Here is a 54,976-nt window from a genome sequence, read left to right on the forward strand (position 1 = left end):
ATGCCCAGCTGCGCCTGATTGCCCACCGAAGCCATGTAGGCCACCGGCAGCGAGCGATCGCTCATGGACAGGTTGTAGGCAAAGTTGCCGCTCTGGGTCAGCACCGCCACGCCCCGCTCCACCGGCTTGCCACCATGGGCCACCGGCCACAGCGCGGCGCTGTGCAGGTAGTCCAGCAGGCCGTAGCAGTTGGGGCCCAGCAGCGCCATGTCGCCGGCGGCCGCAAGCAGTTGCTGTTGCAGGGCCTGGCCCTGGGCGCCGGTTTCGGCAAAGCCCGAGGCGTAGCAGATCGCCCCGCCCGCGCCCTTGGCCGCCAGTTCCCCGACGCAAGTCAGGGTCAGCTCACGGTTGGTGGCGACGAACACCGCGTCCGGGCCGCAGGGCAGTTGGTCGATGCTGGCCACGCAGGGCACGCCATCGAGCTCGGCATGCTGCGGGTTGACCAGCCACATGGGCCCGGCAAACCCGCCTTCGGCGCAGCGCTTGAGGGCCCGGGCCATGCTGCGCCCGCCGACAAAGGCCAGATGCCGGGGCGCCAGCAGGCGCTTGAGGTTGTCACGAAGAGTCTGGGACATGACGGCAGTTCTCCAGGGCGCTCAGCGCATCAGCGGCCGCAGCAGTTCACGGGAAATGATGTGGCGCTGGATCTCCGACGTGCCTTCCCAGATGCGCTCGATCCGAGCGTTGCGCCAGATGCGTTCCACCGGGCCTTCGTCCATCAGTCCCATGCCGCCGTAGATCTGCACCGCCTCGTCGGCCACCCGGCCCAGCACTTCACTGGCGAACAGCTTGGCCATCCCGGCCTCGCCGTCGGTCATGCTGCCCTGGTCCATCTTCCACGCGGTGTGCAGGGTCAGCAGCTCAGCGGCGCGGATCTGCGTGGCCATGTCCGCCAGCTTGAACGACACCCCCTGGTAACTGCCGATGGCCTGGCCGAACTGCTTGCGATCCGCCGCCCATTGCAGGGAGGCATCCAGGGCGCGCTGGGCCTGCCCGACGCAGTTGGCCGCCACCATCACCCGCCCGGCGGTGAGCCAGGCGTTGGCCACGTCCCAGCCCTTGCCCACCTCCCCCAGCACCTTGTTGGCCGGCACCCGGCAGTCGTCGAAGAACATCTCGAAGGTGTGGTAGCCCCGGTTGCTCACGCACTTGGGGCCACGGCGGATGGTCAGGCCCGGGGTGTCGCGATCCACCAGGAACGCGGTCACCGCGTTGCGCTGGCGGCCGTTGTGCTCATAGGTGCCGGTGACCGCAAAGACAATGGCGAAATCCGCATGCCCGGCGTGGCTGATGAAGTGCTTGCTGCCGTTGAGCACGAAGTCGCCAGCGTCACGCACGGCGCGGGTCTTGATCGCATTGGCATCGGAACCGGCGCCGGGCTCGGTCAGCGCAAAGCAGTCAACCTTGCGCCCCTGTACGCAAGGCAGCAGGTAGTCGCCGATCTGCGAGCCGGTACAGGCCATGAGGATTTTCGACGGCCGGGCAACGAACACATGCAAGGCCCAGGAACACTTGGCCAGCTCGCGCTCTATCAGCGCCTGGGACAGGTAATCCAGGCCACCGCCGCCCACCTCCTCTGGCATGTTGAAGGCATAGAAACCGGCGGCGATGGCCTTGCTACGGATCTCCCCGGCGAGGTCGGCGCTGACCTCATCGGCGCGGTCCACCGCCTCTTCGTGGGGCAGCAACTCCTTGCTGACAAAACTGCGAACCGCGTCCACCAACATTTCTTGTTCTTGGCTGAGTTGGAAATTCATGGCGCTACCTGTGAGTGAGTGACGGTACAAAAAAACCAGTGATCGGGCAGGACGGCCTGCCGAAAAACTCCTTCCCGTAGGAGCCAGCTTGCTGGCGAACAGGCCCTTGAATAAGGCGCTGTTCTTGCGGCGCCTTCGCCGGCAAGCCGGCTCCTACAAAATGGGCGCATGGCCCAGGGGCCCTTTGGCCGGCAAACGGAGCGCCGCCCGGCCGCTCCTACATGCCCTGGAAACGTGGCGGGCGTTTTTCCGTGGCGGCGCGCAGGGCTTCGGCGCCATCGGCACTGCGCCCGCACAGCAGGCCGGCGGCCAGCTCGGCCGCCAACTGCTGCGGCAAACTGCGCTCGGCCCCCTGGCGGATCAGCTTCTTGGTCTGGGCAAAGGCAAAGGTCGGGCCCGCCGCCAAGCGCGCCGCCAACTCGCCGACGTTGCCGATCAGTTGCTCGTCGGCGCACACCTCACCGACCAACCCGGCGGCCAGGGCCCGTTCGGCGCTCCACAACTCATCGAGAAACAGCAGGCGCTTGGCCTGTTCACTGCCGATCAGGCGCGGCAAGTGCCAACTGGCCCCGGCATCCGGCGAGTAGGCCATGCTGGTGTAGCCGGCCTTGAACCGCGCCGACTGCGCCGCCACCCGCAGATCGCAGCACAGACTCAAGTCCATGCCCGCGCCCACCGCAGTGCCGTTGATGGCGGCGATGGTGGGTTTGTCCAGGCTGTGCAGGCGGGTCATCAAGGCGTGGGCGGTTTCGGTCCAGCCGTAGCTTTCCAGGGCGCCGCGGGCTTCGGCTTCGGCCCACTCCGCCAGATCGGCCCCGGCGCAGAAACTGCGGCCGCTGCCGGTGAGTACCACGGCTCGGACGCTGGGGTCGCTGTTGCAGGTGTCCAGCAGGCTGTGCAGCGCTTTGAGGGTCGGGATGTCCAGGGCGTTGCGTTGCGCCGGCCGGTTGAGGGTGATCCAGGCTACGCCGGCTTCGATCCGGCTGAGCAGCGACGATGAAAGGGTCATGGGCGTCCTCGAATTATTGTGGTTGGCGTGAGGGGGTGGCTTGAGGGTGATACTAAACGAGTGTTCAACAAGGCGGCAATTGGGGGGCTTGGGGGGAGTTTTGGTCGATTTTTTGAAGTATCCCTTTGTTTTTATTGGGTAAAAATCTGGGCATTGGGGGTTGTTGCGTGGGGGTTGTTACAACTTCGAACAAGCCTCGACAAAAGTGCGAGCGGGGAGGTTTTTGTGGTGAGGGAGCTTGCTCCCGCTCGGGCGCGTCGCGGCCGTAGAACCTGAGGGTGCGGTCTGGTTGGTGGGCATATCCGTTGCTGCGGGTGCGACGGCTTATGGTTTCGCTTTTACAGCGGGGGTTGGGTACATATCCGTTCCTGCGGGTGCGGCCACTTACGGTTCCGCTCTTACAGCGGCTCACTTTTGAAGAGCGCAAAAGTAAGCAAAACGCTCTGCCCCTCCACTCGGTGCCTCGCTTAGGCTCGGCATGCCCTCACTCCGGCATTGATCCGTGGGCCGCCGCCACCGGCCATCCATGGCCGGGTGGCGGCTAACCCGGCATCCCTGCCGGGTTACCCACGGATCAATGCCTGCGTTCGGCCATCGTGTCTAAGGGGGCAGGAAGATCAAAAACCAGATCAAAAACAAAAGCCAAAGCCAAAGCCAAAGCCAAAGCCAAAGCAAAATCTGACGGCGGCCTGCCGGCCGGCCTGTTTCATCGCCGTTCGCGTTACATGTAGCCGCTGCCGAAGGCTGCGACCGGCTCCGCAGGAGACGCTAAACCTGCATCCCCGATATTCCTGACCTATCGCGCCGCCTGGTTTTGCGAGCGCGAGCGCTCGTTCGCAGCCTTCGGTAGCGGCTACAAGGAGCCGGCCTGCGCACCTTGGCTTTGGCTTTTGATCTTGATCTTCAGGCCCCTTCCCAGCAGGCCGAGCGCAGGCGTTGCGTAGGGGGCAGCTCGGCAGGGATGCCGGGTTAGCCGCCACCCGGCCATGGATGGCTGGTTGGCGGCGGGCCCCCGGAGCAATGCCGGAGAGAGGGAACCCCGAGCCCCAGCGAGGGGCCGTATGGAGGGGCAAGCGTTTTTGCTTATTTTTTTGGCGTTTGAAAAAAGTAAGTCGCCGTAAGGGCGAAACCCTAAGTGGCCGCACCCGCAGCAACGGATATGTACACAGCCCACCGCTGTAAGAGCGAAACCCTAAGCAGCCATAACCGCAGCAACGGATATGCCCCCACTCCCCGCCATAAAAGCAAAACCACCAACGGCCACACCCGCAGGAATGGATATGTACCCCGCCTCTCTAGCCGCAAAGGCCAGCAAAGGCATCCGCCCAGGCGCCGCATGTCTCCCGCCCCCCTTCGCCGGCAAGCCGGCTCCTACACGGCGGCGGCAGGTTGCAGTTGGCGTTTACGCTGCATCAGGTAATAGGCGCCATAGCACAGAGCAATAAACCCCGACCCCCAATACAACGACGGCCGCTGGGTTTCATCCAGCGCCAAAAACACAAACAACGAGCTGCACAGCACGATGCACAACAACGGCACCAGCGGAAACCACGGCGCGCGGTACTTGAGCTGCTCCAGTTGCCCCCCGTCACGCAGGAACTGGCGACGAAAGCGGTACTGGGCCAGGGCAATCACGATCCAGGTCACAGTGCCAGCCATGCCACTCACAGCCATCAGCACCATGAACAGGGTGTCGGCAGCAATAAAGCTGGTCATCAGCGAGATCAGGGCAAAGCACAGGGTGATGAACAGGGCCCGCAGGGGCACGCCCTGTTTGCTCAGGGGCGACAGGGCCTTGGGCGCCATGCCGGATTTGGACATGGCCCAGAGGATGCGCGTGGAGGCATACAACCCGGAGTTGCCCACCGAAAGAATCGCCGTGAGGATCACGAAGTTCATCAGGTCGGCGGCATAGGGAATGCCCACCATGTCGAACACCTGGACGAAGGGGCTTTCCACCAGCCCGGCTTGCTGCCAGGGGATGATCGCCGCCAGCACCATCACCGCCAGGACGTAGAAGATCAGCACCCGGAACACCACGTTGCGCACGGCCCGCGGGATGCTTTTTTCCGGCTGGTCGGTTTCGCCAGCGGCCACGCCCATGATCTCGCAGCCCTGGAAGGCGTAGACCACGGTCATCATCACCGCGAACACCGCTGGCAAGCCGTTGGGGAACAGGGAGTCGCCCTTGAGGTTGTCGAACATCGGCGCCGGGGCGCCGCTGGGCAGGTCGATAACACCGAAGATCACCAGCGCGCCGACCACAATGAAGCTCAGGATCGCCAGCACCTTGACCCCGGCGAACCAGTATTCGGCCTCGCCAAAGGCGCGGGTGGCCAGGGCGTTGATGCCGAACAGCAAGGCCACGAACAGCGCCGACCAGTACCAGATCGGCACGTCGGGAAACCAGCGCTGCATCAGCATGCCGGCGGCGGTGAATTCCAGGCCCACGGTGGTGGCCCAGCTCATCCAGTAGACCCAGCCGATCATGAAGCCGGTGGCCGGGCCGATGTATTTGGTGGCGTGGGCCTGGAACGAACCGGACACCGGCATCTGCACCGACAACTCGCCGAGGCAGACCATCACCAGGTACATCAGGAACCCGGCCACCAGATACGAGAGGATCGCCCCCCAGGGGCCGCCCTGGTTGATGGTGACCCCGGAGCCCATGAACAGCCCGGTGCCGATCACCCCGCCCAGGGACAGCATGAAAATGTGCCGGCTCTTCAGCGAGCGCGTCAGGTGTATGCCTTTACGTTCAGTGGTGGTTGTCATGGCGCACCTCAGCAGTCAGTGAGGCGCAGGGCGCGGGTCGAGGGGGTGCAGCGGGAGGCGGAAGCAGCTTGCAGGCGTTTCATTATTATTATCTCCAATAAGCTTCGAAGACCGCGGCGGGCGCGGCTCAAGCGATTATTGGAAAGCCATGTAAGTTCGGATTGAACGCCAGGATCGAAGATGTAAAAAGTCGTAAGGATTTTGTACGTCAGGCCGCCAACAGCTGTTGCAGCAAGGTCCGGGACTGCTGCCAGGACGTTTGCAAATTCGCCCCCAGGGCCGCCAACGTCGGGCGATCGGCCTGCTCTGCCGCACTTTCCAACTCCCGCAGCACTCGGGCCAGGGCGCAGAAACCCAGGGAGTCGGCGCTGCCCGCCAGGCGATGGGCCAGGTGCAGGACTTCGGTGCAGTCTTCGGCGGCCAGGGCGTCGACCAGCCGTGGCCGTTGCTGATCCAGGGCATCGGCCAGGACCTGGAGCAGGCTGTGCAATTTCTGCTCGCCCAGCAGGCTGCGATGGGTGTCCAGCACGCTCTGATCGAGCAAGCCTTGCCGGGTGTCGGTCGGCGGCACCTGGACCTGCCCGGCCAGCACCTGCCGCAGGCTGGCCAGTTGCAACGGCTTGCCGAGAATGCCCTGCATGCCGGCCTGCAGATAACCGCGCACCAGCGACGGCTGCACGCTGGCAGTGAGGGCGAAGATTCGCGCCTGCCGATTGGGCCCGGGGCGGCGGCGGATTTCCCGGCACAGCTCGACCCCGCTGATGCCGGGCAGGTGCACATCCAGCAGCAACAGGTCGAAGGCCTGCTGCTGACACAGGGCCAGGGCGCTTTCACCGTCTTGCGCCAGCCACACCTGATGGCCGTCACGCTCAAGCAGGCCGCTGGCCACTTCGCGGTTCAGGGCCACGTCTTCCACCACCAGGATGTTCAAAGCCTGCATCGGCAACTCAAGCGCGGGCACCGACAAGGGTTCCTGGCCGATGCCCAACGCCAGCTCGAACCAGAAACAACTGCCCTGCCCCAGCTCGCTGTCCACACCGATGCGCCCGTCCAGTTGCTGCAGCAGGTGCTTGCAGATGGCCAGTCCCAGGCCGGTGCCGCCATAGCGCCGGGTCACCTCGTCACTGGCCTGGACGAAACGCTCGAAGATCTTCTCGCGCATCGACGCGGCAATGCCGATGCCGTTGTCGCGCACGCAGCAGCGCAGGCGCTGGCCCTCGGCGCTGCTGTGCAGCACTTGCACCTCGACCCGCACCCAGCCGTCTTCGGTAAAGCGAATGGCGTTGGCCAGCAGGTTGCTCAGCACCTGGCGCAAGTACTGCTCGGCGCCCTGCTGACGCGGCGCCAGTTGCTCATCGATATGCAGTTCCAGGCGGGTGCGGTTGGCCTCGGCCCGGGGCTGCAACAGGGTGGTGACTTCTTCCAGCAACTGACGCAGGGAGAAGTCCCGCACTTCCGGGCGGCTTTCGCCCTCTTCCAACCGGGCAAAGGACAGCACTTGGTTGAGGATGCTCAGCAGGCCCTCCCCGGCTTGATGCAAAGCCTGCAAGCGCTGGCGGTCCTGCTGATCCAAAGGCGCCTGGCGCAGCAGTTCGGCCATGCCGAGGATGCCGTTCAACGGGGTGCGCAGTTCATGGCTCATGGTCGCCAGAAAGCGCGACTTGGCCAGGTTCGCGGCTTCGGCCTCGTCCTTGGCGTGCATCAGGCTGGCGGTGCGGCGCTGGACCATTTTCTGCAATTCGTCGCGTTTGTCCTGCAAGGCCAATCGGTCGGCTTCGCGGCGCTGCACATCGTCGAGCACCGCCCGGCGCATGTCGTCCAGGGCCCGGGCCACGGTGTCGATCTCGTCGCCGCCGGGGCGCTGGCGCTTGTCCAGGTGCAGGGGCTCATGCAGCTCGCCGGCGGCCACGCGCCGGGCGAAGTCGGCCATCACTTGCAGGTGCCGGGTCACCAGCCGGTAGAACAAGCCGGACAAGGCCACCGCCAACCCGCAGAGAAACACGCTCATCCACAACAGACTGGCCAGCCCGGTGGCGTACAGACGCCGGTACACCGCCCCCAGATCGGTGCTGACCTGCAATTCGCCGAGCTGACGCAAGGGCCCGGACGGCGGTTGATAGCTCAAGGGAAAACGCTCCACCCGTAACGGCCCGATCAGCTCGGCGCTGCCTTGCTGCAAGTCGAAATCGTTGCTGATCAGGTGCACCCGGGCCACGTCGGAAAAGTCCACCAGCCCCTGCAACTGAACGGTCAGCTGTTCCTGGTTGAGGTCCCACAGGTTGCGTTCCAGGCTGCCCAGGTAACCGGCGCGGATCAGCTCCATGCGGCTGTCGATCTCGCGCATTTCCCGGCGGTATTCGAAGTACAGCTGCACGCTGCTGGCGAGCACGGTGAAGCACAGGCTGAACAGCAAAATAAACAGCAGCAGGCGGCGCAACAGGCCGGCGGAACGCAGGGGGATCATGGCGCCGTTCCCCGTTGCGCCTTGAGCATGGCGCGGTAGTCGTCCTGGCTTTGCGCCAGCCAGCGCTGCACCGCGCCGCTGTCCACCTGCTGCTGCAACCGCGCGTTGATCTCGGCCATGCGCGGCGCCAGGGGCGAGTGGCGCGACACCGCCAGGCGCAGGTAGTCGACGCTCACCGCCTGGGGCAAGGCGACTATGTCCTCGGCCCCCGGCAGTTGCTCGATGAACAGCTGCCCGGTGCGGCGTTCATGGGGGATGAAATCGATGCGCTGGCGGATCAGCTTGCCGAAGTTCTGCAGGCTGCTGGAGACCCATTCGATGTTGCCGTGCTGCACCACTTCGCGGTCGAAATCCTGGCCGTAGCTCTCGCCGAACAGCAGGCCGCCGCGGTAGGCGCGCAAGTCCTGCAAGTGGTTGAAACGCGGCAGCTGGCGGCGGTTGACGAACAGCGCGACTTCTTCGCGCAGCACCGGCACCCGGGAAAACAGCAGGTCCTGCTGGCGCTGGCTGGTGCTGTAGGCCAGCACCACATCCACCCGGCCGGCGGCGGCGTCCAGCAGGCAGCGCTTCCAGTTGCCCAGCACCACCACCTGCACCTGATACCCCAACTCCCCCAGCACCTGCCGCACCAGGGTCGGCGCCAGCCCGCGCACCTGCTGACCGTCGCTCCAGGAAATCGGCGGGTACACCGGGTAGTCGCAATAGCGCAGCGCGGGTTGGGGTTCAGCGAACGTCGGGCCGGCCAGCAGGATCAAGCACAGGCTCAGGCACAGGTTCAGTGCGCGACGCGGCAATTCAGGCGGCCACGCTGGCGGTGAACAGGTAACCGGCACCGTGGATGGTGATGATCAGCTCCGGCTCGGCCGGGTCGTCGTGCAGCTTGCGCCGCAGGCGGCCCACCAGCACGTCGATGGAACGGTCGCTGGGCACCCATTCGCGGTTGCGGATCTGATCCATCAACTGGTCGCGGCTCAGGGTGTGGCCGCTGTTGCGCAGGAACACGCTGAGCAACTGGTACTCACCGTGGGTCAGCAGGGTTTCGCCGCCGCGCGGGTCGATCAGCCGGCGGCGGTCGGTGTCCAGGGCCCAGTCGGCGAACTGCTTGACCGGGCTCGGGCAGCCGGCCTGGGGCTGGGACTGGCGCGCATGGCGCACCCTGCGCACCAGGTTCTTGGCCCGGGACACCAGCTCGCGCGGATTGAGGGGTTTGATCACGTAGTCATCGGCGCCGCATTCCAGGCCGACGATGCGGTCGATGTCGTCATTGCGCCCGGTGATCAGGATGATCCCCACTTCCGAGCGCACCCGCAGCTCACGGGTCAGGGTAAGGCCGTCCTTGCCCGGCAGGCGGATGTCCAGCATCAGCAGGTCCACCGTGTGCTGGCCGAGAAAGCTCTCCGCCTGCTCCGCGGTGGCGGCGCAATGCACGTCGTAGCCTTCCTGAGAGAGATAAGCCTGAAGCAGTTCGCGAATCAGCGGATCGTCGTCGACGATCAAAACCCGAGGAGTCATCGCCTGTTTCCTGATTATTTTTATTGGAAAAGGAACCCTGTGCGCAGCAGCCTAGCCATTACTGAACAACCGATCAACAGCCCTATGTCGGCCTGACGAAACCGCGCCCCCGGCTGGCCAGCAGCCCCTCGACCCAGGCTTCGCAGATCTGCACGCCCTGCTGCGGGCTGAAGGTCCCGGGGTTGAGCCCGGACTCCAGCCACAGGCCGTCGAGCAAGGCGCTGAGGCTGATGGCCGCCAGGTCGGCGTCGAAGCGTTCCCAGCCCTGCTCCCCGGCCAGCCGGGTCAGCAGGCTGGCCAGCTCGTTGCGGTATTCGCCGTAGGAATGTTCATGGGCCAGATTGATCGCCTCGGCGGTCTTCACCGCGCCCCAGAACGCCAGCCAGGCGTCCAGCAGCTTGGGGTCCAACAGTTCGGCGCAGAACGAGGCGCGAAAGAACGCCGACAGCCGCTCCCGGGGATCGGGGGCGGCCTGCTCCATGGCCTCGCGCAGCAGGTTCATGACCCGCCCGGTGACCGCCCGATAGGCCTGGGCCACCAACTCGTCCTTGCCGGCGTAGTGGTGACTGATCAGCCCCACCGAGACCCCGGCCTCGGCGGAAATCTTGCGGATCGACGCCCCCTGAAAACCGTGGCGCTTGAGGCACGTCAGGGTCGCCTCGATCAGCTCGGCCTTGCGCAGGTCGGGTTCCAGACGGGAAAAGCGCGCTTCCTGGCTCATGGGGCGGGTTCCTTGGACAGTGGCGGGAAATTGAAACTGAACGACTGTACAACAGGCCTTTCGTGGCGATCCAGCGTTTGTGTGACCGCCCAAGCCGCATCGCTTCCTGTGGCCGCTGCCGAAGGCTGCGCACGGCCCGTAGGGACGCAACGATCTTGAAGACGACACAGGTTCGGCTGGAGATCGCCAAGCAAGGCCCTGCGGGCCTTTTCGCAGCTTCGCCAGGGCTCAGCAGCGGCTACACATGACAAAGCCGGGAGCACCGTGACAAAAACAACAAACGGCGCGGTCCCTGTAGCCGCTGCCGCAGGCTGCGCACGGCCCGCAGGGACGCAACGATCGTGAAGACGACACAAGTTCGGCTGGAGATCGCCAAGCAAGGCCCTGCGGGCCTTTTCGCAGCTTCGCCATGGCTCAGCAGCGGCTACACATGACAAAGCCGGGAGCACCGTGACAAAAAAAGCAACAAACGGCGCGGTCCCTGTAGCCGCTGCCGCAGGCTGCGCACGGCCCGCAGGGACGCAACGATCGTGAAGACGACACAAGTTCGGCTGGAGATCGCCAAGCAAGGCCCTGCGGGCCTTTTCGCAGCTTCGCCAGGGCTCAGCAGCGGCTACACATGACAAAGCCGGGAGCACCGTGACAAAAACAACAAACGGCGCGGTCCCTGTAGCCGCTGCCGCAGGCTGCGCACGGCCCGCAGGGACGCAACGATCGTGAAGACGACACAAGTTCGGCTGGCGATCGTCAAGCAAGGCCCTGCGGGCCTTTTCGCAGCTTCGCCAGGGCTCAGCAGCGGCTACACATGACAAAGCCGGGAGCACCGTGACAAAAACAACAAACGGCACGGTCCCTGTAGCCGCTGCCGCAGGCTGCGCACGGCCCGCAGGGACGCAACGATCGTGAAGACGACACAAGTTCGGCTGGAGATCGTCAAGCAAGGCCCTGCGGGCCTTTTCGCAGCTTCGCCAGGGCTCAGCAGCGGCTACAGGCAGATACAAACCCAGGTGTGGTCAGGCGCGGTAGTCGGGGGCGATGCGCTCCAGCAGGCGCAGCAGCGCCGCCCAGGCCAGTTGCATGGCGTCCGGGTCGTTGAGTTCGCCTTCCTGCAGTGGCCGGCCCGGGTCGTTGAATTGGCGTTCGGTGTGGGCGCAGACCGCGTCCGGCGGCAGGACGATCTCCCCCGCCGCCTGGGCTGCCAGCTGGATCTCGCAGGCTTTCTCCAGGTAGTACATGCGCAAAAACGCCTGGCTCACGGTTTCGCCCACGGTGAGCAGGCCATGGTTGCGTAGCATCAGCACGCTCTTGTCCCCCAGGTCGGCCACCAGTCGTTGCTGTTCGCCCAGGTCCAGGGCCACACCTTCGTAATCGTGGTAGGCCACGCGGCCATAGAACTCCATGGAGATCTGATTCACCGGCAGCAAGCCGCATTTGAGCGCCGCCACCGCGCAACCAGCCTTGGTGTGGGTGTGCAGCACGCATTGGGCGTCTTCGCGGGCGCCATGAATCGCGCTGTGAATCACGAAACCCGCCGGGTTCACCGGGTACGGCGACGGCTCCACGGCCTCGCCGTTGAGGTCGATCTTCACCAGGTTGGAGGCGGTGATTTCCTCGAACATCAGGCCGTAGGGGTTGATCAGGAAGTGATGCTCGGGCCCGGGCAGGCGCACCGAGATGTGGGTGAAGATCAGGTCGGTCATGCGAAAGTGCGCGATCAGCCGGTAGCAGGCCGCCAACTCTTGCCGCAGGCGCTGTTCGGTGGCGCTGCGCTCGGCGTTGGCGTGGGGGCTGGGAGCGATATTGTTCATTGTTGGAGTCCTCCAGGCGGATGGGTGGGGCAATCTGGGCGGGCAAACAATAGGACCGGACGCCCGCAGGCGTCCAGCCCGGTGCGCTTACTTGCTGGCCCAGGCGTTGAAGCGTTCTTCCAGCTCTTCGCCATGATCGACCCAGAACTCCACGTTCATCGCCAGGGCGTCCTTGAGGTTCTGTTCCGAGGTCGGCACCCACTGCGCCAGGGCCGGGTCGAGCTTGGCCGCGGCCAGGGTGTTGGTCGGGCCATAGGGGATCTGCTTGACGTAGTCGACCTGGACCTCGGGGCGGTTGGCGAAGGCGATGAAACGCTTGGCCTGATCCACGTGTTTCGAGCCCTTGATGATCGCCCAGTAGTCCATGCCGTACAGGCTGCCGGGCCAGACCACCGCCAGCGGGGCACCGGCCTGGGCGGCCACGGCGATGCGGCCGCTGTAGGTGGAGGTCATCACCACATCACCGGCGGCCAGCCACTGCCCCGGCTGGGCCCCGGCTTCCCACCACTGGATGTAGGGCTTGAGTTCGGTCAGCTTGGCGAAGGCCCGTTCCACCCCTTGGGGCGTGGCCAGGACCTTGTACACGTCCTCGACCTTGACCCCATCGGCCATCAGCGCGAACTCCAGGTTGTACACCGCGCGCTTGCGCAGGCCGCGCTTGCCGGGGAACTGCTTGACGTCCCAGAAATCCGCCCAGGACGCCGGGGCCTTGGCCAGTTTGTTGCGGTCGTAGGCGATAGCCACGCTCCACACCAGCACCGCCGAACCGCAGGGCTGGGCGGCGTCGGCAATCAACTGCTCGGCACGGCCCAGGGCCTTCCAGTCCAGGGGCTCGTACATGCCCTCCTCGCAGCCGCGCATCAGGTCCGGGCCTTCGATCTGCACCAGGTCCCAGTCGACGTTGCCGGTGTCGACCATGACCTTGATCCGGGCCATTTCGCCGTTGTATTCGCTCTGGATCAGCTTGCTGCCATCGGCCTTGCTGAAGGGTTGGAACAACGCCACATCCTGGGCTTTTTGTCCGGCTCCGCCGTACGCCACGACCACCATGTCGGGGGCTGCCTGGGCAGTGCCCTGGCCCAGGGACAAACCCAGGGCCAGGCTCAGGGCCAGGAAAGAACAACCGTGCTTGCGGGTGAGCGCTTTCATCTGTGAATCCTCGTCGCGGTGCCACACCGGCAGGCGCCGGCACGGCCCTTTTTTATTGTTGTGAGGTTCGCGCCAAAAGCGGGCGCAGATCGAAACTACTGCAAGCATCAGTAAAAAAACAAGTTGATTTTTTACTGGCGGTAAATTTTGATAGGCCAACAATAACAACGCCAAGGCTGTGCTCCCCTGCCCTTGGCCCGCCTGGAGTCACCGCAATGACCAGCGCCTTCCCGCACCTGTTCGCACCCTTGCAGATCCGTGGCAAACGCCTGAAGAACCGCATCATGTCCAGCGGCCACGACACCTCGATGCCCACCGACAACCTGGTCAACGAACAGCTGATTGCCTACCACCGCGCCCGGGCCGAAGGCGGCGTCGGCCTGATCGTGCTGCAGGTGGCCGGGGTCCACGACAGTGCGCGCTACACCAGCCACGTGCTGATGGCCACCGACGACGCCTGCATCGACGGCTACCGGCGCCTGGCCGAAACCTGCCACGCCCACGACACCGTGGTGCTGTCGCAGATCTTCCACCCGGGGCGGGAAATCATGGAGTCCGCCGACGGCCTGCTGGCCGTGGCCTACGCCCCTTCGGCGGTGCCCAACGAACGCTTCCGGGTCATGCCCCGGGCCCTGGACCAGGACATGATCGACGAGATCATCCAGGGCTACGCCGACGCCGCCCGGCGCCTGCATCAGGCCGGGCTGGACGGCGTGGAACTGGTGGCCAGCCACGGCTACCTGCCGGCGCAGTTCATCAACCCGCGGGTCAACCGCCGCAGCGACGGCTACAACGGCGAACTGGAACAGCGCCTGCGCTTTATCCGGGAAATCCTTGACGCCATGCGCGCCAGCACCGATGCCGAGTTCATCATCGGCCTGCGCATTTCCGCCGATGAACGCGATCCCGAAGGCCTCACCGAAGACGAATCCCTGGCCGCCGTGCAATTGCTGCAAGGGCAACTGGACTACGTGCACATCGTCGCCGGCACCTCCGCCTCCCTCGGCGGCGCCGTGCACATAGTCCCCCCCATGGCGGTGGAAGCGGCCTATCTGGCCCGGGAAGCCGGCACCTTCAAGGCCAAACTGTCGATCCCGCTGTTCGTCACCGGGCGCATCAACCAGCCCCAGGAAGCCGAAGCGATCATCGCCAAGGGCCAGGCCGACGTGTGCGGCATGACCCGCGCGCTGATCTGCGACCCGCAGATGCCCAACAAGAGCGACAGCGGCCGAGCCGAAGACGTGCGCGCCTGCATCGCCTGCAATCAGGCGTGCATCGGCCACTTCCACAAGGGCCTGCCGATCTCCTGCATCCAGCACCCGGAAACCGGCCGCGAACTGCTCTACGGCCAGCCCAAGCCCAGCGCCCGCGGCAAACGCATCCTGGTGGTGGGCGGCGGCCCGGCCGGGATGAAAGCCGCCGCCGTCGCCGCGCAACGCGGCCACCAGGTCACCCTCTACGAAGCCAGCGCGCAACTGGGCGGCCAGATCCAACTGGCACAACTGCTGCCCCGGCGCAGCGAATTCGGCGGCGCCAGCACCAACCTGCAACGGGAAATGCAACTGGCCGGTGTGGAAGTGGTGCGCAACACCCGGGTCGACCGCACCCTGATCGAGCGCGAAAACCCCGACCACGTAATCATCGCCACCGGCGCCCAGCCCTACTGGCCGAACTTCGAACGCGGCGGCGACCTGCAAGTGGTGGACGCCTGGCAAGTACTGCGGGACGAAGTGCAACTGGGCCGCAGCGTAGTGGTGGCCGACTGGCGCTGCGACTGGATCGGCCCCGGCATCGCCGAGCGCCTGGTGCGCGCCGGGCACCAAGTGCAACTGGCGGTCAACGGCACCCACTGCGGCGAAAGCCTGCCACTGTACGTGCGCGACCAAATGGCCGGCGAACTGCACAAACTGGCGATCCCGATCATCCCCTACGCCCGCCTCTACGGCTGCGACGACAGCACCGTCTACCTGCAACACACCGCCAGCGGCGAACCCATGCTGCTGGAAAACGTCGACAGCCTCGTCCTGTGCCAAGGCCACCAATCCGTGGACGACCTCGGCCAACAACTCAAAGGCCTGGTGCCCTTCCAACGCATCGGCGACTGCCTGGCACCGCGCACCGTCGAAGAAGCCATCCATGAAGGCTTGAAAGTCGCCTGGGCGCTTTGAGGCTGCTTTATACTCCAGGGCTTTTGCAGGACGGGCGCCCGGATGCGCCCGTCTTCCAGGCCTGGAGCCCGCCATGAACCCAAGCAGCAAGACGCCGCCCGTGAGCACCCCGCCCGAGCCCGGCAGCGACAACCAAGCCCCTGGCGGCCCACAGTTTCTTGGCACCCGCATCCGTGGCCTGCGCAAACGCCGCGGCCTGACCCTGAGCGAACTGGCGCAACAGAGCGAACTCACCGCCGGCTACATCAGCCAACTGGAACGCAACCTCGCCTACCCCTCCATCCCCGCCCTGTTCAACATCGCCCGCAGCCTGGGCGTGACCATCCAATGGTTCTTCGCCAGCGAAACCCAGACCGCACCCGAGGATCAGGGCTATGTAGTACGCAAGAAACAGCGGCTGCAGGTGAATTATGAGAACGGGATTATCGATCAGCTGTTGACCCCGCAACCGACCCGGCAGCTGGAGTTTTTGCACTCACGGTTTCCGCCGGGGACGTACAGCAAGGAGAGTTATAGCCACGAGGGCGAGGAAGCCGGGTATGTGCTGTCGGGGAGCTTTGAGCTGTGGGTGGGGGAACGGTATTTTCAGTTGAGTGAGGGGGATAGCTTTAGCTTTTCCAGCCAGGAACCGCATAAGTATGGGAATCCTGGGGAGGAGGATGCGGTGGTGTTGTGGGTGATAACGCCGCCGACGTTTTGAGGGGGGGAAAGACGGGGAGAGATGGCCAGTTTGGCTGATGCAGAGGGAGACATAACTACTCAGCACTGTATGAAGGTCAAATAGTTCTCCGAACAGAAATCAGCCTGATCTGCCGCGAAGTGAATGGTCGAATTCCTATTTGGCAATAGGGAACTAGAAAGCACGGATAGCTTCTTGACTAGCGAAGATTGAGACCGGTAATTCAGATAACTTCACTCCAACGAGATCGGCACAAACCAAGAGGAACCACCACTCAAAGCTGTTAGAAGTCATGACTTACTCGTCATCGTGACCAGTGAAGTAGGACCTTGATCTGAAGACATCTCAACCAATCAGCATGCCAGCAGCTCTGAAAGTCTGACTATTTCAGAGGCGCTGGCTAGCAGCGCGAGGACATGCGGGTTGAGGTCAGTGAGGCCCCTGACAGCGAGACAAAAGCTAGTTTTTTCTTTTTTTGAGCTCCTAGCATCATCGCAATTTGCTGCTATACCGATGTAGCGCGATGGCAAAAAGCTATCGAGATACTTGGAGCAGGGAGTGATGGATAAAAGCTCTACGATCCTTAGATCAGACCGCTTGCGCCTGGTTAGCCTAGGACTGACAGTATCTTTAGCGGTGATAATTTCAGCTTGTTCAAATCGTCCCTTACACCTCACACCGCCTAATCGAGCAGATAGTATTGTCGATGTTTCAACTACAAAAATAGAGGACTCAGAAACAATCATCAGCAGAATAAAAGATGAAGCGACACGCAACAAAGAACAATTCAAGCTAATTTCAACCTCCGATATCTATTGTGGAGATTTCATCTCATCAATATATGGACGAAGGGCTGTTACAAACGTTTGGTATAGCGCCATTACCACTGCTACAGCTGCAGCTGCAGCTGTTGTAGGCGGTAGGGCTGCGCAGAATCTTGCTGGCACCTCCGCAGTGACTAACGAAGTGCGATCTTCAATAAACAACGAGATGTACGGAGGCGAATTAATCCCAACAGTCGCCAAGGAAATTGGCGGTTTGAGAAAGACTGAGCTCGTTCGAATAACGCCATTACAGGAGAAACCATTAAATATCTACAGTGGCGCAGCAGCTATCGCAGATGCAATTAAGTACCATGAGTTATGCTCAATCCCAATAGCGATATCGAGTATTTTAAACCGTGCCAATCAACGTTATGGTGTGAGTACACTTGATCTAGATGGATCTATACAACGACTAGATGCTGCAATTGCGAACAACCAAAAGCTCCTTGCCGACCAAGCCATCGCCAGTGACGCGATCAAAAAAAAGGAGTTAGCTGATGGGATCCTGGATTTAACCCAACGCCGGAATACGTTAATTAAAACCTTTTCTATTCCAGGATTTCAGACGATTGACTCACAGAAAGCTTCAGGGGGTGGAGCAGCTACACCATAGCCAGTTCAATTGCGGCTCATAGATTTGTACTTAGAAAATCAGAAACCGCGGCCCACAGTTCCTGAACATCCACATCCGCGGCCTGGGCATAACCATCCAATGGTTCTTCGCCATCGAAAGCCAGACCGCGCCCGAAGATCAGGGCTATGTCGTGCGCAAGAAACAGCGACCGCAGGTGAATTATGAGAACGGGATTATCGATCAACTGCTGGCCCCACAACCGACCCGGCAACTGGTGTTTCTGCACTCACGGTTTCCACCGGGGACGTACAGCAAGGAGAGTTATAGCCATGAGGGCGAGGAAGCCGGGTATGTGCTGTCGGGGAGCTTTGAGCTGTGGGTGGGGGAACGGTATTTCCAGTTGAGTGAAGGGGATAGTTTTAGCTTTTCCAGCCAGGAGCCACATAAGTATGGGAATCCTGGGGAGGAGGATGCGGTGGTGTTGTGGGTGATTACGCCGCCGACGTTTTGAGGGTTGGGTGAGGTTGAGCGGTAGCGCCCTGCACCGCTCTTTTGCTTGCTGATGATCAGCCATCACGGGTTGGGAAGTAGAACTGCTGCCGTAACCACTCTCTGAACTGGACCTCGGTCAGTAGAGCGGGTTGCTCGTCCATCTCATTCCAGGCGCGGTTAATCATGTGCTCCCAGTTACGGGTGAGCTCCATTAGTGGCGCTGCTGAGCTTTAGCCTTTCTATTGCCCTGGTGCATCCATGCTCGGCGGCTTTATTGAGAAACCGCACCTGCTCTTGCTTAAGGTTTTGCGTCAACATTTGAGTCGCCATACTCATATAAAGGTTGGCGCGAAAACTTTTTTCGTCGAGCAACACGATTGGATTGCTGTCAGAGCGGCTATTTCTATCGCAACTCGGCATCATCGTTGGCTGGGGGTAGTACCTGCTATACAGGGTTTGATCATTAGGCAACGCCTCGACAAGTGACCGATACCCAGGTGTTTTAACCTCATCGAAGCAATAGAAAAGCATCTGCAAACCCGCTGGAGTAAATCCGTTACTGAAACTGGATTTTAGGAGAATGCAGACCTTTTCGGCGACTTGATCGCGAGATTCAAAAGTCGACAACATCAACGCTAGACGGTACTGCGCTGCTGGGTTGCCTTCTTCAGCTGAACGCTTGAGCAAAGGCATTCCTTCTTTTACAAGCGGAAGCATTTCGTCTCTATATTGTTCATTTTTTTGGTCGGGCACCTTTTCGTTGACTGCTAACTGCTTTCGAAAAGTGAACATATCGTTTTGTACTTCATCGATTTTTTCCAGGTAAGGCAGCGCTTTGAAGTACAGCGCTTCACTTTCTGCGGATACTTTTAGATTGCGTTCATTCGCGCATGCGAATGTAGCTAAAAAAACAGAAACAATAGCCAAAAAACTCTTAAGAGAAGCTTTTTTCACTGGGAACGTCCTTTGTGTTTTAGCTGTGATTATGACCACAGCTGAATTGCTCATCCATTGGTAAAACAGAATAATCGTTTCCAACCGCCTCAGCTCTTCAGCCCTACTATGCTGAAAAACAATCTTCGTATTTTAATACTTCAAACGGAGGAACTCGCCCATTTAGCATAACCGGCACGTTTATTGAGCTCTGGTCGCCGCAATCGGGAGGGTAAACAATCCAGCCGATATCGTAGCACCCACAACCGCAGTCAGAATCGTTGACTTTTTGAATGCATAAGAATTAAATTTTTGCTCGGCATATGGGTAAGCCCTAAGCGTGCGGAGGAAAGCAAGCTTGGAAACCGCGATTGCTACTCAAGGTCACATATGTCTGTCAGTTGTTTTTCGGGATGCACACAGCTGCACATTCGTAAATGTCGACACAATAATGTCACTCCGATATCATTCTCGACTACCGTTTACAATGGATGTAATTACCAATGTTAAAGCCTCCATCGTCTGGCATTCGCTGGAAAGCGTTTAAAATAGACACTCCCACCTTCAAAATCACGTCAGTCGAAAAGCCAGACATGTCGCCATTTCTATTTCACATGACTGGGGGTGAAGCTCTTACTTCTATACTGACAGGCGCAGGAGTGACATTACCTGAAAACACAGGCTTTTTGAGATCATGTATTCCTGAATCATCAGGAACCTATAACGCACCGGTTGTGTGCTTTACTGAGTCCCCAACTTTTGCGCTAGACTTCTTCCGTTACAGAAGCTATATGCGCTGGAGTAACGACCAGCGCTTCGGCATCGGCTTCGATAAAAGTGAGTTGGTTAAATATAATGTGCGCCCCTGCGTGTATGCCGATAGCCAACTTACATCAGACATTAACAAAATCAAAAACCATTTCGACCGACTGCCGATAGCTGACCAACAAGTTTATTCGCTCTTTAAATCGCTTATCGACAAAATCTATCCTTTGACGACTCCTTTGCTCGAAGAAGAGCCTTTTCAAGGCTATATGTGGGAGAGAGAGTGGCGTTACACCGATCCTAATGGGCTCGCTTTCCCTTACCATACAATAAAAATAATCTGTTGCCCCGAAAGTGAAGAGAACGCCATCAGAAAAATTCTTGGTAGATACTCAGCCAGTATAAAGTTTGTGAGATCATGGAAAGAGTATAATGAAGTGACGTCTTTTTTAAAAAGCCGAAGCGAAAGCCTCCATATTCCTCCTGATGCTGGTTATCCAGACGAAAAAGAATTCCTCTCTGTGTTAAAGGATCAACTGGTCAACCACGTAGCCTTATTAAATAAAGTAAAAGCTTATGAAATGTTTATTGACTCTATAGCCGACAAGAAAGAGTCTGTCAGCGCTGGAATTACCGACTTAGAGAGTGGAATCGAAAATCTGGAAAGACAGATCGAAAGATTAAATAACAAACGAAGATAAAGTCATTTTTTCGCAACCATTCTATTCTGGCTGTTTTCTGCCCGTTACCACCGGCAAGCTTCTGGCTACATCTGCCTGTCACGACAGATAGAAAACGGTCAGGAGTATTCTTTTTTTGACCATTACGCTATGACTGATCAAAACCTCACCAACAGATCACGGCGTCTTACAAACATGAAATCACCAATCACACATGCAAGAATACATGGAAGGTTTGGAGATTTTCATTGAGTTACTGGAATTTTTCTCATCCTATGCTAAGAACATTAGACAGAAACTCTGTACATCTCCGAGAGCTAGCCCACTAATCACAGCTACTCAGATAAGACCCCTTATAAAAAATGCAACAAAAAATAAATACCACCAGATCCACACACCTTCCCTTACTACAACAGACTCACGGAAAAGAGCATGCCATTAATAAAGAAAGACACTTTTAGACTAGCAGTTAAAAACATCGCAAAATTTGGCGACACCGACATTTTTCCCTACCCAATAGAAAACCATATCTTTAATGACAAAGCAGATGACGTTATCACCGTTTTAGAAAAAATTGATAAAGACTTTGATGTCGCGGTAAAAGAAATCCCCATTCTGACAGCCAAAAACCTATCTGTGGTTGGATATAGCGGATTCAGATGGGGCACTCAAATAGATCCAATTTGGAACGTATATTTACTTTCCCTCGTTCTAACAATTGCAGAGCAGATCGAGAACAAAAGATTAGGCTCGGACATAGTTTTTTCTTATAGATTCAAGCCGGACAACACAACCGGATCATTATTTGACAAAGAAGTCGGCTGGCAAAACTTTCAACACGCATCGATTGAGCACGCACAAAACAACAGCTACGTACTTCGATGCGACATATCCGATTTTTATCCAAGAATATATCATCACCGTTTAGAGAACGCACTTAAGAAAGCCACTAGCAATGGAGATATAATCAACCGAATTATGACGATACTCCAATCAATCTCTGACAACGTTTCATATGGCTTACCTGTGGGTGGAGCTGCCGCAAGGATACTCAGCGAGATCCTTTTAAATAGAGTTGACCGTCTCTTAGTAAGTGAATCCATAACTTTCTGCCGTTTTGTTGATGACTTCGTTATTTTCGCAAAAAACAAGGAAGAAGCATATTCCGCACTAATATCAATCAACGACTTACTATTAACCAATGAAGGGCTATCATTACAAAAAACAAAAACAAGAATAATGACTTCAAACGAGTTTCTATCAACTTCCGAATTTTCAGCCCCGGAGGAACATGAAGCTGAGCGCGACACAGAAGAACGAGCATTCAGACGTCTTCGCGTCTACTTTGACCCTTACTCTCAAACTGCTGAAAGCGATTATGAAAAACTCAAGGCCGAGCTATCAAAATTCGATATTGTTGGCATGCTTGGTCGAGAACTATCTAAGAGCCGTATTGATGAGGGATTATCCAGGAGACTGATATCTGCATTAAAGCACTTGAAGCCAGCAGTACAGAATGACGCAATCAAGTCCCTTATAAATAGCCTAGATCTTTTATACCCCATATATCCAGCAGTCATGCTTTTATGCCGCGGATTACTTGACACTCTCGACCGCAACGTAAAAGAGGAACTTTTCTTAAAGCTAAGAGGACTTATTTCTTCCGGATCTTACATAACACAAGTACCAACAAACTTATCGTACACACTGAGAGTACTTTCCGCAGATTTATCCGAAGAATCAGAAAGACTATTATCACTACTTTACAAACAGCCTCTGAGCATGATGATAAAAAGGGATATCATACTAATGATGGCCCATCGAGGCGCAGATCACTGGATATCTAATTGCCGAAAAAGCTACTCTACGCTAACAGTTTGGGAGCGTAGAGCCATGTTAATTAGCTCTTATATTCTTGAAGACGAGGGAAAGCATTGGCGTGACTCGGTAAAGCATGAGCTAAATGATTTTGAGAAACTAATACTAACTTGGGCAGCAGACTCTAAACAAAAAAACCCTCAAGGCTGGAGAGTTCCAGTATGATATCGGAACAGCATTTCTCTTCCAGTTTTACATCGTTATGGCACGAAATCATTCCTCTCGCTGACACTTACTGGCGCAGGGAAAACTTAAAAATTGCTCGCCAAGTATCACCCATTGATAATGTAGCTCCTATAAACTTAAGAGGCTTTCTAAATGAGCTAGCATTTGAGACTTTCAGTCGCGCGCGAGCGGCCGGACTACAACCTAAAAGAGAGGTTATATTATCAATCACTCAAGAGTGCATAGAAAGCGTTAACAAATACATATTAAGAATAACAAGAGACAAAAATTCGGCCACACTAGAGCTTGACAATTTATGCAAGCAAGAAGTACTCGGAATGACGCGCAATTTAATGCTGTCATTTCCCGCCAAGAACAATATTCAGATCAGGCCAAAATTCTCTGGTTGCGGCGTGGTATCTGCATGTGAAGGGGATTTAATATATGAAGACTGCCTTTATGAAATCAAAGCTGGCGATAGAGGCTTCAGAGTCAGCGACATAAAGCAACTTTTAATCTATTCAAGCCTAGCGTTTTCAAAAGGAGAATTAAACTTTTCTAAAGTTGGCTTATTTAACCCTCGAAACGGATATTACTGGGAGCGAACTTTAGACAGACTATGCATAGAACTGAGCGGCATGCGTGAGAGCGATGTTTTATCGAATCTTGCAGGCAGCATGACTCAGCTTGCAATTTCTAGATAACTTATCGAAATAGTGAAAAACGACAAGCTTTTTTCGATCCCACAATAAAACTTAACTTAACAAACAAATTAACATTCAACCAGACTCACATCTCAAACTATACAGAGGCCGCTTATTTAGTACTAATAAGCGGCCTCTATATATTTATCCAAGCTCCCCTTAATTTAGATCCCTTTCCCCCAGCCCCAGCCCCACATCATCAATAACCGCCTTCCCCATCTCCGCCAAAAAATACGCAGCCCAAGCATACCGTTCCCCCTGCTCTTCCATAGCGGCATCAAGTGCAAGTTTCTTGGCGTAGTACAGCAATGTAGAGGCGTACTCCAACGCAAGCTCCAAAGGCACGTCAGCATTCACGCGAAACAGCTCTAGTTCAGGATCGGCACAACTGCCAAAGGTGACGAAACCCAGTGTCTTGACTGATGCTGAACTGCTCATCGGACACCTCCTACAACAGCCAGAAGACGGGTACTACGAAGGGAAAGTCCACACAGATTACGGGCGTACATGATTGAAACTCCCATATCAGTAATGAGAGCTGCCACCTTCGTTCTCAGGCGAGTGGGTGGCAGCTGTGCGCGGGCTGAGAAACCGGAGATACAGGAACCCGGCAGACCCGAAGGTCTCCCACGCACAGCCGCCATAACACGAACAGACGGGCACAAAAATGCGCCTGCATTCATGGGCGGGCGCTTGTGCGCCTGCATCTTACCGGGTTCTCAGGCCCGGTCGCTGATTTTGCAGCGACCGCAGCAGACTAGGCGGCTGTTCGCGTTGGTGCAATGGCTAAACCGTCGCCGGTTATGTCCAGGGCTTTTGCCCACAGGTATGCTCGGCACGTTATTGCAGATAAGGATATCCAGCTCCCCATGACCGCCCGTGAACAACTCCATCGCAATGGCTATACCCTGCTACGCCAAGCCATCCCGCTCGACTGGCTGGCGGACCTGCGCGCCACCTTCGATGCCGGGGTAAAGCCGTCGGATCAATGGCCCGTGCCCCGTGGCTGGGACTGGCGCCATTCGCAGTTGGATACGGATGCACAGGTGCAGGCCCTGTGCCGCTTGCCACAGGTGCTGGCGGTGGTGGGCGAGTTGATCGGCGAGCGTTTCTATCTGTCCCAGGTGGAGGGCCGTGAGCCCGTGGCCGGGGGCGGTCATCAGGTGTTGCACCGTGACTTGTCGGTGCAGCGGCCGGGGGATGTGGTCAATGCCATCGCCTATCTCGACGACTATGGGCCGCACAACGGGGCGACGCGTCTGGTTCCCGGCAGTCATCGCCCCGGTGCGCATGAGCCGCCGTTCGACTTCGCCGATGAATCCCGCGCGGTGCAGCTGTCCGGTGCTGCGGGGGACATTCTGCTGTTCGATGTCGATCTGGTGCACGGGGCCTGCCGCAATCCCAGTGGCGCGCGCCGGCGTTCGCTGCTGATCAGTTACTTTGCCGAGCCGCTGTACGCCAGCCAGCAGCAAACCGCGAGCCAGCGCAATGTTCAGATGGACACCCGCGAGCGCTTCGATCCCAAGAATTTGCCCTCGTGGGCTGAGGGCCCGCCCCCTGTCTTATGAACTCTGGATGATCAGGGCCCCGGCCATCAGGTCTTCGTCATCAATGCCTTGCTTCAATAGCAGATAGCCGGTTCCGCCGACCAAAATGCCCTTGTGCCCTGGAGCGGCCCTGTTCAGCCGGGAGTTGTTGATCTGCAGCACATAGTTCAAGCCTGGGCGTGTCTCTTGCCCCTGAATCCAGGCGGGTATTCCGGCGATCTTGGCCAGGCCGTTTTCGTCGCTGTCCTGCCCCGGATTTTCAACCACTGCGATTCGCCGCGCCGGGGTGATGGGCTGTCCGTAACCATCCACCTGTCGCGCCGCGGGCCTGTAGGCCAGCACCTTGCCGCCCTCTTGCATGGCTTGCTCGATGTAGGCATCGCTGACGATTGAGTAAGGCGTAAACAGCGAAACCACCAGCTCCTCATTCAATTGCATGCCGGCAAGGTATCGATTGATAACGCTGGCCGGCAGGCTGGCAAGATGCAGCAAGGGGACGCCCATCGAGTCGGTGGGCCACGGGATGGACTCAGGCAGGTAGGGGTTGCCGCCGAGGTAGGCGGAGCCCTGGTCGGGGCCTTCGGGCAAAAACACTAGTTCGTTAAACAGGGGCTGTTCCTCTCAGGTGTGCCGTTGCCCAGATGGTTGCGTGGGCGCACGGCGCCCTCGCTGCTCTCGACATAATCCGTTGTGCGCTCAGCCGGCAGGTTCATTCACCTTGTGCGTGGGCGGTGGCCAGTTCCAGCAGGCGGGTAAAATCAGCGATGGCGAAGTACAGGTCATCCCGGGTGTCGCCGTCCCAGTCTTCCACCGCTTCGCGGGCGGCCTTGAGTGAGGCGATGCGGGTTTTGATTTCGGCGATTTCCTCGGCGCCGCACTGGGTGGCGATGGCCTCCCAGCGTTCCTGGGGAATGTCTTGCTGGACCGATAGCCCGGCTTTGGCTTGGGCAATCAGTGCTGTCAATTGGCTCATGGGGGTTGTTCCTCAAGGGGCTGGGGTGCGCCTGCGCTAGCCTTCCGCGCCGGGCGGATGGCCAAAGTGGGCCTTGTAGGCGTGGTTGAAATTGGCCGGGTTGGCGTAGCCCAGGCGGTAGGCGATCTGCGCCACGTGCCATTTGCGCTGGCGCAACAGGGTGCGCGCCAGCTCCATGCGTTGGCGCCGCACATACTGCAGCATCGACTGGCCGAATACCTGGGCAAAGGCGCGGCGCAGGGTGGTCTCCCCTACCCCCAGTTGCTGGGCCAACGCCTGGCTGCCGGGCGGGTCCAGCAGGTGGGCGTCGAGCTGGCGGCGGGCTTCGTGGGCCAGGTCCAGTTGCCCGCGCACCGTGGGCGCCGCAGGGCGCTGGCCCTGGAGGTGCACCGCCAGTTCCACCAGCACCGCCAGGCTCAGGCTTTCCTGGTGCAGGCGTTGCAGGGCGCCCTGGTACGGCGCTTGGTAGAGCCGCTCCAGCAAGCTGCCCAGCGCCCGGCAGCGTTGAAACTGGCGAAAGCGGATGCCGTCGTCCAGCAGGCCAAGCAAGGGCTGCAGCGTCGGGTCTTCCTCGGCCAGTTCCCGCAAATAGCTGCCGGCGATGCGCAGGCCGGCCATGCGGGCGTGGCTGCCGGCGGGCATCTGGTCCAGCGCTTCCATGGTCTCGCTCAGGCCCAGGGCCTGAGGCGCGCCGGGGGTGTAGTGGTGGAGCTGGCCGTCGATCCGGTGCTGCCATTGCCCGGCCAGCACCTGGACGATGCACAGGCTGTCGGGCAACACCTTGTGGATGCGCAGCGGATCGGGGAATTGCAGGTTGCAGTCGAAGTACTGCAAGTGCGGGCGCACGGTACGGGCGCGATAGTGGCCGACGGCGCTGCCCATCACCCGCCGGGCACTGGGGTCGAACACCCCGGCGCGGGCCAGGCCAACCGGCCGGTCGAAGCAGAATTGTGTATCGAGGTAGGGGTTCCAGCATTCCATCGGCAAAGCGGGTCCATGGGTGGGGTTGCTACGGCGGCCAATGGTAACTCACTCACACTTTGCGCAGCGGTGGTTGTGAGCGTCGGAATTTTTCTTGTGAATGACGGCCAAAGCGCTTGGCAGGGCCGCAGGTGCCGACTTCAATGAGCGGCTTTTTCAGATGTTAGGAGTTTGAACCATGCAGTTTTATTGCAAATGGACGGCCGTGTGGGCCATGGCGCTGGCCCTGGGAAGCGGTCTGGTCCAGGCCGATGAGCGGCCCCCGGTGGCGGATAAACTGGCGGCCTATGTCGGCCAGCAGGGGGTGAAGGTCTGGACCTTGCGCATCGGTGAGCGCAGTGAGCATCAGGCCCTGGTGCAGGTGGCGGACGTGGATCACGACTGGAACTTGCGCATCCAGAAAATGGCCGTGGAAAAGACCGCAAAGGATACCCGCTACGCCACGACCGTCGACGGGCAGAAATTCGTGGTGCTGGTGCTCCAGGAGGGTTGGGGCGAGCTGTACCTGCCGGGTGAAGCCGCGCCGGTGCGGGTGCGCTATGACGAGAACCTGTCGAGCCAGGGTGATGCCCAGGCGTTCCTTACCGACTACCTCAAGGCCCGGTGAGCCCTGGGGGAGCGCCGGCACCCAGGCGCTCGACCGCTTTGTTTTCTGTGAATCAAGGACTTGTTTATGACTTCATCGCTGCAACCCGATGCATCTCGCGACGCTCAGCGCGAACAGGTGATCACCCAGCTCCAGCAGGTGATCCAGCGTGTGCCCGAGCAGAGCGAATTCACCAATACGCGCCGTTATCAGGTGCTGGGGCCGCTGTTCACCCTGATTTCCCTGGCGATGCTGGCCTGGGGCATCCACCAGGGCAAGACCGGCATGCTGCTGTGCGGGCTGTTTCTGACCGCCTTGTTCGCCCTGGTGACCTGGCAGCATCGCCACGCTGGCCAGCATGCCTTCATGCGCTTGACCCGACGCCAGCTGTTCGTGGATTCCCTGAGTGCACCGGTCAACCTGACGGACGTGGTGGATGTCCATGTCAAGGATGAGGGGCTGCTGACCCTGCAGCAGCTGACCCTGCGCCCGGGCTGCCCACTGCCGACCCACAGGCCCGTGCGCCAGGTGTTCGGCAACCAGGCCATGGCGTTCCACAGCCCCGAACCCCACATTCGCATTCATTCCGCCGGCTTGATGAGCGCGGGGCGCAAACTGGCCATCGATGACATCGCCGCGCTTCTGGATGCCTACTGCCAGGCGGCTAATGCACAACAGCAGCTGGATGAGTTGCAAGGCCGTGGATAACGCCGAAAAAGAAGCCTTGCTGCTGCAACTGCAGGCCGATGCAGATGGCCCCCAGCGCCGTTGCGAGATTCGTGAGCGCTCTCTTGGGCAAGCAGTCATGCTGGCCCTGCTTTCCCTGCTGCTGGTGCTGGTGGGCGGTTGGCTGGCCAGCCTGCCTTCGGCCTGGCAGTTGCGCTCTGCCCAGCTGTGGTTCTGGCTGCCCGGGGCGCTGATGCTGGGCGCCGGGCTTGTGGGCCTGGCGGCGGCCGAAGCCCTGCGTCGGCGGCATGGCCAGCAGGTGCTGGCGCTGACCCCCGACACCCTGCAGTTCGCCAATGCGCCCGAACCCACTCCCTGGGTATGTTTCGATGGTTTCGAACTGGAGCAGCGCCACCTGAGCCTGGGGCTGGTGTTCTCGGTGATGGCCGGTAGCCGTGCACCGACCCTGGCGCCGGCCTGCTTCAAATCCCTGGCCGCGCCCCACGCCTGGCCGGTGGCCGCCGGCATGCGCGTGCGCTTGTGGCTGTTCAACCCGATGCTCGATGGCCAGCGCCTGGATTTCCAAGCCCTGACCGACCTGCTCTACGCCTACCTGAATGCGGCCCAGGCCCGCAGCACCCTGGGCCAGCTGTTCCCGGAGGTGCAACGGGTGGGTGCCGGGCAGTAGCCGGGCCATGAAAAACGCCTCCCTAGGGAGGCGTTGTCGTATTACCCGGTTTGCTCCCCTTTTAGCGCAGATCGAACCGATCCAGGTTCATCACCTTGTCCCAGGCGGCGACAAAGTCCTTCACGAACTTCTCTCCCGCATCCGCCGCTGCATACACCTCGGCCAAAGCCCGCAGTTGCGAGTTGGAGCCCAACAGCAGGTCGACCCGAGTACCGCTCCATTTGTATTGCCCAGTGGTGCGGTCGCTGCCTTCGTACAGCTCGCGGGCCTCGGACAGGGGTTTCCATTGGGTGCCCATGTCCAGCAGGTTGACGAAGAAGTCGTTGCTCAGGGTGCCCGGGCGCGCGGTGAACACGCCGTGGGGCGCTTGCCCGACGTTGGCCCCCAGCACCCGCAGGCCGCCCAGCAGCACGGTCAGTTGCGGGGCGGTGAGGGTCAGCAGTTGCGCTCTGTCCACCAGCAGGGCTTCGGCGGTGACGCCGCTGACCGGCTTGAGGTAATTGCGAAAGCCATCGGCCACGGGCTCCAGCACGGCGAAGGAGTCGACGTCGGTCTGTTCCTGGCTGGCGTCCATGCGCCCCGGGGCGAAGGGCACGCTGATGCTGTAGCCGGCATTGTTTGCCGCCAACTCCACCGCCGCGCAGCCGCCGAGGACGATCAGGTCCGCCAGGGACACGCGCTTGCCACCCGTCTGCGCGCTGTTGAAGGCGCTCTGGATGGCTTCCAGGCTTTGCAGCACCTGGGCCAGTTGCTGCGGTTGGTTGACCTCCCAGTCTTTTTGCGGGGCCAGGCGAATCCGTGCGCCGTTGGCGCCGCCGCGCTTGTCCGAGCCGCGGAAGGTCGAGGCCGAGGCCCAGGCGGTGGACACCAGTTGCGCCACGGACAGGCCGGAATTGAGGATCTGGCCCTTGAGCTGCTGGATGTCCTGGGCGTCGATCAGCGGATGGTTCAGCGCCGGAATCGGGTCTTGCCAGATCAGTTCTTCGGCCGGCACTTCCGGGCCCAGGTAACGGGCGCGCGGGCCCATGTCGCGGTGGGTGAGTTTGAACCAGGCGCGGGAGAAGGCGTCGGCCAGTTGCTCGGGGTGCTGGTGGAAGCGTCGGGAGATGGCCTCGTAAGCCGGGTCGAAACGCAGCGCCAGATCGGTGGTGAGCATCGACGGCGTGCGGCGTTTACTCGGGTCGTGGGGGTCGGGCACGCTGTCGGCCCCGGCGCCGGCCTTGGGTTGCCATTGGTGGGCGCCGGCGGGGCTGGTGGTCAGCTCCCATTCGTAGCCGAACAGGTGGTCGAAGAAGTCGTTGCTCCAGCGGGTCGGGGTGGTGGTCCAGATCACTTCCAGGCCGCTGGTGATGGCGTCGCCGCCAACGCCCGTGCCGAAGCTGCTTTTCCAGCCCAGGCCCTGTTCTTCCAGGCCGGCGGCTTCCGGTTCCGGGCCGACGTGGGTCGCAGGGCCGGCGCCGTGGGTCTTGCCGAAGGTGTGGCCGCCGGCGATCAGGGCCACGGTTTCTTCGTCGTTCATGGCCATGCGGGCGAAGGTTTCGCGGATGTCCCGGGCCGCGGCCAGGGGGTCGGGGTTGCCGTTGGGGCCTTCCGGGTTGACGTAGATCAGGCCCATCTGCACCGCCCCCAGGGGGTTCTCCAGCTCGCGGTCGCCGCTGTAGCGCTGGTCGTCGAGCCAGGTGGTTTCGCTGCCCCAGTAGACGTGGTCGTCCGGCTCCCAGACGTCCTGGCGGCCACCGCCGAAGCCGAAGGTTTTAAAGCCCATGGATTCCAGGGCGACGTTGCCGGTGAGGATGATCAGGTCGGCCCAGGAGAGCTTGCGTCCGTATTTCTGCTTGATCGGCCAGATCAGCCGCCGCGCCTTGTCCAGGCTGACGTTGTCCGGCCAGCTGTTGAGCGGGGCGAAGCGCTGCTGCCCACCCCCGGCGCCGCCGCGGCCATCGGCGATGCGGTAGGTGCCGGCGCTGTGCCAGGCCATGCGGATGAACAGCGGGCCGTAGTGGCCGAAATCCGCCGGCCACCAGGGTTGGGAATCGGTCATCAAGGCCAGCAGGTCGCGCTTCACGGCGGCCAGGTCCAGGGTCTTGAATTCGGCGGCGTAGTCGAAGTCCTCGGCCATCGGGTCGGACAGCTGCGAGTGCTGGTGGAGGATCTTCAGGTTCAGTTGGCCGGGCCACCAGTCACGGTTGCTGGTGCCTTCGCCGGCGGTGTGTTTGAACGGGCACTTGGATTCATTGGACATGGATCACTCCTTCGGTCATCGAAAACCTGCCGCTCGACGTTGGCCCCGGGTTGGACAACCGTGTGAAAAGCGTAGTGAAGGACAAGCGAAGGTAAAAATAGCTTCGCTTGATGACCCTGCCAGAAAAAAACCATGACCCGTGCCAGGCCCCAAGCGGGCGCCCTGCCCCCTGTCGGAGCCTGTTCATCCTTTTGCGAGTGCTGCCCGGGCATGCTCAGCGGTGCCTGAGCCAGGCACCGCCGATCGTGAACCGCCGCTCAGCCCTGGGCCTCGAGGCGGCGCCGGGTGTCGGCATCGATCTGCTGGCGCAGGGCCTGGAACAACGGGCTGGCGTCGGTGTAGCGGCGGCCGTAATCGAGGTTGAAGCCGTAGTCGAAATCCGCCGGGTTCTGGCCCTGGGTGTGTTGCAGCAGGGTTTCCAGCTTGTCCAGGGCCTTGACCGCGCGCGCCTCGGCGCTGGCGGCGCCTTCGTATTCATCCCACAGCTCCAGCAGGCGCTGGCGGGCCGGGGCGTCCAGGGCCCGGGCGAGGTATTGCAGGTCGTCGCGTTCCTGTTGGCTCTTGTCCGGGTGGGCGGCCTGGGCCACCGCCGGGATGTCGCCATGAATGGCTTCCCCCAGGTCGTGGACGATGCACAGTTTCAGCACCCGCAGCAGGTCCAGGTCCCCCAGTTGGTCTTCGAACAGCAGCGCCATCAGGCACAGGCGCCAGCTGTGCTCGGCGGTGCTTTCCTGGCGGCCGCTGGAGGTGTGGGCGCTGCGCAGCACGTCCTTGAGCTTTTCCGCTTCACGGAGAAAGTCGAGACGGCCGCTGAGGAGTTCGGGGGTCATGGACAAGCCTGCTGCACGTGAATGAGGCCCGCGCCGTGGGGCGGCGGACGAAGGCTTGCCAGACTAGCCAGCGGGCAGCAACCGGTCCACGGATAAAATATGCGTGGCGTGCCTCGACAAGCGCGTCAGAGGGTTTCCACCAGCCGCACGGCGTTGCCGTCGGACAGGTTGAGGCGGGTCCAGCGGCACTGGCTGGGGGCGATGGGCACGATGGCCGAATCGTTGTGGCCGCTGAAGAACTCCAGGGACGGCGGCGCCAGCACTGCGCGCCAGCCCAGGTCATCCAGGGCGGCTTCCTTGCGCACGATTTCCTCGGTGCAAAAGCCCCACAGCGATTGGCCCAGCAGCTCACTCAAGGGCACGCCGAATTGTGCGGCGCGGGTCGGCGAACAGGCCAGCAGGCGGTGGGTCAGGTCGCACACCAAGTGCACGGCGCGCGGGCTGTCGTTCACCAGCCGCGCCAGGGCCTGATCGGCGGCGGCGCTGAGGTTGGCCGCCAGCAGTTGCTCCAGGCGCGCACGCTCTGCCGGCTCCATGGCTTGCCGGCCGTTTTCCCAGCGGGAAATGCTCGACTGCGCCACACCGAACAGCTCGGCGGCGTGCTGCTGCTTGACCCGGTGCAACAGGCGCCAGCGCCTGAGGGCCAGGCCCAGATGGGGTGAGGTGAACAGGGCTGCGGACATGGCGTGAGCGATGCAAGTCAAGGGGCTGGCAGTTTCGCAGCCACAGCCCTTGGCGGGCAACCGGGGCTGACCAACGCCATCCGCCCGGCGCGTCACAAGTTGCTGGACAGCGCGGCCAAAGCCCCGAAAAATCAGCGCCTTTGCCCTGCCCTTTACGGGCCGGGCGTCTGTGCCAAGGAGTTCGGCCCAATGCTCAATGTCTTGTTTGTCTGCAGCCAGAACAAACTGCGCAGCCCCACCGCCGAGCAGGTGTTTGCCGACTGGCCGGGGATCCAGACCGCCTCCGCCGGGCTCAATCACGATGCCGAAGTGCCCCTGGGCCCGGAGCTGGTGCAATGGGCCGGGTTGATTGTGGTGATGGAAACCCGCCACCGGGGAAAACTGCGCAAGCGCTTCAAGGCGCAGTTGAACAACCAGCAGATTGTGTGCCTGAACATTCCCGATGATTACGACTTCATGGACCCGGAGTTGATCCAGTTGCTGCGGCAGAAGGTGCCGCAGTTTCTTCCCGATGGTGACGCGGCTCGCTGATATGCCTTTGGCATTCAGGGCCCCGCCTGAGGTGCGGGTGGAGCTGCGCAAGGCACCGCAGGGGCCTCGGCGGTTGCGAGAGCGCTGGCGAGCCTGCGGCTCGTTCGCAGCCTTCGGCAGCGGCTACACGAGGCGGATGCAGGCGCTGGCGTCACGGGCACTCCTGTAGCCGCTGCCGCAGGCTGCGCAAGGCACCGCAGGGGCCTCGGCGGTAGTGAGATCGCCGCGAGCCTGCGGCTCGTTCGCAGCCTTCGGCAGCGGCTACACGAAGCGGATGCTAGCGCTGGCGTCACGGGCTCCTCTGTAGCCGCTGCCGCAGGCTGCGCAAGGCACCGCAGGGGCCTCGGCGGTTGGGGGATCGCCGCGAGCCTGCGGCTCGTTCGCAGCCTTCGGCAGCGGCTACACGAAGCGGATGCAGACGCTAGCATCACGGCCCCCCCTGTAGCCGCTGCCGCAGGCTGCGCAAGGCACCGCAGGGGCCTCGGCGGTAGTGAGATCGCTGGCGAGCCTGCGGCTCGTTCGCAGCCTTCGGCAGCGGCTACACGAGGCGGATGCAGGCGCTGGCGTCACGGGCACTCCTGTAGCCGCTGCCGCAGGCTGCGCAAGGCACCGCAGGGGCCTCGGCGGTAGTGAGATCGCCGCGAGCCTGCGGCTCGTTCGCAGCCTTCGGCAGCGGCTACACGAAGCGGATGCTGGCGCTGGCGTCACGGGCTCCTCTGTAGCCGCTGCCGCAGGCTGCGCAAGGCACCGCAGGGGCCTCGGCGGTAGTGAGATCGCTGGCGAGCCTGTGGCTCGTTCGCAGCCTTCGGCAGCGGCTACATGAGGCGGATGCGGGGCGGGGTCAGGCGCGGTGTGCGGCGCCAAGGGCGGCGGTCAGTTCGGGGGAGGCGTTGTACAGCGGGGTGCTGCCTTGCAACAGAATCTGCGCGCTGCGCCGGTAGGCGGCGCCGTCGATCAGTAGCTCCCCGGCCACCTGTCGGGCATTGATCAGGGTCTCCAGCACTCCGGCGGGGTTTTCAATCGCCAGCGGGTATTCGCCCTTCCCTTCGCCTATTGCCGGTGCCCGCGCCAATAGGGCATGGGCCACGGTGCCTTCGGCCAGGCAGGCCGCGGCCAGGCAGCAGCCGCCGGACACCGCCAGGGACGGGTGGGCGTTCTGTGGGGTGAAGTAGCGGGTGGCGATATCACCGCCCTCGCGCGCCGGGCTGACGATGCAGATCTTGGGAATGGTTTCGCTGCGCCGCAGGTCGTCGGCGCTCATCAGGCGGCCGTCGCGCTGGCGCAGGCCCATGCGCAGCCCGCCCAGCACCATCAGCTCCAGCAGGCGCGCCTTGAACTGTGGGTCGGCGTCCAGTTCAGCCGGGCTTTCCTGTCCGGTCTTGCCCAGGTCCGCCGCGCGCAGGATGACCATGGGCACCGCCACATCGATGCAGGTGGCGGCAATCCCATCCAGCAGGTCGACCCGTTGCCCGCTGGGAAACAGCGCGCCGGTCTTGGCTCCCACCGGCTTGTCGAGAAACAGGTCGACCCCGGGAAACACCCCGTTGACCCCGGGAATCCGCGTGTCGCTGAGCAGCCGACCGTCGCGCAGGCTCAGGCGCGCATACATCGTGGTCTGGGTGTTGCTGTTGTAGATCTCGATCTGCCCGCCGCCCTCCCCGAGCTGCAGCCAGCCGCGTTGCAGGGCGTACAGCGGCAGGGCCGCGGACATGTTGCCGCAGTTGACGCTCCAGTCGATGGCGCTTTTGCCCGCCGCCAGTTGCGCCAGGGTGCTGATCATCCGCGTCTCGCCGGGGCGGCGTTCGACGATGAACACTTTGTTGCTGGTGGGCCCGCCGCGGCCCAGGCCGGTGATCTGGGTATTGCCCGGCCACTCGCCGTGCAGGGGCACGCCCATCAGGTGGCGCAGCAGTTCTTCCACCAGGGCTTCGTCCCGGGGCAGCGCTTCGCGGGCCAGGATCAGCCCGGTGGAGGTGCCACCCCGGGCGTGGCACACGGGGAACTCAGGGATAGCAGCAGGCTTTTGCAGATCGGGCATGGCGGGCGCCTCCACGGTGGGCGAAAGGGACGGCCCCCGCTCGGGCGGGCAACGGGCCGCAGCGCCGCATGATAAACCCTGGCGGCGGGTCCCGGGGCGCCAGCTTGGCGCGCGGCGCTCGCCTGATGCGGCGCTTGCTCACCGCCCCCGAGCACCGTATTTTCTAGCGCCGCCCGGTGGCCCCTGTCCGCGCGAGGGTTCAACCCACCGCCCATGGACCCGGAGCGATGCCATGCCCCAAGCCCCCCAACAACTGCTGTTTCTGCCCGGCGCCTCGGGCAATCGTCAATTCTGGCACCCCCTGGCCGCGCAGTTGCGCCATCCGGCGCGGCAGGTGCACCTGGGCTGGCCGGGCTTCGGCGACACCCCGCCACAGCCAGACGTGCAGGGCATGGACGATCTGCTGGACCTGGTGCTGCAGCGCATCGACCGGCCCACCGCGCTGGTGGCCCAGTCCATGGGCGGCATCCTCGCGGTGCGGGCGGCCCTGGCGCGGCCGGAGCTGATCACCCATCTGGTGTTGAGCGTCACCTCCGGTGGCGTGGACATGGGCGAGCTGGGCGCCACGGACTGGCGCGGCGACTATGCCGCGGCCTACCCGCAGCTGCCCCGCTGGTTCATCGATGACCACAGCGATCTCGGTCCGCGCCTGGGGGAGCTGGGCATGCCGGTGTTGCTGCTGTGGGGCGACTGCGACCCCATCAGCCCGTTGGCGGTGGGCCAGCGTCTGGCCAGCCTGCTGCCACAGGCCTGCCTGCGCATCGTGCCCGGGGCCGACCATGACCTGGGCCTGAGCCACGCGGCCCAGGTCGCCCCCTGGCTCGATCGGCACTTGAACGGCGAGTCGATCGGCGCCGCCTAGCGGCGGCCGGCACCGCTCGTCTTGCGCCGCGTTTTTTTGCCAGGAGCCATTTGACTAAGCGTATCGAGGATCTAGATTCCACTCGCGACTGCATGCAAGTGCACCGCGCTCGCTGCCCGTTCGTCCAGGCCCCGAGCGCCGATGCCCAGCAGCCGCGCCATGGAAAACCGATGCAGGCTTGCCTGGGCATTCCAGGCGTCTAACGCGACAGCAGGGAGCTGGACATGAACGACAACATTGTGGACATCCTCATCACCATCGATGTGGACACCATCCTTGAAAGTGCCGAAAAGGGACTCTTCAAACTCAGCCAGGACGCTTCCAACCCTTCCCAGCTTTACAACATCTACGACGGCAACGACCGACTCTCGGACCTGGTGGTCTACATGGTGGTGCGGCGCAGCAATGCCGATGGCGCCGACGGCGGATCCGAGCTGGCGGTCAACCTGCGTCAGGGCGACCAGTTGCGCTGGCGCGCCACCAGCCTGTCCAAGGGCCTGTACTACTCGGTGATCCTCTACCAGTACACCCAGACCCACCCGCCGCTGAGCGAGGACCCCAACCCCTACCTGACCAACGTGGTGCCGACGGTGCTGCCGAGCACACCACTGCCCATCATCAACCGGGACAACCCCGCCGGTCAGCCGATCCCGCAGAACGTCAAGACCTTCTACTGGCAGGCCGACGCCACCCGCGTCTGCACCCGGGTCACCTACACCTGGTCCTTCATGATCGTCGACCGTGACAACAAGGTGCTGGGCTACTGCTCCTGGGACCCGTACTTCTCGATCCGCTAAGTCCGCCGCGAAGCACCCTCTCCCTGCCCGGCCAGGGAGAGGATGCACGGGCCCTCTTGCCCTACCCCCGGCCCTGCCACTATTTTTGTCCGTCCCGCCCCAGCAGCGTTCCGGTCATTTGCGCGACTCCCGATGCAGTGGGCCCCACCCCCATGCCCTATTGGAGAGTTTATGGATCTCGCCACCCTGAGCCTGTTCATCCCCGCCTGCTTTGCCCTGAACATGGCCCCCGGCCCGAACAACCTGCTGTCGGTGAGCAACGCCACCCGCTACGGCTATCGCCACTCCTGCCTGGCGGGTGCCGGCCGGCTGCTGGCGTTCGCCGCCATGATCGCCCTGGCCGCCGCCGGCCTGGCGGTGGTCCTGCAAACCTCGGAGCTGTTGTTCCATGGGATCAAGATCCTCGGCGCAGGCTATCTGCTGTACCTGGCCTGGCAACTGTGGCGGGCCCATCCCGGCACTGAAGCGAGCGAGGACAGCGCCCGCGTCGGCCTCTGGGCCCTGGCCCGCCAGGAGTTCCTGGTGGCGGCGGGCAACCCCAAGGCGATCCTGATCTTCACCGCCTTCCTGCCGCAATTCGTCGATCCGGCGCAGTCGATGGGCCCGCAGTTCCTGATCCTGGGGGCGCTGTTCCTGGGGCTGGAGTGGATCGCCATCTGCGCCTACGCCTACATGGGCCTGCACATGCGCCGCTGGCTCGCCGCCCCCCGGGGCAAGCGCCTGTTCAATCGCGGCTGTGCGCTGCTGTTGTCAGGGGCGGCGTCGGTGCTGCTGATGGCGCGTCGCGGCTAGAGGATCGTCCCTTCAGTCGGACGGGTACAGCCCATGGATGAGGGGTTCTAGGCATTTTGCTCGGTGCGAGGGCAGGATTAAATCCTATCCAGCCGGAGAAAGTCCCCATGCGTAGCACTCAGCAATTGAGCATCACGCTGCCAAACCAGAGGGCCAACGCGGTGAAGGCCAAAGTCGCGACTGGTGAATATGCCAGCGAAAGTGAAGTCATACGCGATGGCCTGCGGGCATTGATGGCCCGTGATCGAGCCGTGGAAAGCTGGCTCACCGACCAGGTGGCAACCGCCTACGATGCCTTGAAAGCGGACGCTTCACACACACTCAGTGCCGATCAGGTCCGTGCTCGGTTGTCAGCAGAGCACCAGAACGCCCGCAACAAACTGGAATGACGCACACCGTCGAATTTGCTCCAGAAGCTCTGGAGCAGCTAACCGCGCTTTATCGCTATATGGCCACGGCAGCCTCGCCAGACATTGCCCAACGCTATACCGACGCCATCGTGAGCCGCGGCTCCCGTAGGCGAATGAACACGCCCCGCACTCAAAACACCCGGAACGTCGGCGTCTTGATGGCGGTCGAGGCCCGCCGCCGATGCCCGCCCGCGACAGGATCGAAGGCGCCCATCTGATGGCGCTTGAGGGCGGCAAATAGCTGCAAGCGGGCGCGATGCAACAGCACGCGAACATGACTGCGCGAAATACCCAACTGCCCGCCGATGGCCTCAAGCGCGTGGCCCTGGCGCTCACGGGACAACAAGACCCGGCGTTGCAACAGCGGCAGGCTGTTCAGCGTCTGCTCCAGGCAGCCACGCAGTTGCTCGGCGCACAGCAAGGCTTCCGGGCTGTCTTCGTGCCACTCCAGCGGCGGCGCCCAGTCACCCTCCTCGGCGAAGCGCTGCTCGCCCGCCTGGGCCGGCCGCACGAAGCGACCCGCCTCGCGACGGTTCTGCACGTAGCAGCCCTTGGCCGCGTTGGCGGTGATGGTCAGCATCCAGGTCTTGAGGCTGGAGCGGCACTGGAAGCCGCCAAGGTTGTGCACAATCGCCAGCCAGGCGTCCTGCACCACGTCATCGACGTGCCGCTGCCCGACAATCGCCAGGGCCACCGAGCGCATGGCGCCCTGATGCTGTCTGACCAGTTCGCGAAAGGCCTGCTGCTCGCCGGCCAGCAGGCGCGGCAATAACTGCAAGTCGTCGCTGACGGCGGTCAGCGGCAGGTGCTGCAAAGATTCCATGTCGAGGATCTCCATGCTCATCAGCTCGCCCCCTTTACCGCCGAGGCAACAATCCTACGAACAAGCCTAGGAAACGGATGCACACTCGTGCATATATTTCTCTGCGCGCCGCGTCCGGCTCGCTATGATGGTTTCCCATGAACCCCAGCCCCGCCCTTCGCCAACCCTGTCCGCCCGGCGCCTGCATCTGCGAGCGCGAGCAGTTGCTGGACACCCCCGGAGCCGACCTGCGCATCCTCTTGCTCACACGCCAGGAGGAAAAGCGCCTGCTCCAACGCCTGGAGAACCTCAAGGACCTGGCGGACCTGGAACACATGCAACGCCAGATGCTGGAGAAACTCGGCATCCGGGTGCAGATCACTCCCAGCGACAACGAAGTGCGCAGCATGCGCGGCATCGCCATTTCCCTGGGCGAGTTGCCCGGGCTGTGCCGCAAGACCCGGCAAGCGATTCCGGCCGCCATTCGCCGGGCCATGGAGAACCGCCCGGAAATCGCCTACCGCCTGCTGGACGCCCAGGACCTGCTGCGCGACACCTGACCCCCGCTCGTTCAGGCCTCGCGCTGGCCGCTTGAGGCTTGCAGCCTGGCCCGTGAACCCGGAAACTTGCCGCTGCTTTTTCCAGGACTCCCCTCATGCAAAACACCCCACTGAACGCCGCCGACTTCGAACTGATCGAAGACACCCTGCTCAAGTACGGCGACGACCACTCGGTGCTCAATCCCTGCGAGCTGGACGGTTACTTCACCGCGCTGGTGTCGGGCCCGGCTCAAGTCGATATCGCCGAATGGTTCCCGGGTATCTGGGGCGGCGAAAACCCGGCCTGGGAAACCCCGGAGGAATGCCGGCAGTTCATCGACCTGTGCGTGCGCCACATCAACACCCTGGCCGTGCAATTGACCCAGGCCCCGCAAGCCTTCAAGGCGCGCTTCGAACACACCGAGCACCAGGGCCAGGACCTGCTGCTGGCCGAAGAATGGTGCTTCGGCTACCTGCGCGGCGTGGCCGTGGGCAACTGGCCGGAGATGCCGGCGCCGCAGGTCCAGGCGCTGCAGTTGATCATCGACTGCGCCGAACAGGACAACTTCGAACTGCCGGCCGACCTGAACCTGGAGCAGCATCGCCAGCAAGTGGCGGCCATCGAACCGGCCGCGCGCACGCTGCATGCCTACTGGGCGGCGCAGCGCTGAAATAAACCGCGCCCCATGAAAAACGCCGCGGGCTCCGATCGGAGCCCGCGGCGTTTTTGTCTGCGCCCGGCAAGCGGCGCGAGGTCTACAGCAATTTGCGCTGCACCGCCTCATCCAGGGTGCTGCGGGCCAGTTGCTGGACCACGTCGCGGGTGTCTGCCTGGAAAGGAATGGCGACGATCAGCAGCAATTGCATCCAGGTGCGCACCGATTCGCTCTTGCGAATCCGCCCCAGCTCCTTGCCGTCCTTGTCCTTGAACACCGTCTCCAGGGTGAAGGTGTTCTTCGCCGTGGACGGAATCACGAAGAAGGTGGCGCCGGTGATGATGGCCGAGGCCATGCTGAACTGTTCGTTGTTGTACAGGGTGGCTTCGGCGTACAGGTCCGATTCGACCTTGTCGGTGCTGACCCGGGCAAAGCGCCCGGACTGGCGGTAGGCATCGGCCACCACGGTTTCCCAGGCGGCTGCCGGAGCGCCGGCGGCGGCATTGGCCGGGCCGCCGTTGACCTGGTTCATGGCGGTGGTGCGGACAAAGACGCTGGGCTTTTGTTCGGCGGTCTGTGCCGCCGGCGGCCAGCTGCCGACAGCGCTCAGTTCGTGTTGCGAGTAGGACACGCAGCCGCTCAGCAGCAGCGCCGCGAGCACCAGGGTGTGCTTGATGAAACCCGACATGGGACTCTCCTTAGTGTTGCGCCAAGCGGGCAGTGGCGTTGTCCAGCAACTTGGCAACCAGTTCGTTCAGCTGTTTGGCGCCCTGGGTCGGGGCCCAGTACTCGCGGCCATACAGGCCGACGTTGCGCTCGAACTTGAGCTGCTCCTTGGCACTGGCCAGTTCCTTGCCGTTGCGGTCGACGATCGACAGGTCGCCGGCCAGGTCGAAGGTATCGACGTAGATCGGACCGTTGACCCAGATCCACACGGTCAGGGTCAGCAAGGCCCCGGGCAGGTAGCCCGGATGGGGCGCGCGGTGGCCCTTGAGGGAGGTCATGTTGAATTTCAGCACCACGTCTTCCTCGCCCAGGCGGGTGGGGAATTCGCTGAGCTGGCGGAAGTAGCCGGCGCTCTTGACGTAGGGGGTCAGCTGGGCCGTGAGGGAACGGCTGATGGCGGTGCGCGTGGCGTCGTCGATACCGCTGGCGGTAACTTGCACATCGGCAATTTGCGCAGTGCGCGGGCTGCTGATGGGTGCGGGATGCAACGGCGCGCCCAGCGGGCCGGTGACGTTGTAGGAGACACAGCCGGTCAGCGCCAGGGTGGCGATGAGGGCGGCGGCCCCGAGCAGGGTTCTGAACACGAAATATCCTTATTGAAAGACGAACAGCACCAACGTCTCGACCCCGGCGCCCAGAACTTTAGGAAAACCGCGCATTGCGTCGGGCGGCACTGGTCCGCTTCCGGCCCCTATTGATAGCCCTCTTCATGGGCCTGGAGCAGATTGAACAAGTGCTCCTGGGGCATCGTGCAGTCCTGCAACGGTTCGGGCGCAACCCCGTTCCATTCCTCATCGGGGTCGGTCTCCACAATCAGCAGCGGCACCTGGGCGCTGTTGAAGAAGGCGAGGATGTCGCGCAGTTCCTGCTCGCGCTGCACATGGTCGTTGTGAAACAGCTTGGCGCTGTAGAACAAGCCCTCGGCGCCACGGCGCAGATAGCCCTGGGCAGCGCTCAGGGACAGGCCCAGGCGCTGATGGAGAAACTTGACCAGCGCCAGGCTGGTGGTGGGCGTCGCCGTGGCGAGGCTGATGCGGGACATGACAAGCTCCTTGAAAAACCGCGGGCAATGACAGCGTGTCTACTCGGGGCGCCACAGGTCGAGCCCTTGCACATGACGCTCGATGTCGTCCATGTCGTCCTCCCCCAGGGTGTGGTCGAAGGGTTCGCTGAGGATCCTGCGCACCCGGGCCAGACGCTGGGTGACCTGCTGGTTGTCGATGAAATCGGTGGTCGCGCGCTGGTAGTCAGCCACGGGCTTGTCCCTGTAGTAGGCGCCCATCTTGTGCAGCGAGATCAACACGAACTCCAGTTCCGCCAGGGCCTCCAGGGCCTGCTCGCCCGAAAGGCTGAGGGTGCGGTTGCTTTCCAGCATCGAATACTTCCTTGGTTCTCAATCATTGGACAGACCGCCGCCACCTGGGTAGCGTGCGGCGCACACTTGAATCCGACAGGCCCCCAAACATGCTGATCAGGGACTTTCAAAACAGCGATATGCAAGCGTTGCTGGCGCTCTGGCTGGACGCCTCGATCCAGGCCCATCACTTTATCGATCCCGACTTCTGGCGCTCCAAGGTCGAGGACATGCGCCAGCTCTACCTGCCCCATGCCCAGACCCGAGTGGCCGAACGCGACGGCCAGCTCCTGGGCTTCTACTGCCTGCATGAGGATCAGCTGGCGGCGATTTTCGTCGCGGTGCCGCACCAGGGCCAGGGCGTGGGCACACAGCTGCTGGCCGATGCCCGCCAGCGGCGCTCACGCCTTGAGCTGGCGGTGTATGCCGCCAACCTGCCGAGCATCGGCTTTTACCGCCAGCAGGGTTTCCAGGTGATCGGCGATGGCATCGATCCCCACACCGCACAGGCCGAACTGATCATGGCCTGGCCGCAATGAAGGACCTGGCTCACGGCGCCTTGGCCGGAGCCAGCTTGAGCCGTGTCGGGTCGATGGCGCAGACCATGTTGCGCAACTCGCCCAGCAATGACTGGCGGGGAAACGCCGCCCATTGCGCCTGATCGGCCTTGCGCGTGACCTCCACGCCCTGGGCGAACGGCTCGGAGAAGTACACGCGGCCGAACTGCGCCGACTCATCCTTCTCGCAGTTGATCACCCGGGTCGCCCGCGAGCTGTGGATCGGCGGCTTGCCAGCGCCCAGCTCGGTAGGCTTGGCGTAGTTGTTGACCAGATAGAACTGCCGCAGGTTCGGGTTGTTCTGGTAGAGGGCCAGCGAGTTGGCGGCAAAGTAGGTGGCCAGTTCCGGGCTTTCCAGCACCTTGAACATGCCGTCCGGACGCTGCGGCGCCGGGGCCTGGCTGCCCGAATGCGCGCAACCGGCAAGCACGAGCGCCGCGCTCAAGCCCAGCAGCTTGTTCATCGGCCCGCTCCCTGGGCCAGGTCCGGCCGCTCCTGGTCGAGCAATGCCTGATCGACCGTGCCCTGCAGCGAGCAGAGCAGGCGGGTCTTGCCGTCTTCGTCGCTGAGCATGAGGATCTTTTCCGCGGAACCCGGCGCCGGGGCGATGCCCGAGGCGGCGGCCGGGTTGTCCTGCCAGGGCGCCGTGGCGTTGAGTTTGATCTGTGGCCGGGAGATGAAGTACTCACCAGCTTCCTGCCAGCCGGCCTGGGGCAGCGCGGCCATCACCGCGGCGCGGCTGGCATCGATGTCGAAGCCCCAGAAGTGGAAATTGCCCTGCTCGCCCAGGTCGAACTGACGATCGTAGTAGCCGGTCAGGCGCAGGCCGCCATCGCTCAACGGACGGGAAAACGCCTGCGCTGCCGTGGCGCTGTTCAGGCGGTCGGTGACCGGCACCCAGGCGATGCCCTGGCGCTGATTCTCGGCCAGCTTGACCACCTGCCCGAGTTCGCCGCGCTGCTGATACAGGGCCTTGAAGAAGCCCGGCTGGCAGTCCAGCAGGCTCTCGCTGAGGCTGGCGGCCTGGGCAGTGCCGGCACTCAGGCCCAGGAGCAGGGCCAGCAGCGGTGAGGTGGCAAGGCGGGGCAAGGGGCGCGTCCGGTGCATGGTCTGGAACATCCTGAGCAGGCGAAAAAAACGCGACTCTACCTGCGCAGGCCGTGCCGAGACAAATCCGCTTGCAGGCGCCCGGCCTGCGCCGCAGAGCGGCGGCGCCGCGTCAGAGGAAAATGCTGCCCTTTAGGTACAAGGCGCCGTAGCCGCTGATGATCACCCGCCCGTTATCCAGCACCTGACACTCCAGCTGGCCCTTGCGCGCCCCGCCCTGCTGCGCCCGCAACTGGCGCTTGCCCAGGCGCGCGGCCCAGTAAGGCGCCAGGGAGGTATGGGCGGAACCGGTGACCGGGTCTTCATTGACCCCGACCCGCGGGCCGAACCAGCGCGAGACGAAATCGAACGCCCGGGACGGTGCCGTCACGGCGATGCCGCGCACATCGAACGCGGCCAGTGCGGCGAAATCGGGCTTGAGCGCCTCCACCAGAGCTTCGTCGTCCACCACCAGCAGATAGTCGTCGGTGCGGTACAGGGCCTCGGCCGCGGACAGGCCCAGGGCTTGCAGCAGGGCCGCAGGAATCGCCACGGCCTCGGGCTGCTTGGCGGGAAAGTCCATGGACAGCAGGCCGCCCTCGCGGCTCACCCGCAACTCGCCGCTGCGGGTGGCAAAGCGCAGCACGTCGCGGCGCTCGCCCAGTTGCTCGAACAGCACCCAGGCCGCCGCCAGGGTGGCGTGCCCGCACAGGTCGACTTCCACCGTGGGGGTGAACCAGCGCAGTTCGAAGACCTCGCCCCGGGGCACGAAATAGGCGGTTTCCGACAGGTTGTTCTCCAGGGCGATGCGCTGCAGCACCGCGTCCGGCAACCAGGCGTCCAGGGGGCACACCGCCGCCGGGTTGCCACCAAAGACATGGGAGGTAAAGGCATCCACTTGAAAGATATCGAGCTGCATCGCGGTCATTCCTCGGCGCCTTCGGCGCGGATCTGTTCCAGGTAGTTGTAGACGGTGTAGCGGGTCACCCCGAGGGCCGCGGCGGCCTTCTCGATCCCGCCCTTGACGATGAACACCCCGCGCTCCTGCATCTGGCGCACAGCCTCCAGCTTGTGCGACTTGCTCATGCGCGTCGCGCTTGCAGGACAGGCGCCCTGGATGATCTGCGCCAGCAACTGCTCCATGTCGGGGGCTTCGTCGCGGCGCGGCGCAGGGGCGCTGCCCAGGCCCAGCAACTGGCCCAGGCAGGCGTGGGCGGCGGCGATGCCGCTCAGGTCGCTGTTGCTGCACAGGCTGGCGAAGGGCTGCCCGCTGCGGTCGCGAAAGATCACCGTGGAGCTGCGTAGCTCGCGGCCGTCGGGGGCCAGGGTCGGGTAGTTCTCCAGTACCAGCGGGGTGCTCGCCGAGCGGTCCTGCAGGGCGCGCAGCACGGCGGCAAAGCCCAGGTCCCGGCGCGGCCCGCCCAGCACCGGATCACCCACCCGGCGCCCGGTGACATGGCCGTTGGCGATGGCGACGATCGACGACTCCGGGCGATCAAGGTCATGCAGGACGATTTCCACATGCTGGCCCACCACGCCGGCGAGCATCTGCAAGGTGCTGCCCAGCACCTGCAGGACCAGCTGGCGCTCGGCAAGAAGGGTATCGGAAGGCACGTTCATCGGTGTTTACCAAACTGGGCGGCCGGGAAAAATATCAACATACTGTTGAATATTCAACTTTTAGTTGATTGTACTGCCCTGCCCGGTCAGCCGATTACGGCAATTGCAGCGCCCGGGACATTGCGGCAATATTCGCAAATGTAAAACATTCTCATTAAATACTTTCCTTCAAGTGCCCCCCCATGACCCCCACCCTGCTCCTCGTGGAAGACGACGCCCGACTGCGCGACGATCTGCACCGGCATTTCCACCAGCGCGGCTTTGCCGTCACCCCTTGCAGCGATGGCCGCCAGGGCTTGGCCGCGGTGCGTGCCGGCCACTTCGACCTGGTGCTGCTGGACATCATGCTGCCGGGCATGGACGGCCTGGCCCTGCTGGAAACCCTGCGCCGGGAACAGGGCACGCCGGTGATGCTGATGTCGGCCCTGGGCGCCGAGCAGGACCGCATCACCGGCTTTACCCGGGGCGCCGACGACTACCTGCCCAAGCCTTTCAGCCTGGCCGAGCTGGATGCCCGCGCCGACGCCCTGCTGCGGCGCATGGCCCGGGTACAACAACCGTCGGCCACCCATCTGGACCGGCTGCTGAGCTTCGACGAACACGCCCAGGACGTGCTGCTCCAGGGCCGCGCCGCGGGCCTCACCGGTTCCGAATACCGGCTGCTGGTGACCCTGCGCGAGCACCCCGGGGAAACCCTGAGCAAGCCCTTTCTCTATCAGCACGTACTGCACCGCCTCTATACCCGCCTGGATCGCGGCCTGGATGTGCACGTGTGCAACCTGCGGCGCAAGCTCGCCGAGCTCGGGGTGCAGCACCTGCAGATCCAGGCGGTGCGCGGCGCCGGCTACATCCTGGTGGAAGCGGAGCGCCATTGATGCGCCGTCATCCCCTGCTGTGGAAACTGGCCGGCCTGCAGATCGGCTTCTGCCTGCTGCTGACCTGGATCATCTGGACCTGGGGCCTGTCGGCCGAGCGCAGCACCTACTTCCTCGACCCCGCCGATCGCCAGTACCTGGCCCGCTACGCGCAGCAGGCCGAGGCCGCCTGGCAACAGGGTGGCGCGGCGGCGGTGGATGCCTTCGAACAACGCCTGGCGGCCGAGGAGCACACCTGGGTCGCGGTGCTTGGCGCGCGCCTGCAACGCCTGGGCAGCACCCCGCTGAGCGCCGAGGACGCCAGCCACCTGACCTTCATGCGCAAGCTCGACTGGCCCATGAGCCGGCGCCTGCAGGACGAGCTGCCCTACGTCAGCATCGAATTTCCCGAGCACCCGGAACAGGGCCGGCTGGTGCTGCAATTGCCCGAGCGCCTGCTGCCCGGCGGCCTGACGCCCTGGACCCACCTCTTCAGCCATGGCGTGGTGCCGACCCTGCTGGCCGCCCTGCTCGGCCTGTTGCTCTATCGCCACCTGGTGCTGCCCCTGAACCGCCTGCGCGACCGCGCCGATGCCTTGCGCGCCGACCACCTGGACAGCCAGGGGCTGGGCACGCCGCTGGTGAAGCGCCACGACGAGTTGGGGGAGCTGGCGCTGGCCTTCGAGCACATGGCCGAGCGCCTGCGCCAGAGCCTGGCCCAGCAGCGCCTGCTGCTGCGCACCTTGTCCCACGAGTTGCGCACGCCCCTGGCGCGGCTGCGCATCGCCCATGACAGCCGCTTGCCGCCGGAGCAGTTGCGCCAGCGCCTGGACCGGGAAATCGCCGACATGCAGCGCCTGCTGGAAGACACCCTGGACCTGGCCTGGCTCGACACCGAACGCCCGCAACTGCCCACCGAAGCGGTGCAGGTGCTGTCGATCTGGGAAGCCCTGCGCGAGGACGCCTGCTTCGAAAGCGGCTGGCAGGCCGAGCGCCTGCCCTGTCTGCTGGGCCCCGACTGCCGGGTCCAGGTGCACCTGGACAGCATCGCCCAGGCCCTGGAAAACCTGCTGCGCAATGCCATTCGCTATTCCCCCGCCGATGGCCGGGTGAGCCTGCGCGGCTGGCGCGAAGGCGCCTGCTGGCACCTGTGCCTGGAAGACCAGGGGCCGGGGGTCGCCGAGCAGGACCTGCAACGGATGTTCCAGCCCTACCAGCGCCTGGACTCGGCCCAGGGCGAAGGGTTCGGCCTGGGCCTGGCCATCGCCCGGCGCGCCGTGGAGCTGCACCAGGGGCGGATCTGGGCCAGCAATGGCAACCCCGGGTTGTGCCTGCACCTGCTGCTGCCCGCCGCCTAGGCCCGCGACCTGGAAGTGTTTAGAAAGTTAATGCGCTTTACTCGCAAATAGCAGTCATTATCATTCGTGTTCTTCTGTTTCTGCCTCTGTCCCGGAGATCACCGATGTCCATGCCTTCGCTGCGTCCTTTCGCCCCTTTCCTGCTGTCCGGCTGCTGCCTGCTCAGCCATGCCGTGCAGGCCGCCAATGCAGGCGCTACCCAGCCGGTCCTGGAGCTGGAACCGCAGAATGTCATCGCCACCGCCAAGGAAGAAACCAAGCAGGCTCCCGGGGTCTCGGTGATCACCGCCGAGGACATCCAGAAACGTCCGCCGGCCAACGACCTGTCGCAGATCATCCGCACCATGCCCGGGGTCAACCTCACCGGTAACTCCACCAGCGGCCAGCGCGGCAACAACCGGCAGATCGACATCCGTGGCATGGGCCCGGAAAACACCCTGATCCTGGTGGACGGCAAGCCGGTGGGCAGCCGCAACTCGGTGCGCTACGGCTGGCGTGGCGAGCGCGACAGCCGCGGCGACACCAACTGGGTGCCGGCCGATCAGGTGGAACGCGTCGAAGTGATCCGTGGCCCGGCGGCGGCCCGCTACGGCAACGGCGCCGCCGGCGGGGTGATCAACATCATCACCAAGCAGGCCGGCGCCCAGCCCCACGGCAACGTCACGCTCTACAGCTCGTTCCCCAGCCACAAGGACGAAGGCGCGACCCAGCGCGCCAGCTTCGGCCTCAACGGCCCGCTGACCGACACCTTGAGCTATCGGCTCTACGGCAATGTGGCCAAGACTGATGCCGACGACGCCGACATCAACGCCGGCCATGAATCCCTGCGCACCGGCAACCAGGTCGGCACCCTGCCCGCCGGCCGCGAAGGCGTGCGCAACAAGGACCTCAACGGCCTCTTGAGCTGGCAACTGACCCCGGACCAGAGCCTGGACTTCGAAGCCGGCTTCAGCCGCCAGGGCAACCTCTACACCGGCGATACCCAGAACACCAACAGCAACAGCACGGTGAAAAACCTGCTGGGCCACGAGACCAACCGCAGCTACCGCCAGACCTATGCCCTGACCCATCGCGGCGAATGGGACTTCGGCAGCTCCATGGCCTACCTGCAATACGAGAAGACCCGCAACACGCGGATCAACGAAGGCCTGGCCGGCGGCACCGAAGGCATCTTCAGCAACAGCGAGTTCTACACCGCGGTGCTGCGCGACCTGACCGCCCACGGCGAAGTCAACCTGCCGCTGCACACAGGCTTCGAGCAGACCCTGACCCTGGGCAGCGAATGGTCGCAGCAAAAACTCGACGACCCCAGCGCCAACACCCAGAGCACCAGCGAAGGCGGCGCGGTCAGCGGCCTGAGCAGCAGCAACCGCAGTACCCAATCCAGCGCGCAGATCTTCTCGCTGTTCGCCGAGGACAACATCGAACTGCGCCCGGGGACCATGCTCACCCCGGGCCTGCGTTTGGACCATCACAGCATCGTCGGCGACAACTGGAGCCCATCGCTCAACCTGTCCCACGCCCTGAGCGACACCCTGACCCTCAAGGCCGGCATCGCCCGGGCCTACAAGGCGCCGAACCTGTACCAGCTCAACGCCGACTACCTGCTCTACAGCCGCGGCCAGGGCTGCTACGGCCAGAGCACCAGCTGCTACCTGCAGGGCAACGACCGGCTCAAGGCGGAAACCAGCGTCAACAAGGAACTGGGCCTGGAGTACAAGGCCGACGGCTGGGTCGCCGGCCTGACCTACTTTCGCAACGACTACAAGAACAAGGTCGAATCCGGCCTGGCCCCGGTGAGCCGGGCCAGCGGCGGCAGCGGCGCCTACCGCAACGCGGCGATCTACCAGTGGGAAAACGTGCCCAAGGCCCTGGTGGAAGGCCTGGAAGGCACCCTGACCATTCCCCTGGCCAGCCAGCTGACCTGGAACAACAACTTCACCTACATGCTGCAATCGAAGAACAAGCAGACCGGCGACTACCTCTCGGTGACCCCGCGCTACACCCTCAACTCGATGCTCGACTGGCAGGCCGCCCAGGACCTGTCGCTGCAGGCCAGCGTGGCCTGGTACGGCCAGCAGACGCCGAAGAAGTACGACTACCACGGCGACCGGGTCACCGGCAGCGCCACCCAGCAACTGGCGCCCTACGCCATTGCCGGGGTCAGCGGCACCTACGCCCTGACCCGCCACCTGAGCGTCACCGCCGGGGTCGACAACCTGTTTGACAAACGCCTGTTCCGTGAAGGCAATGCCCAGGGCGTGAACAACATCGCCGGGGCCGGCGCCGCCACCTACAACGAACCCGGGCGCACCTTGTACACCAGCCTGAGCGCATCGTTCTGAACCAATAACGAGAAAGCCTGATGAGCACTTTTTTTCTGCCCCTGGCCCTGGCCCTAACCCTGGCCTGGAACCTGGCGGGAGCGGCGCTGGCCGCCCCCGCCCCGGACCAGCCCATGGACCGCAGCCTGCTACAGCGCCAGGACCTGCCCTATCGCTTCAGCAGCCTGCAACTGGATTCCGCCGACGGCCAGCGCCACTACCAGCTGTGGATCGGCCAGCCGCTGCAGGCGCCGCCGCCCCAGGGTTACCCGGTGCTGTGGATGCTCGATGGCAACGCCGCCCTCGGCGCTCTGGACCCCGAGCAGCTCAAGCGCCTGGACCGGGGCCCGGCGCCGCTGCTGGTGGCGGTGGGGTACCAGACCCCACTGCGCATCGAGCGCAACGCCCGCACCTACGATTACACCCCGCAGCAGCCGGGCCTGGCGCAGCAGCAAGACCCGCTGACCGGGAAGCCTAGCGGCGGTGCCGAGGCCTTCCTGCAGGTGTTGCGTGAGCGCATGCGCCCGGCCGTGGCGGCGAAGGCGCCGATCGACCCGGCGCAGCAGACCCTGTGGGGCCATTCCTATGGCGGCCTGCTGGTGTTGCAGGCGTTGTTCGCCCGGCCCCAGGAGTTTCGTCACTACGCCGCCGCGAGTCCTTCGCTGTGGTGGGGCGACGGCCTGATCCTGACTCAGGCCCAGGGCCTGGCCGGGCGCCTTCACGGCCAGCGTGCACAACTGTTGCTGATGCGTGGCGGCGCCGAGCCGGGCAACCCGCGTCAGCCAGCGGGGCCCGAGGCCGACCAGCGCGCCCGCCAGTTGCAGGCGCAACTGGCCCAGGTGCCGGGATTGACCCTGGACTACCACAGCTTCGAAAAACTCGGCCATGGCGAAACCCTGGCGGCGTCGCTGCACTACGTGCTGCAGCGGCTCTATCTGCCGGCGACCAAGGACTGAAAACACTGCGCCCGGGTGCAAGGCCCGGGCGCCGAGTTCCAGCGCAAGAGACGGGGTGCAAGCCTTGGGACGGCGGGCTAATCTGCCGCTCGCCCCCCCTTGCCCCGGATCGCCAATGCCCACCTGCCCCGCCACTCGTTTTCTTGCCGCACTGGATGCCGACTGGGCCGCACTGATCGCCGTCGTCGGTCCCTGCCTGCACCAGCCCCGCCCGGAGCGCGCGCCTTATCAGGCGCTGGTGCGCGCGGTGGCCTACCAGCAACTGCATGCCCGCGCCGGCGACGCGATACTCGGCCGCCTGCGCGCGTTGTTTCCCGGGCAGGCCTTCCCCACGCCCCGGCAACTGGCCGATGCCAGCCTGGAGAGCCTGCGCGGCTGCGGCTTCTCCGCACGCAAGGTGGCGACCCTGCACGGCATCGCCCAGGCCACCCTCGACGGCCGCGTCCCCGATGCCGCCAGCGCCCGCGGCCTGGACGATGAACAGCTGATAGAGCGCCTGACCCAACTGCCCGGCATTGGCCGCTGGACCGTGGAGATGCTGTTGATCTACAGCCTTGAGCGCGAGGACATCTTGCCGGTGGACGACTTTGGCGTACGCGAAGGCTACCGCCGCCTCAAGGGCCTGGAGCAACCGCCCAGCCCCCGCCAGCTGCGCCAGATCGGCCAGGCCTGGAGCCCCTGGCGCACCACCGCCGCCTGGTACCTGTGGCGCGTGCCGCCCCGCCAACCGTAACCCTGTAGCCGCTGCCGCAGGCTGCGAAAAGCCCCGAAGGGGCTTCAGGGGCCTCAAGAACGGCGCCTGCTTCGCAGTCGTTCGCAGCCTGCAGCAGCGGCTACAGATAGCCAGTGCCTTGTTGACCTGCCTAGCCAGTTGGGCAAGGCCAGGGAGATCAGGGGGACGTAGGTCACCAGGATCAGGAACAGCAGCAGGATCGACAGTCGGCCCGACTCCAGCAGCACCTTGGCGCGGTCGCGCAGCCTCATGTCGCGGTACACGAACAGCGCGACTCAGGCCGAGTACACCAGCATGACGATCGACGGCGGAATCAGGATGCCCCGGGGCCCGGCGTTGCAGATGATCTCGGCGCCGAATCCCGTGGGGTAGCATGAGCGCACCCTGCCCGCCACGGCAATCGAGCCCACCGTCGCCACCGTGGCCAGCGACGAACCGGACAACGCAGCGCACAGCATGCAGGCCGGCACCGCGACAATCGCCAAGCCGCCACGGATGTACCCGACGCCAGCGCCGGCGAGGGGGCAATTGAACCGCAGGCGCGGAACCCCTAAAGTCACGCCCCTCGATATCAATCCGAGGTCAACGATGACCGCACTGCGCCTGACGACCCTGCACACCACCCAAGCGGTGCTGGACGCCTTCCGCGGCAGCGAGGTGTCCGCCGAGGTGCTGCTGGAAGGCAGCGGCATCCAGTTGGCGGACCTGGAGCTGCCCAACAGCCTGATCAACATCAGCCAGGAAATGCGCGTGTTCAGCAACGCCGTGGCCTTTCGCCAGGACCTGGGGCTGGTGCTGGGACGCAACCTGCACATCAGTGCCTACGGCATGTTCGGCCTGACCCTGCTGACCAGCGCCACCCTGCGTGAGGGCTGGTCCCTGGCGCTGCGCTACCCCTTGCTGCTGGGCACCTTCTTCCACCTCGACCTGCAGATCCGCGACGGCCTGGCCTGGCTCACCGCCGACCAGTACAGCGAAACCGAGCTTGAGGTGTTCAACACCGACTTCTGCATGTCGTCCTACCGGGTCACCTGCCAGGACCTGCTGGGCTGCAAGCTGCCGCTGCGCGAGGTGCACCTCAAGCACCCGCCGCAACCCTATCTGGACAGCTACGAGCAGGCGTTCAATTGCCCGGTGCAGTTCAATGCCGGACACAACGCCATCGGTTTCGACCTGGAATGGCTGGACCGGCGCCTGCCCCTGGCGGACCTGGTGACCCAGAACGACATGCTGCAACGCTGCATCCGCCTCAACGAGGAGCTCAGCGCGCGGCCGACCTGGATCGATCAGGTGCGGCGCATCCTCAATGAACAGCTGCACGCGGTGCCGGACTTCGACAGCCTGGCGCGCCAGGTGCATTGCTCCCCGAGCACCCTGCGCCGGCGCCTGCGGGCCCAGGACACCAGCTATCAGCAGTTGCTCGATGAGCTGCGCTATGCCCGGGCGCAACAGTTGCTGGGCCAGCACAGCCTGCCCATCTACCGCATCGCCGAAGCCCTGGGCTTCAAGGAGACGGCCAGTTTCCGCCATGCCTTCCAGCGCTGGAGCGGCGTCGCGCCCGGACGCTTCCGGCAACTGGCCGGCCAGCTCGGTCCGCTCTCGGACCAGGCGCAAGATTGACGCTAAATATCCCCTATTGACCGTTGCCAACATTCTCTCAGGGGCCCATCCGGCCAAGAATGACTCCCCCGGAAGGTCCCGCTTATTTCAGACATGGAGTTGTCAGATGAAATTGCTGCATACCGCCCTCACCCGCCTGGCCCTGAGCTGCTCCCTGAGCGCCCTGGCCCTGAGCGCCAGCTTCAGCGCCCACGCCGCCCCCGAGCGCACGGTGAACATCTTCAACTGGTCGGAGTACATCGCTCCCAACACCATCAAGGATTTCCAGGCCAGCACCGGGATCAAGGTCAAGTACGACATCTTCGAAAGCAACGAAGTGCTGGAAGCCAAGCTGCTGACCGGCAACAGCGGCTATGACGTGGTGGTGCCTTCCAGCGGTTTCGTCAGCAAGCAGATCGCCGCGGGGGCGTTCCAGCCCCTGGACCGCGCGCAACTGCCGAACTGGAAGAACCTCGACCCGGCGGTGATGAAGCTGCTGGCCCAGAGCGATCCGGGCAACCGCTACGTGATTCCCTACATGTGGGGCACCAACCTGATCGGCTACAACCGCGACAAGGTCCAGGAACTGCTGGGCAGCGAGGCGCCAGTCAACAGCTGGGACCTGGTGTTCAAGGAAGAGAACCTGAAGAAGCTCAGCCAGTGCGGCGTGACCTTCCTCGACTCGCCAGCCGAAATGCTGCCTCTGGCCCTGCACTACCTGGGCCTGGACCCCAACAGCCAGAACCCCGAGGACTACCGCAAGGCCGAGGCCCTGCTGCTCAAGCTGCGTCCTTACGTGCGCTACTTCCACAGCGCCAAGTGGATGGGCGACATCGCCAACGGCAACATCTGCGTGGCCGTGGGCTACTCCGGCGGCTTCCTGCAGGCGGCCAACCGCTCCAACGAGGCCAAGAACGGCGTGCACATCGAAATGCGCATTCCCAAGGAAGGCACCCTGGTGTGGTTCGACACCGTGGCCATTCCCGCCGGCGCCAAGCACGTGGACACCGCCCACGCGGTCCTCAATTACCTGATGGAGCCCAAGGTCATCGCCTCCATCAGCAACTATGTCGGCTACCCCAATGGCATCACCGACTCCAAACCCTTCATCCAGCAGTCGCTGCTGGACAACCCGGACCTGTTCCCCAGCGCCGCGACCATGACCCGCCTGTTTCCCCTGGCACCGCTGCCGGCCAAGGCCGAACGCGTCCGCACCCGCACCTGGGTCAAGGTCACCAGTGGCCGCTGAGTCACTCACCGCGAAGGCTTGCCGGAGCCCCGCGCAGCGCGTTCCTGCAGCCCTTCCATGCCGTGGCGCAGCCTGCGCCCGGCGTGCCTGAACCCAGAGTCGAATATGTCGTTACCCAATTCCCGTCACGTGGCCCTGCACCAGCTGTCGATCGAGGCGCTGCTGCAAGGCTTCGCCAGCTTGCAGTTCACCCCGGTGGACCTGCTGCAGGCCGTCCTGGCACAGATCGAGCGCCACGAGCCGCAGCTCAACGCCCTGTGTGAACGCCAGGATCAGGCCGCGCTGCTGGCCGCCCAGGCGTCCACCGCGCGCTGGGCCGCCGGGCAGCCGCTGGGCCGGCTCGACGGCATTCCGATTCTGGTCAAGGACAACCACGACATTCGCGGCTGGCGCACCCGCAACGGCTCCAGAGCCCTGGCCGAGCGTGCGGCGCTGCCCCACGACTCATCCCTGGTGGCGCGCCTGCGCGAGGCCGGGGCGATCTTCATCGCCAAGACCACCCTGCCCGAGCTGGGCAGCACGCCGCTGACCGACAGCCCCCTGACCGGGGTCACCCGCAACCCGTGGAACCTGGCCCTGCATGCCGGTGGCAGCAGTGGCGGCAGCACCGCGGGGGTCGCCGCCGGTTATGCCCCGGCGGCCACCGGCAACGATGCCGCCGGATCGATCCGCACCCCGTCGAGCTTCTGCGGGGTCATAGGTTTCAAGCCCAGCCACGGGCTGGTGTCCGCCTGCCCGAGCATCGACCCCGGCGGCATGCCGGCCGAAGGGCCGATTGCCCGCCACGTGCGCGACATCGCCTTGCTGATGGAGTTCATGAGCCAGCATGAACCCGGCGAACCCTTTGCCTGGTCCCATGGCCCGACGGATTTTCTCGCTG

At 63.0% G+C, this 54,976-nt stretch carries 55 protein-coding genes and 2 pseudogenes (2 of these 57 running past the window's edge); 28 read left to right on the top strand and 29 right to left on the bottom strand.

The window, feature by feature from the left end:
• From L1O02_RS17300 to L1O02_RS17345, 10 genes are all read right to left on the bottom strand, one after another.
• Positions 1-575: the start of an acetate--CoA ligase family protein gene (locus tag L1O02_RS17300; protein WP_235758364.1), read on the bottom strand. Its footprint begins 1,525 nt before the window's first position; only the first 575 of its 2,100 coding nucleotides appear in the window; it begins with the start codon at positions 573-575; its stop codon lies beyond the left edge, outside the window.
• Positions 576-596: 21 nt separating this feature from the next.
• Positions 597-1,757: an acyl-CoA dehydrogenase family protein gene (locus L1O02_RS17305; protein ID WP_060843408.1), complete on the bottom strand. Its 1,161-nt coding sequence runs from the start codon at positions 1,755-1,757 to the stop codon at positions 597-599.
• Between the two features lie 217 nt (positions 1,758-1,974).
• Positions 1,975-2,766, bottom strand: a complete 792-nt coding sequence (locus L1O02_RS17310) for an enoyl-CoA hydratase/isomerase family protein (RefSeq protein ID WP_060843407.1) — start codon at positions 2,764-2,766, stop codon at positions 1,975-1,977.
• A 1,371-nt stretch (positions 2,767-4,137) separates the two neighbouring features.
• Positions 4,138-5,541 carry an amino acid permease gene (locus tag L1O02_RS17315; protein WP_060838995.1) on the bottom strand — a complete coding sequence of 468 codons (1,404 nt, stop codon included), beginning with the start codon at positions 5,539-5,541 and terminating at the stop codon, positions 4,138-4,140.
• Positions 5,542-5,749: 208 nt separating this feature from the next.
• On the bottom strand, positions 5,750-8,005 hold the full coding sequence (locus L1O02_RS17320; RefSeq protein WP_235758366.1) for an ATP-binding protein: 2,256 nt from the start codon (positions 8,003-8,005) through the stop codon (positions 5,750-5,752).
• Positions 8,002-8,799, bottom strand: coding sequence for a transporter substrate-binding domain-containing protein (locus L1O02_RS17325; RefSeq protein WP_235758368.1), 798 nt, complete (start codon positions 8,797-8,799; stop codon positions 8,002-8,004). Before L1O02_RS17325 ends, L1O02_RS17320 begins: the two co-directional genes overlap by 4 nt.
• Position 8,800: 1 nt before the next feature.
• Entirely contained in the window at positions 8,801-9,517 is a 717-nt protein-coding gene (locus L1O02_RS17330; RefSeq protein ID WP_060838992.1) for a response regulator, read from the bottom strand.
• An 82-nt stretch (positions 9,518-9,599) separates the two neighbouring features.
• The gene (locus L1O02_RS17335) at positions 9,600-10,238 is read right to left on the bottom strand and encodes a TetR family transcriptional regulator C-terminal domain-containing protein (protein WP_060838991.1); all 639 of its coding nucleotides are present in this window, start codon (positions 10,236-10,238) and stop codon (positions 9,600-9,602) included.
• Between the two features lie 1,013 nt (positions 10,239-11,251).
• Entirely contained in the window at positions 11,252-12,046 is a 795-nt protein-coding gene (locus tag L1O02_RS17340; protein WP_060838990.1) for a class II aldolase/adducin family protein, read from the bottom strand.
• 87 nt (positions 12,047-12,133) lie between these two features.
• A complete protein-coding gene (locus L1O02_RS17345; protein WP_129406772.1) occupies positions 12,134-13,195 on the bottom strand; it encodes an ABC transporter substrate-binding protein in 1,062 nt (353 codons plus the stop codon).
• 215 nt (positions 13,196-13,410) lie between these two features.
• Here L1O02_RS17345 and L1O02_RS17350 point away from each other — a divergent pair, with 215 nt between their 5' ends.
• From L1O02_RS17350 to L1O02_RS17365, 4 genes and pseudogenes are all read left to right on the top strand, one after another.
• Positions 13,411-15,363 carry an FAD-dependent oxidoreductase gene (locus L1O02_RS17350; protein ID WP_235758370.1) on the top strand — a complete coding sequence of 651 codons (1,953 nt, stop codon included), beginning with the start codon at positions 13,411-13,413 and terminating at the stop codon, positions 15,361-15,363.
• Positions 15,364-15,436: 73 nt separating this feature from the next.
• Positions 15,437-16,063: a cupin domain-containing protein gene (locus L1O02_RS17355; RefSeq protein WP_019095900.1), complete on the top strand. Its 627-nt coding sequence runs from the start codon at positions 15,437-15,439 to the stop codon at positions 16,061-16,063.
• 540 nt (positions 16,064-16,603) lie between these two features.
• Positions 16,604-17,479, top strand: a complete 876-nt coding sequence (locus L1O02_RS17360; RefSeq protein ID WP_235758372.1) for a hypothetical protein — start codon at positions 16,604-16,606, stop codon at positions 17,477-17,479.
• A 64-nt stretch (positions 17,480-17,543) separates the two neighbouring features.
• A pseudogene (locus L1O02_RS17365) lies at positions 17,544-17,951 on the top strand (cupin domain-containing protein); the annotation flags it as partial.
• A gap of 176 nt (positions 17,952-18,127) precedes the next feature.
• Here the strand turns inward: L1O02_RS17365 and L1O02_RS17370 are convergent.
• Positions 18,128-18,886 (bottom strand): hypothetical protein, encoded by a 759-nt coding sequence (locus L1O02_RS17370; protein ID WP_235758374.1) that lies wholly within the window; start codon positions 18,884-18,886, stop codon positions 18,128-18,130.
• A 482-nt stretch (positions 18,887-19,368) separates the two neighbouring features.
• Here L1O02_RS17370 and L1O02_RS17375 point away from each other — a divergent pair, with 482 nt between their 5' ends.
• From L1O02_RS17375 to L1O02_RS17385, 3 genes are all read left to right on the top strand, one after another.
• The gene (locus L1O02_RS17375) at positions 19,369-20,331 is read left to right on the top strand and encodes a hypothetical protein (protein WP_235758376.1); all 963 of its coding nucleotides are present in this window, start codon (positions 19,369-19,371) and stop codon (positions 20,329-20,331) included.
• Between the two features lie 411 nt (positions 20,332-20,742).
• Positions 20,743-22,353, top strand: coding sequence for an RNA-directed DNA polymerase (locus L1O02_RS17380; protein ID WP_235758378.1), 1,611 nt, complete (start codon positions 20,743-20,745; stop codon positions 22,351-22,353).
• Positions 22,350-23,057: a hypothetical protein gene (locus tag L1O02_RS17385; RefSeq protein ID WP_235758380.1), complete on the top strand. Its 708-nt coding sequence runs from the start codon at positions 22,350-22,352 to the stop codon at positions 23,055-23,057. Before L1O02_RS17380 ends, L1O02_RS17385 begins: the two co-directional genes overlap by 4 nt.
• Before the next feature lie 159 nt (positions 23,058-23,216).
• Here the strand turns inward: L1O02_RS17385 and L1O02_RS17390 are convergent, their stop codons facing one another.
• Complete coding sequence (locus tag L1O02_RS17390; RefSeq protein WP_235758382.1) at positions 23,217-23,495, bottom strand: DUF3077 domain-containing protein; 279 nt, start codon at positions 23,493-23,495, stop codon at positions 23,217-23,219.
• 431 nt (positions 23,496-23,926) lie between these two features.
• On the opposite strand from L1O02_RS17390, the gene L1O02_RS17395 reads away from it, so the two are divergent.
• Positions 23,927-24,625, top strand: a complete 699-nt coding sequence (locus L1O02_RS17395) for a phytanoyl-CoA dioxygenase family protein (protein WP_235758384.1) — start codon at positions 23,927-23,929, stop codon at positions 24,623-24,625.
• On the opposite strand, the gene L1O02_RS17400 is transcribed toward L1O02_RS17395, so the two are convergent.
• The 3 genes from L1O02_RS17400 to L1O02_RS17410 form a co-directional block, all read right to left on the bottom strand.
• A complete protein-coding gene (locus L1O02_RS17400) occupies positions 24,620-25,192 on the bottom strand; it encodes a DUF1963 domain-containing protein (RefSeq protein WP_235758386.1) in 573 nt (190 codons plus the stop codon). The two genes, L1O02_RS17395 and L1O02_RS17400, sit on opposite strands and share 6 nt — an antisense overlap.
• A 121-nt stretch (positions 25,193-25,313) precedes the next feature.
• Positions 25,314-25,577: a hypothetical protein gene (locus L1O02_RS17405; RefSeq protein WP_060838979.1), complete on the bottom strand. Its 264-nt coding sequence runs from the start codon at positions 25,575-25,577 to the stop codon at positions 25,314-25,316.
• Positions 25,578-25,613: 36 nt separating this feature from the next.
• Positions 25,614-26,558 (bottom strand): AraC family transcriptional regulator, encoded by a 945-nt coding sequence (locus L1O02_RS17410; RefSeq protein WP_047336585.1) that lies wholly within the window; start codon positions 26,556-26,558, stop codon positions 25,614-25,616.
• Positions 26,559-26,736: 178 nt separating this feature from the next.
• On the opposite strand from L1O02_RS17410, the gene L1O02_RS17415 reads away from it, so the two are divergent.
• From L1O02_RS17415 to L1O02_RS17425, 3 genes are all read left to right on the top strand, one after another.
• On the top strand, positions 26,737-27,165 hold the full coding sequence (locus L1O02_RS17415) for a hypothetical protein (protein WP_108543249.1): 429 nt from the start codon (positions 26,737-26,739) through the stop codon (positions 27,163-27,165).
• Between the two features lie 66 nt (positions 27,166-27,231).
• Positions 27,232-27,852, top strand: a complete 621-nt coding sequence (locus tag L1O02_RS17420) for a hypothetical protein (protein WP_060838976.1) — start codon at positions 27,232-27,234, stop codon at positions 27,850-27,852.
• Positions 27,845-28,498, top strand: coding sequence for a hypothetical protein (locus tag L1O02_RS17425; RefSeq protein ID WP_231979031.1), 654 nt, complete (start codon positions 27,845-27,847; stop codon positions 28,496-28,498). The genes L1O02_RS17420 and L1O02_RS17425 overlap by 8 nt, the downstream gene beginning before the upstream one ends.
• Before the next feature lie 61 nt (positions 28,499-28,559).
• Here the strand turns inward: L1O02_RS17425 and katG are convergent, their stop codons facing one another.
• From katG to L1O02_RS17440, 3 genes are all read right to left on the bottom strand, one after another.
• Positions 28,560-30,740: a catalase/peroxidase HPI gene (katG, locus tag L1O02_RS17430; RefSeq protein ID WP_108543247.1), complete on the bottom strand. Its 2,181-nt coding sequence runs from the start codon at positions 30,738-30,740 to the stop codon at positions 28,560-28,562.
• A 257-nt stretch (positions 30,741-30,997) separates the two neighbouring features.
• Entirely contained in the window at positions 30,998-31,570 is a 573-nt protein-coding gene (locus L1O02_RS17435; protein WP_108543245.1) for an HD domain-containing protein, read from the bottom strand.
• A 125-nt stretch (positions 31,571-31,695) separates the two neighbouring features.
• Entirely contained in the window at positions 31,696-32,253 is a 558-nt protein-coding gene (locus tag L1O02_RS17440; protein WP_181321552.1) for a helix-turn-helix transcriptional regulator, read from the bottom strand.
• A 189-nt stretch (positions 32,254-32,442) separates the two neighbouring features.
• On the opposite strand from L1O02_RS17440, the gene L1O02_RS17445 reads away from it, so the two are divergent.
• Positions 32,443-32,784, top strand: coding sequence for a low molecular weight protein tyrosine phosphatase family protein (locus tag L1O02_RS17445; RefSeq protein ID WP_108543240.1), 342 nt, complete (start codon positions 32,443-32,445; stop codon positions 32,782-32,784).
• Positions 32,785-33,625: 841 nt separating this feature from the next.
• Here the strand turns inward: L1O02_RS17445 and L1O02_RS17450 are convergent.
• The gene (locus L1O02_RS17450; RefSeq protein WP_108543238.1) at positions 33,626-34,822 is read right to left on the bottom strand and encodes a PrpF domain-containing protein; all 1,197 of its coding nucleotides are present in this window, start codon (positions 34,820-34,822) and stop codon (positions 33,626-33,628) included.
• A gap of 232 nt (positions 34,823-35,054) precedes the next feature.
• On the opposite strand from L1O02_RS17450, the gene L1O02_RS17455 reads away from it, so the two are divergent.
• From L1O02_RS17455 to L1O02_RS17475, 5 genes are all read left to right on the top strand, one after another.
• Complete coding sequence (locus L1O02_RS17455; protein WP_108543236.1) at positions 35,055-35,684, top strand: alpha/beta fold hydrolase; 630 nt, start codon at positions 35,055-35,057, stop codon at positions 35,682-35,684.
• Positions 35,685-35,734: 50 nt separating this feature from the next.
• A complete protein-coding gene (locus tag L1O02_RS17460) occupies positions 35,735-35,887 on the top strand; it encodes a hypothetical protein (protein WP_159426281.1) in 153 nt (50 codons plus the stop codon).
• Positions 35,888-35,908: 21 nt separating this feature from the next.
• Positions 35,909-36,481, top strand: a complete 573-nt coding sequence (locus tag L1O02_RS17465; protein ID WP_060843384.1) for an AidA/PixA family protein — start codon at positions 35,909-35,911, stop codon at positions 36,479-36,481.
• Between the two features lie 171 nt (positions 36,482-36,652).
• Positions 36,653-37,273 carry a LysE family translocator gene (locus L1O02_RS17470; protein ID WP_108543234.1) on the top strand — a complete coding sequence of 207 codons (621 nt, stop codon included), beginning with the start codon at positions 36,653-36,655 and terminating at the stop codon, positions 37,271-37,273.
• A gap of 107 nt (positions 37,274-37,380) precedes the next feature.
• Entirely contained in the window at positions 37,381-37,662 is a 282-nt protein-coding gene (locus L1O02_RS17475; protein ID WP_108543232.1) for a type II toxin-antitoxin system ParD family antitoxin, read from the top strand.
• A 151-nt stretch (positions 37,663-37,813) separates the two neighbouring features.
• Here the strand turns inward: L1O02_RS17475 and L1O02_RS17480 are convergent, their stop codons facing one another.
• Positions 37,814-38,521: an RNA polymerase sigma factor gene (locus L1O02_RS17480; protein WP_235760256.1), complete on the bottom strand. Its 708-nt coding sequence runs from the start codon at positions 38,519-38,521 to the stop codon at positions 37,814-37,816.
• A 122-nt stretch (positions 38,522-38,643) separates the two neighbouring features.
• On the opposite strand from L1O02_RS17480, the gene L1O02_RS17485 reads away from it, so the two are divergent.
• A complete protein-coding gene (locus L1O02_RS17485) occupies positions 38,644-39,045 on the top strand; it encodes a hypothetical protein (protein ID WP_060843381.1) in 402 nt (133 codons plus the stop codon).
• A 95-nt stretch (positions 39,046-39,140) separates the two neighbouring features.
• Complete coding sequence (locus L1O02_RS17490) at positions 39,141-39,695, top strand: UPF0149 family protein (RefSeq protein WP_060838964.1); 555 nt, start codon at positions 39,141-39,143, stop codon at positions 39,693-39,695.
• 85 nt (positions 39,696-39,780) lie between these two features.
• On the opposite strand, the gene L1O02_RS17495 is transcribed toward L1O02_RS17490, so the two are convergent.
• The 4 genes from L1O02_RS17495 to L1O02_RS17510 all read right to left on the bottom strand — a co-directional run bounded on the left by L1O02_RS17495 (position 39,781) and on the right by L1O02_RS17510 (position 41,781).
• The gene (locus L1O02_RS17495) at positions 39,781-40,368 is read right to left on the bottom strand and encodes a hypothetical protein (RefSeq protein WP_108543230.1); all 588 of its coding nucleotides are present in this window, start codon (positions 40,366-40,368) and stop codon (positions 39,781-39,783) included.
• Between the two features lie 10 nt (positions 40,369-40,378).
• Positions 40,379-40,990 (bottom strand): hypothetical protein, encoded by a 612-nt coding sequence (locus L1O02_RS17500; RefSeq protein ID WP_041117820.1) that lies wholly within the window; start codon positions 40,988-40,990, stop codon positions 40,379-40,381.
• A 107-nt stretch (positions 40,991-41,097) separates the two neighbouring features.
• Positions 41,098-41,448 (bottom strand): hypothetical protein, encoded by a 351-nt coding sequence (locus L1O02_RS17505; RefSeq protein WP_108543228.1) that lies wholly within the window; start codon positions 41,446-41,448, stop codon positions 41,098-41,100.
• 39 nt (positions 41,449-41,487) lie between these two features.
• Positions 41,488-41,781: a hypothetical protein gene (locus L1O02_RS17510; protein ID WP_060843376.1), complete on the bottom strand. Its 294-nt coding sequence runs from the start codon at positions 41,779-41,781 to the stop codon at positions 41,488-41,490.
• A gap of 89 nt (positions 41,782-41,870) precedes the next feature.
• On the opposite strand from L1O02_RS17510, the gene L1O02_RS17515 reads away from it, so the two are divergent.
• Positions 41,871-42,299 carry an N-acetyltransferase gene (locus tag L1O02_RS17515; RefSeq protein ID WP_173655894.1) on the top strand — a complete coding sequence of 143 codons (429 nt, stop codon included), beginning with the start codon at positions 41,871-41,873 and terminating at the stop codon, positions 42,297-42,299.
• Positions 42,300-42,309: 10 nt separating this feature from the next.
• Here L1O02_RS17515 and L1O02_RS17520 read toward each other — a convergent pair whose 3' ends face one another.
• The 4 genes from L1O02_RS17520 to L1O02_RS17535 form a co-directional block, all read right to left on the bottom strand.
• A complete protein-coding gene (locus L1O02_RS17520; protein WP_060838959.1) occupies positions 42,310-42,780 on the bottom strand; it encodes a surface-adhesin E family protein in 471 nt (156 codons plus the stop codon).
• Positions 42,777-43,424 carry a hypothetical protein gene (locus L1O02_RS17525; RefSeq protein WP_108543226.1) on the bottom strand — a complete coding sequence of 216 codons (648 nt, stop codon included), beginning with the start codon at positions 43,422-43,424 and terminating at the stop codon, positions 42,777-42,779. The genes L1O02_RS17520 and L1O02_RS17525 overlap by 4 nt, the downstream gene beginning before the upstream one ends.
• 112 nt (positions 43,425-43,536) lie before the next feature.
• Positions 43,537-44,322, bottom strand: coding sequence for a PhzF family phenazine biosynthesis protein (locus tag L1O02_RS17530; RefSeq protein ID WP_108544041.1), 786 nt, complete (start codon positions 44,320-44,322; stop codon positions 43,537-43,539).
• Positions 44,323-44,327: 5 nt separating this feature from the next.
• Positions 44,328-45,023, bottom strand: coding sequence for a PAS domain-containing protein (locus L1O02_RS17535; RefSeq protein ID WP_060838957.1), 696 nt, complete (start codon positions 45,021-45,023; stop codon positions 44,328-44,330).
• 182 nt (positions 45,024-45,205) lie between these two features.
• On the opposite strand from L1O02_RS17535, the gene L1O02_RS17540 reads away from it, so the two are divergent.
• The 5 genes from L1O02_RS17540 to L1O02_RS17560 all read left to right on the top strand — a co-directional run bounded on the left by L1O02_RS17540 (position 45,206) and on the right by L1O02_RS17560 (position 51,248).
• Positions 45,206-45,898 carry a response regulator transcription factor gene (locus L1O02_RS17540; protein ID WP_108543224.1) on the top strand — a complete coding sequence of 231 codons (693 nt, stop codon included), beginning with the start codon at positions 45,206-45,208 and terminating at the stop codon, positions 45,896-45,898.
• A complete protein-coding gene (locus tag L1O02_RS17545) occupies positions 45,898-47,235 on the top strand; it encodes a sensor histidine kinase (RefSeq protein WP_108543222.1) in 1,338 nt (445 codons plus the stop codon). Before L1O02_RS17540 ends, L1O02_RS17545 begins: the two co-directional genes overlap by 1 nt.
• Positions 47,236-47,339: 104 nt before the next feature.
• Entirely contained in the window at positions 47,340-49,580 is a 2,241-nt protein-coding gene (locus tag L1O02_RS17550; protein ID WP_108543220.1) for a TonB-dependent siderophore receptor, read from the top strand.
• A gap of 20 nt (positions 49,581-49,600) precedes the next feature.
• Positions 49,601-50,515 carry an alpha/beta hydrolase gene (locus L1O02_RS17555; RefSeq protein ID WP_108543218.1) on the top strand — a complete coding sequence of 305 codons (915 nt, stop codon included), beginning with the start codon at positions 49,601-49,603 and terminating at the stop codon, positions 50,513-50,515.
• A gap of 115 nt (positions 50,516-50,630) precedes the next feature.
• Positions 50,631-51,248, top strand: a complete 618-nt coding sequence (locus tag L1O02_RS17560) for a DNA-3-methyladenine glycosylase (RefSeq protein ID WP_108543216.1) — start codon at positions 50,631-50,633, stop codon at positions 51,246-51,248.
• Between the two features lie 278 nt (positions 51,249-51,526).
• On the opposite strand, the pseudogene L1O02_RS17565 reads toward L1O02_RS17560, so the two are convergent.
• A pseudogene (locus L1O02_RS17565) lies at positions 51,527-51,766 on the bottom strand (TRAP transporter large permease subunit); the annotation flags it as partial.
• A 70-nt stretch (positions 51,767-51,836) separates the two neighbouring features.
• On the opposite strand from L1O02_RS17565, the gene L1O02_RS17570 reads away from it, so the two are divergent.
• From L1O02_RS17570 to L1O02_RS17580, 3 genes are all read left to right on the top strand, one after another.
• The gene (locus L1O02_RS17570) at positions 51,837-52,868 is read left to right on the top strand and encodes an AraC family transcriptional regulator (RefSeq protein ID WP_060838950.1); all 1,032 of its coding nucleotides are present in this window, start codon (positions 51,837-51,839) and stop codon (positions 52,866-52,868) included.
• Positions 52,869-52,974: 106 nt separating this feature from the next.
• A complete protein-coding gene (locus L1O02_RS17575) occupies positions 52,975-54,096 on the top strand; it encodes a polyamine ABC transporter substrate-binding protein (RefSeq protein WP_060843368.1) in 1,122 nt (373 codons plus the stop codon).
• Between the two features lie 105 nt (positions 54,097-54,201).
• Positions 54,202-54,976: the 5' portion of an amidase family protein gene (locus L1O02_RS17580; RefSeq protein ID WP_108543212.1), read on the top strand. It continues 683 nt past the right edge of the window; the window shows 775 of its 1,458 coding nt (coding positions 1-775); its start codon is at positions 54,202-54,204; its stop codon lies off the right edge, out of view.

Origin of the sequence: Pseudomonas sp. BC42, from assembly GCF_021560055.1 — a bacterium.
Taxonomy (GTDB): Bacteria; Pseudomonadota; Gammaproteobacteria; order Pseudomonadales; family Pseudomonadaceae; genus Aquipseudomonas.

Bases quoted from the DNA above. Each gene is read 5' to 3' on its own strand.
- L1O02_RS17305 (WP_060843408.1), bottom strand. From the start codon at position 1,757: ATGAATTTCCAACTCAGCCAAGAACAAGAAATGTTGGTGGACGCGGTT.
- L1O02_RS17310 (WP_060843407.1), bottom strand. From the start codon at position 2,766: ATGACCCTTTCATCGTCGCTGCTCAGCCGGATCGAAGCCGGCGTAGCC.
- L1O02_RS17315 (WP_060838995.1), bottom strand. From the start codon at position 5,541: ATGACAACCACCACTGAACGTAAAGGCATACACCTGACGCGCTCGCTG.
- L1O02_RS17320 (WP_235758366.1), bottom strand. From the start codon at position 8,005: ATGATCCCCCTGCGTTCCGCCGGCCTGTTGCGCCGCCTGCTGCTGTTT.
- L1O02_RS17330 (WP_060838992.1), bottom strand. From the start codon at position 9,517: ATGACTCCTCGGGTTTTGATCGTCGACGACGATCCGCTGATTCGCGAA.
- L1O02_RS17335 (WP_060838991.1), bottom strand. From the start codon at position 10,238: ATGAGCCAGGAAGCGCGCTTTTCCCGTCTGGAACCCGACCTGCGCAAG.
- L1O02_RS17340 (WP_060838990.1), bottom strand. From the start codon at position 12,046: ATGAACAATATCGCTCCCAGCCCCCACGCCAACGCCGAGCGCAGCGCC.
- L1O02_RS17345 (WP_129406772.1), bottom strand. From the start codon at position 13,195: ATGAAAGCGCTCACCCGCAAGCACGGTTGTTCTTTCCTGGCCCTGAGC.
- L1O02_RS17350 (WP_235758370.1), top strand. From the start codon at position 13,411: ATGACCAGCGCCTTCCCGCACCTGTTCGCACCCTTGCAGATCCGTGGC.
- L1O02_RS17355 (WP_019095900.1), top strand. From the start codon at position 15,437: ATGAACCCAAGCAGCAAGACGCCGCCCGTGAGCACCCCGCCCGAGCCC.
- L1O02_RS17360 (WP_235758372.1), top strand. From the start codon at position 16,604: ATGGATAAAAGCTCTACGATCCTTAGATCAGACCGCTTGCGCCTGGTT.
- L1O02_RS17375 (WP_235758376.1), top strand. From the start codon at position 19,369: ATGTTAAAGCCTCCATCGTCTGGCATTCGCTGGAAAGCGTTTAAAATA.
- L1O02_RS17380 (WP_235758378.1), top strand. From the start codon at position 20,743: ATGCCATTAATAAAGAAAGACACTTTTAGACTAGCAGTTAAAAACATC.
- L1O02_RS17385 (WP_235758380.1), top strand. From the start codon at position 22,350: ATGATATCGGAACAGCATTTCTCTTCCAGTTTTACATCGTTATGGCAC.
- L1O02_RS17390 (WP_235758382.1), bottom strand. From the start codon at position 23,495: ATGAGCAGTTCAGCATCAGTCAAGACACTGGGTTTCGTCACCTTTGGC.
- L1O02_RS17395 (WP_235758384.1), top strand. From the start codon at position 23,927: ATGACCGCCCGTGAACAACTCCATCGCAATGGCTATACCCTGCTACGC.
- L1O02_RS17405 (WP_060838979.1), bottom strand. From the start codon at position 25,577: ATGAGCCAATTGACAGCACTGATTGCCCAAGCCAAAGCCGGGCTATCG.
- L1O02_RS17410 (WP_047336585.1), bottom strand. From the start codon at position 26,558: ATGGAATGCTGGAACCCCTACCTCGATACACAATTCTGCTTCGACCGG.
- L1O02_RS17415 (WP_108543249.1), top strand. From the start codon at position 26,737: ATGCAGTTTTATTGCAAATGGACGGCCGTGTGGGCCATGGCGCTGGCC.
- L1O02_RS17420 (WP_060838976.1), top strand. From the start codon at position 27,232: ATGACTTCATCGCTGCAACCCGATGCATCTCGCGACGCTCAGCGCGAA.
- katG (WP_108543247.1), bottom strand. From the start codon at position 30,740: ATGTCCAATGAATCCAAGTGCCCGTTCAAACACACCGCCGGCGAAGGC.
- L1O02_RS17435 (WP_108543245.1), bottom strand. From the start codon at position 31,570: ATGACCCCCGAACTCCTCAGCGGCCGTCTCGACTTTCTCCGTGAAGCG.
- L1O02_RS17440 (WP_181321552.1), bottom strand. From the start codon at position 32,253: ATGTCCGCAGCCCTGTTCACCTCACCCCATCTGGGCCTGGCCCTCAGG.
- L1O02_RS17445 (WP_108543240.1), top strand. From the start codon at position 32,443: ATGCTCAATGTCTTGTTTGTCTGCAGCCAGAACAAACTGCGCAGCCCC.
- L1O02_RS17450 (WP_108543238.1), bottom strand. From the start codon at position 34,822: ATGCCCGATCTGCAAAAGCCTGCTGCTATCCCTGAGTTCCCCGTGTGC.
- L1O02_RS17455 (WP_108543236.1), top strand. From the start codon at position 35,055: ATGCCCCAAGCCCCCCAACAACTGCTGTTTCTGCCCGGCGCCTCGGGC.
- L1O02_RS17465 (WP_060843384.1), top strand. From the start codon at position 35,909: ATGAACGACAACATTGTGGACATCCTCATCACCATCGATGTGGACACC.
- L1O02_RS17470 (WP_108543234.1), top strand. From the start codon at position 36,653: ATGGATCTCGCCACCCTGAGCCTGTTCATCCCCGCCTGCTTTGCCCTG.
- L1O02_RS17475 (WP_108543232.1), top strand. From the start codon at position 37,381: ATGCGTAGCACTCAGCAATTGAGCATCACGCTGCCAAACCAGAGGGCC.
- L1O02_RS17480 (WP_235760256.1), bottom strand. From the start codon at position 38,521: ATGGAGATCCTCGACATGGAATCTTTGCAGCACCTGCCGCTGACCGCC.
- L1O02_RS17485 (WP_060843381.1), top strand. From the start codon at position 38,644: ATGAACCCCAGCCCCGCCCTTCGCCAACCCTGTCCGCCCGGCGCCTGC.
- L1O02_RS17490 (WP_060838964.1), top strand. From the start codon at position 39,141: ATGCAAAACACCCCACTGAACGCCGCCGACTTCGAACTGATCGAAGAC.
- L1O02_RS17495 (WP_108543230.1), bottom strand. From the start codon at position 40,368: ATGTCGGGTTTCATCAAGCACACCCTGGTGCTCGCGGCGCTGCTGCTG.
- L1O02_RS17505 (WP_108543228.1), bottom strand. From the start codon at position 41,448: ATGTCCCGCATCAGCCTCGCCACGGCGACGCCCACCACCAGCCTGGCG.
- L1O02_RS17510 (WP_060843376.1), bottom strand. From the start codon at position 41,781: ATGCTGGAAAGCAACCGCACCCTCAGCCTTTCGGGCGAGCAGGCCCTG.
- L1O02_RS17515 (WP_173655894.1), top strand. From the start codon at position 41,871: ATGCTGATCAGGGACTTTCAAAACAGCGATATGCAAGCGTTGCTGGCG.
- L1O02_RS17520 (WP_060838959.1), bottom strand. From the start codon at position 42,780: ATGAACAAGCTGCTGGGCTTGAGCGCGGCGCTCGTGCTTGCCGGTTGC.
- L1O02_RS17525 (WP_108543226.1), bottom strand. From the start codon at position 43,424: ATGCACCGGACGCGCCCCTTGCCCCGCCTTGCCACCTCACCGCTGCTG.
- L1O02_RS17530 (WP_108544041.1), bottom strand. From the start codon at position 44,322: ATGCAGCTCGATATCTTTCAAGTGGATGCCTTTACCTCCCATGTCTTT.
- L1O02_RS17535 (WP_060838957.1), bottom strand. From the start codon at position 45,023: ATGAACGTGCCTTCCGATACCCTTCTTGCCGAGCGCCAGCTGGTCCTG.
- L1O02_RS17540 (WP_108543224.1), top strand. From the start codon at position 45,206: ATGACCCCCACCCTGCTCCTCGTGGAAGACGACGCCCGACTGCGCGAC.
- L1O02_RS17545 (WP_108543222.1), top strand. From the start codon at position 45,898: ATGCGCCGTCATCCCCTGCTGTGGAAACTGGCCGGCCTGCAGATCGGC.
- L1O02_RS17550 (WP_108543220.1), top strand. From the start codon at position 47,340: ATGTCCATGCCTTCGCTGCGTCCTTTCGCCCCTTTCCTGCTGTCCGGC.
- L1O02_RS17555 (WP_108543218.1), top strand. From the start codon at position 49,601: ATGAGCACTTTTTTTCTGCCCCTGGCCCTGGCCCTAACCCTGGCCTGG.
- L1O02_RS17560 (WP_108543216.1), top strand. From the start codon at position 50,631: ATGCCCACCTGCCCCGCCACTCGTTTTCTTGCCGCACTGGATGCCGAC.
- L1O02_RS17570 (WP_060838950.1), top strand. From the start codon at position 51,837: ATGACCGCACTGCGCCTGACGACCCTGCACACCACCCAAGCGGTGCTG.
- L1O02_RS17575 (WP_060843368.1), top strand. From the start codon at position 52,975: ATGAAATTGCTGCATACCGCCCTCACCCGCCTGGCCCTGAGCTGCTCC.